The following is a 57,671-nucleotide window of genomic DNA, read 5'->3' as shown; positions in this document are numbered from 1 at the left end:
CAGAACGTGACGACCCTGCCCTCGTGCACCACGGGCTGCTCGGAGATCTCATCGGCCGGGCGCACCGCGGGGAACCCCTGCTCGGCGAGCCAGCGGGCCACCGCGAGGACCAGCGGCAGCCGGGTCAGCGCGTTGGGCGCGGTGGCGATTCTGACCACGATCTCGCTACGCAGCTTGAAGACGGCGTTGCTGCGCACCCGCAGCAACTCCGCGTCCCGGTGATCGATGCCGAGATCCTCGCAGACCTCCCGCAGGACGGTGAAGGCCTCCTCGGCGAGCGACCCCATCAGCTGACCGGAGCCGCGCCGGTGACCAGGTCGTTCAGGCGGCGCACCGCCGCCGCCCTGTGCCTGGTCTGCGGTACCTCCGACAACAGCGCCCTCGCGCGGTTGAGCACGATGGAGGTGCGGTGCTCCTGCGGGACCTGAAGCAGTGCCTTCTCCGCCAGATGGCAGGCGTCGTCGACCTTGCCGTCGCGGACCAGGTGCGCCGCCTGGTCGAGCAGGATCAGCACCGGGTCGATGGCGTACGGTTCCGAAGGGCTGGTGGGCCCCGGCTTCCAGTCGACATCCTCACCCAGCTCGATCAGGGTGCCGATCCGGTAGAACTGCAGCCGCCGCTCGGAGAAGCGGAAGGCCAGGTGGTCGTGGCCCTCGGGAGGCATCCTGGCGAAGATCCGCTCCGCCTCGGCCAGCGCGACCCTGGCCGCCTTGTGCTCGCCCATCCGGGCCAGTGCCCGCGCCTCGGCCGCCGCGCCGAGCGCCGCCGGGGAACTGGGCGCGCTCCCCGCGAGCATCCTGGCCTCGCGCGCCAGCCGCACGGTCTCGGCCAGGTCTCCGTAGTAGTACGGCAGCATCGCCTGCTGTGCCCGGACGAGGGCGCGCAGCCGCACGTCACCCATGTCGTCGGAGGCGTTGCGCGCGGTGCCGTACCAGGCGTGGGCCTGGCGGGTGTCGCCGAGCTTCATCAGCGCGTCGGCCGACAGCAGCGCCAGCATGACCGTGGCGTTGAGCAGGCGGCGCTGGGCCATCGCGGGCTGACGGGTCAGGGAGAGCGTCCTGACGTCCGACAGCTCCAGCATGAGCCGGTAGAGCATCGGCACCGGCGCGCTGCTGATGTACTCGCGCCGGTAACGCAGCACCTGCTCGTCGAGCCGGTCGAGCTGCTCCTCGGAGACGGTGGAGATGGCGAGCGTACGGTCCAGGTCCTGACGGGTCCGCTCCACCTCGGCCAGTAGCCGGCCCGTCATCACGGACCGCGAGCCGAGCAGAGCGTGGTGGAACAGCGCCCGTCGCTCGATGTCGTCTTCGGACCGTTCCCGCTCCTCGGCCTGGTAGGGCGAGCGTCCCTCGCCGCCGGAGACGACCACGACCTTGGCGCCTCCGCCGTCCTCGCAGTAATCTCCGGCCAGGCCCAACCTGACGGCGTTCGCGCGGTACAGTCGGGCCAGCAGATCGATGGTCTGCGGGCGCGGTCTGGCCCGGTTGTTCTCCCAGGCGTTGAGCAGGTCGATGCTGGCCCGCGCCTCGCCCAGGTTCTGGCGCTCACAGAGCTCCTCCAGCTCCTGAACGGACTGCCTGGCCGACCATCCCCTGGCCAGGCGGTGTGCCTTGAGCAGGCTCACCCCGCAGCAGCCGTGGATGGCCTGCGCGGTCTGCCAGTGGTTCCACTGCCTGGACGCCGCCTGCTCGCGCCAGCGTCGCGCACATGCGGGCGAGTGCTCACCTCGGGCCACGGCGTCCCTCTCCCGGTCGCTGTTTACACAACATTAACAAGGGCGCACCACAGCGTAAACGCGTCCGTGCGCCGGATTCCCTTTATTCGCGGTTTCTCCACGGAACATCCATGACTTTCCGGTCTATTCCACTGATCCCGAGGGGGTTTGCGGAAGGACCGATTGCCTCAAGTGCCACGAAACCGCACTCTGCAAAGAGGCAAGTCACGAGTGTCCGCCAGGAGTGATCCGGATGATGGCAGAACGCGGCGAGGCCGTCGACCACCTGCGTCGGTTGGCAGCCCAGTTGGAGGCACACGCCTTCCAGGTACGCCTGAGGTCGGCAGCGGGGCTTTATCCAAGGCTCCATGTGATCAACCCGATGGCCCCCGCCAGGAGCGAGGACGTACTGGCCGCCCATGAGGACGACGGCGAGTGGTGGTTCTGGTTGTCCTGGGCCGGTCGCATCGGCCACGCGGAGGACGTCGCCACGGCCGCGGAGCGTGTGGCCAGTGTTCTTCATGTGATACGGAGATAGGTGATTCTTGGGGCTGACATGGGTAACACCCGGTGATCCAGCCCAGAATGGAGCGGCATCGTGAAAAGGATCCTGGTCGTGCAACGCCCCCGTCCCCCCCGCAAGCCGGTACCGCTCGACCTGCGCAGCCCCTCGGGTCGTACGCTCCCTTTCTGAGCGTCGGCAAAGAGACCTTCCCCGTACCCTCAGGGGGAGGTCGGGGCGACCGGCCTTCCGTCCCGGACGGGCTTGCAAGGGGCTTTCAAGCGTTCTGCAGGCGGTTCGGTAGACCTTATGCGCATGAACAGCGCCCCTTTCGCCTTCAGTGTCAGTGTGGTCGTTCCCGCTATGAACGAGGCCGAGAACCTCCCCCACGTCTTCGCGACCCTGCCGTCCTGGATCGACGAGGTGATCCTGGTCGACGGCAACTCCATCGACGACACGGTGGCCGTGGCCAAGGCCCTCCGGCCCGGACTGCGCGTCGTCAGGCAGACCGGAAAAGGCAAGGGCAACGCTCTCACCGAGGGTTTCGCCGCCGCGACCGGTGACATCATCGTCATGATCGACGCCGACGGATCGACCGACGGCAAGGAGATCCACGCCTTCGTGACCGCGCTGGTCGAGGGCGCCGACTTCGCCAAGGGCTCGCGCTGCGCCCCCGGCGGAGGATCCGACGACATCAGCCCGATCCGCTCACTCGGCAACACGGTGCTGACCAAGATGACCAACCGGCTGTACGGCACCCGCTACACCGACCTGTGCTACGGCTACAACGCCTTCTGGGCCCGCCACCTCGACGCGCTCGACCTCGACTGCGACGGCTTCGAGATCGAGACGCTGATGAACATCCGCGCCGCCCAGGCCGGACTCGTCATCCGCGAGGTCCCCAGCCACGAGCGCAGCCGGATCCACGGCGCCAGCAACCTGCACGCCGTCCGCGACGGCCTTCGGGTGCTCCGCACCATCCTCCGCGAGCGCGAGGGCCGCGTCGGCAGCGCCCGGCTCCACCGGGAACAGGTCGCCGCCTGACCTCCTCGGCCGGCTCAGCACTTCCGAGAACGGCGACCGGACGGCAACGCCGTCGGCCTGCCGGGCCCGTGAATTCGTTCGACCGCCGGGCCGGCGGCTGCCACGATGAACCTGATGTTCCGAGCGTAGTAGCACATCGATTCCGCCAAGGGGATGGTCGCCGACCACCCCCAGTCATCGATGTGCGAAACCAAGGACTCATCATGCAAATTCACGAATACGCGAGCTTTGACGCCATCGGCCTCCGTGACCTGATCAAGGCGGGCGAGGTCACCGCCACAGAGGTCGAAGCCGTCGCCCGAGAGGCCATCGCGATCGCGGACGCCGAGCTGAACGGGCTGGCGCTACCCCCGTTCGATCCCGCGCTCGGCCACGTTGTGGACGGCCCCCTGGCCGGGGTGCCGTTCCTGATCAAAGACCACGGGCCGGTGGCCGAGGGCGTGCCGTTCTTCCTCGGCAGCCGGGCACTGCCGGGCATCCCCGCCCAGCGCGACACCGACCTGATGACCCGCTTCAGGGCCGCCGGGCTGGTCACGCTCGGCCTCACCACCGTGCCGGAGATGGTGCTCAGCTTCTCCACCGAATCCCTCAGGTACGGACCCACCCGCAACCCCTGGGATCGTGATCGCGGCGTCGGCGGATCGAGCGGCGGCGCCGCAGCCCTGGTCGCGGCCGGTGCCGTCCCGCTCGCGCATGCCAGCGACGGCGCCGGGTCCATCCGGGTTCCCGCGTCCTGCTGCGGGCTGGTCGGGCTCAAGCCGAGCCGGGGCCGGGTCCCGTGCGGTCCCGGCATGGGCGAGCCGATGCTCGGCATGGCGTACGAGTTCGGGCTCACCCGCACCGTCCGCGATGCCGCCCACCTGCTTGACGCCGTACACGGACCTGGCGTCGGCGACAAGTACACCGCGCCTCCCCCGAGCGGCCGGTACGCCGGCGAGTTGGGCGTTGACCCCGGCTCACTGCGGGTGGCGCTGACCACCGAGGCCTGGTCGGGGGCGAAAGTGGACGGCGAGGTGGCCGCGGCGGCCGTCCAGGTCGGGCACATGCTGGAACGGCTGGGCCATGCTGTCACTTTCGGCCGTCCCGAGCTCGACTGGGACGATGTGCTGGCGAGCGCGATGGCCGAAGGCGTCGCGATCGCCTCGATGTTGCTGCGAGCGCCCCGGCAACCCGACCTCGACCACTTGGAGGCGGTCTCCCGGCAGTTGATACGAGTGGCCGGCGCGTACACGGCGATGGACATGATGAACGCCTTCGACGCGCAGAACCGAGTGACCCGATCGGTGGCCATGTTCCTCACCGGGCACGACCTGCTGATCACCCCGACGCTGGGACGCCTGCCCGCGCCCCACGGCACCCTGCGCTACAACGACCCCGGTTACACTTTCGCCACGTGGCTGGACTCGCTGTTCGACTACGGGCCATTCACGATGGTCTTCAACGCCTCCGGCCACCCGGCGATCAGCCTGCCACTCTGCCAGAGCGAGCATGGGTTGCCGATCGGCGTCCAGCTCATCGCCCCGTACGGCCGCGAGGACCTGCTGTTCCAGATCGCCTCCCAGCTGGAACAGGTCATGCCCTGGCACCGGCGAGCCCCCGCCTTCTTCGTCGGGAGGAGTTGACCGGCGGCGCGGCCGTCGCTCCTGATCGGAAGTGCCTTCAACCGCCGGCTGTCCGGCACCGGAACCCGTTCCGGCGGACCGGCGAGCGCGAGTTCCGAGTAGATGTCCGGGACGCGGCGACGGCGGGCGGCCCGGCCGGCAAGCGAGCCGGGGCACGGAGCCGCGGCGGCAGGCCGGTCTCGAGCAGGACGCGCGCCCCGGCGGACGGGCGCTCCCGTACGGACCTTCCCCCGGCCCGAAGGCCGGGGGAAGGTCCGTACTCCGCAGGACGCACCCGCCTCGCTCTTCCTCAAGATCCCCGCCCGAGGTCGGCCGGCGAGCGTCAGCCGTCCCGCTCCCCGTTGAGCACGCGTGTCACCCACTCCAGCGACCCCGTGCTGAGTGCTTCGTCCGCGAGGCGTTTGGCGGACGGCGTCTTCAGCGCGGCGAGAGAGCTGTCGATCCACGGCTGCACGTTCTGATGCCCCTGCTCGCGGTACTCGATCGCCTGGATCAGGCACTCCAGCTTGTCCGCGTCGCGGGCGCAGACGGCTTCGAGGCTGGTCTTCTCCTCGTACTCACCGACCGCGCCGCTCACCATCTCCGCCACGGGCTCGGGGAGACCGCGCACCTGGTCGGCGGTGACATCCTCGTTCTGTGCCGCCTTCAGGTAGGGCTTGGCGAGGTAGGGAATGTCGGTGACCCGCGTCTCCTGCGTGTCGTGGAACAGGCTCATGAAGGCCGCGCGCTCGGGGTTGCCGCCTTCCAACGCGGTGATCACGCTTGCGATGATCGCTGTCCGGAAGGAGTGATCGGCAATGCTTTCCGGGTCCCGTACTCCCGCGACCAGCCAGCCCGTGCGCCTGTAGCGCTTGAGCAGCCCGATCTCGTACAGCAGGCCGGCCAGCCTCGACGGTTCCTCGGCCATGGAAGCCCCCTCTCCCCCTCGGTGGATCACACTCGGAGCGTAGATGATCGCCTCCGACTCCTGCCGGGACCGCGGCGACACGGTGGCCTCGTCCAGCGTACGGACAACCGCGTCCCCGAGGGCATCGGCCGCTCAGGGGTCCGGTGCCGAGGGACGCGGCACGATCAGCGTTCACAGCGTGTGCGCCACCACATCGGCGTAGGGATCGGTGGAGTCCAGCTTGCCGATCAGATGCTCGAGAAGCACGGTCCCACGCCAGGTGTCCAGACTCGGTTCGACCATCAACCGCCCGCCCATACGGCGGCGGTGAAACATTCCAGAACGCTTCGACCACTGCGACATTCGAGCTAACAGACCTTTTCATACGACACCTCTGGAAGATATTGCGCCCATTCCTCGGGAGTGAGGGATCGCCCGGCAATGGCGCACAGCGAGGAGAACGGGTCGGCGGGCGTTGCCACGTCCCAGAGCCGGACGGTCTTGTCCACGCCTGTGGTGGCGAGAACGGTGCCGTCGGGACTGAAGACCACCGCGTTCACGATGTCGGTGTGGCCGGTGAGGGGTTGGCCGATCTGTCTGCGAGTGGCCACGTCCCACAGGCGGACGGTCCCATCGTCACCCGCCGTGGCGAGAACGGTCCCGTCGGGACTGAAAGCCACCGCGCGTACGACGTCGGTGTGACCGGTGAGAGGCTGACCGACCTGCTTACGGGTGGCCACGTCCCACAGCCGGACGGCGTTGTCGTCACCCGCGGTGGCGAGGGTCGTACCGCGAGGGCTCAAGGCCAGTGTGAGCGCTGCGAAATTACGGCCGGCAAGCGGTTGGCCGATCTGGCGGTGAGTGACTCTGTCCCAGAGGCGGATGCTGTTGTCGTTACCGATGGTCGCCAGAGTTGTGCCATCGGAGCTGAAAACCGTCACGTTCACGGTTCTGGTGTGACCGGTGAGGGGTTGACCGACCTGCTTGCGGGTGGCCACGTCCCACAGCCGGACGGCGTTGTCGTCACCCGCGGCGGCGAGGGTCGCACCGTTGGGGCTGAAGGCCACCGCGCTCACGAAGCCGGGGCCGATGGAGAATTCGCCGACCTGGCGCTGAGTGTCCCCGTTCCAGACTCGGACACTCTTGTCGTCGCTTGCGGTGACCAGAGTCGCGCCGTCGGGGCTGAACGCCATCGCGCTCACGAATTCGGTGTGGCCGGTGAGGGGTCGGCCGATCTGGCGGTGAGTCTCCCTGTCCCAGAGCCGGACAACACTCTTGTCGTCCCTTGAGATGGCCAGAGTCGTGCCGTCGGGGCTGAAAGCCACCGCACGTGCGAAGTCGGGGCCGGTAAAAGACCGGCCGATCTGGCGGTGGGTGGCCACATCCCAGAGCCAGACGGTCTCGCCGCGACCTGTGGTGGCGAGGGTCGCACCGTTGGGGCTGAAGGCCACCGCGGCGTTCGCGGAATTGGTGTGGCCGCTGAGGGGCTGGCCGAGTTGCTCGCCGGTGGCCACGTCCCACAGGCGGGCGGTGTCATCGTCACTCACCGTGGCGAGGATGCTTCCGCCGGGGCCGAAGGCCACCGCGTGCACAGTCCTGGTGTGGCCGGTGAGAGGCTGACCGACCTGCCTGCCAGTGGCCGCGTCCCAGAGCCGAGCGGTCCTGTCGTCACTCGCGGTGGCGAGAACGGTGCCGTCGGGACTGAAGGCCACCGCATTCACGAAATCGGTGTGACCGGTGAGAGACCGACCGACCTGCCGACGAGTGGCCACATCCCACAGCCGGACGGTCCTATCCAAGCCGCCGGTGGCGAGAACGGTCCCATCAGGACTGAAAGCCACCGCATTGTTGTGACCGGTGAGAGACCGACCGACCTGCCGGCCAGTGGCCACATCCCACAGCCGGACGGTCCTATCCAAGCCGCTGGTAGCGAGAACGGTCCCATCGGGACTGAAAGCCACCGCGTTCACGCCTTCGGTGTGACCGGTGAGAGACCGACCGACCTGCCGGCCGGTGGCCACATCCCACAGCCGGACGGTCCTATCCAAGCCGCCGGTGGCGAGAACGGTCCCATCGGGACTGAAAGCCACCGCACGTACGATGTCGGTGTGGCCGGTGAGAGGCTGACCGACCTGCCGGCGAGTGGCCACGTCCCACAGCCGGACGGTCCCGTCGTCACTCGCGGTGGCGAGAACGGTCCCATCGGGACTGAAAGCCACCGCGTTCACGGAATTGGTGTGGCCGACCAGTTCTTCTCGTGCCGGGTCGGCGAGAATGTCGAGCATGATGTGGCGGGCTTCGGGGGTAGGAGCAAAATGCCGTGATGTGACAGCAAGCAATTGGGCTATCTTGGGATCGGCTGTTCTGAGTTCTGCGCTCTGCAGCGCAAGTTGGCGAGACAGAGTCGCCTTGGCCTGCTTCTCCGCCTTGGTCCGCTCCCCCTCGGCTATCGACCGCTGAACGTCGGCGTTGTTGGCCGCGTTGACAGCGGCACCGGCTCCCGCCAATGCCCCGATCAGCAGAATCACCAGGCTGATCACAGCCAGACGGCGTTGCCTGACGCCACGGGTCACGGCGCGAGTACTGGCCTCAAGGAAAGTGCGTTCCAGCCGGGTCAGCGTCAGCTGGCGACGACCGGTGGCCGCCCATCGCTGGACGGTCTCCAGGCGATTGCCTCGAAGCAGGTCCCCGTCTTTGCGTTCGTGCTCTTCCCAATGTCGGGCCGCGGTGGTCAGCCCGTCCAGGATCGCCAGTCCGTCCCGATCGGCATCCACCCATCGGCGCAGCCGCGGCCAGGCGCGTAACACCGCCGGACGCAACAGGCTGATCTCCTCTTCTCGGGTGGAGATCAGGTAGGAGAACGTCTCCAGGATGCGTTGGACCGCGGCTCGCTCTGGCTCTGGCCGCTCCTCCAGCAGGTCGGCCGTCGATGCCGGGCGGGCGGCCTCCACGTTGTCCTCGGCGATGACCACCAGCCGCAGGAAGACATCTGGCACCAGTTCCCGCTCGGCGCTGCTCAACGCCTTGTACGCCTGTTCGGCCAACATGCCAAGTGCCGGATCCGCCACCTCGGGTGCTCGGATCCCACGCGCCCGCGCACTGCCCGCGCTGAGCAGCCCAGCGGCACCGGCTCCGCTGCCGCTCACCAACGCCAGCAGCAACTCCCGCGCCGACGGCCGTGCGTCAGGATCCTTCGCCAGTGCCGCGGCCACCAAGGCCCTCATCGAAGCCGGCAACGCACTCAGATCCGGCTCCAGCGACAGCACCCGATGCATCGTCGCGCCCAGACTTTCGGCCCGGAAGGCGTCCTGACCGGTGACGGCGAACAGCATGATGGCACCCCAGGCGAAAACATCCGCCGCCGCCTCGGCACGCCTTCCGGTGAACACCTCTGGGGCTATGTACGGCGGCGTGCCCGCGACCACTCCGGCCGAGCTCAGCGACATCTCCTCGGTCCGCGCTATGCCGAAGTCGATGACCCTCGGCCCGTCAGCCGCCAGTAGCACGTTGTCCGGCTTCAGGTCCCGGTGAACGACCCCGGCATCGTGCACAGCGGTGAGTGCTGTGGCGATCGCGGTGGCCAGCCGGTGCAGATCGTCTCCCGTGAACCGGCGTCCGCTCCGCACCACCTGGCGCAGGCTCGCCCCCTCGATGTACTCGCTGACGATGTATGGCTTGTCCCCATTCGCATCGGCATCGAGCACGCGAGCCGTACAGAAAGACGCCACCCGCTGAGCCGCGGTGACTTCGCGCTGGAAGCGGTCCCGCAACCCGGGATCGTTGGAGGCGTGCAGCACCTTGAGCGCGACCCGTGCGCCCTGTTCGTCATAGGCTTCATAGACGACACCCTGACCCCCCTCGCCGAGCCGTCCGGCCAGCCAGTACTGCCCGATTCGCTGTGGGTCTCTCGCTGTTAACGCGCCCATTTCGATCACTCCGTCGCGGTGAGTCGCCGACCGGTTGGACGCGCCAAGAACTCCGAATGTTCTGAAGCGCGAACGCGATAAATGGCTGGCTTCGTTCTGCACTGACTCCGTACGATCAACGAACATTTAATGCTCTTCACCACGGCGCGAGGAAGGTCACGAGACGCGATGCTGGATCTACTGCTCGATCTGGAGACCCAGGATCCCGACGATGTGCTGACCCTGTGCCTGGTCGCGACCCATCCGGCGGTACGGCTGCGCGCCGTCACCGTCACCCCCGGGTCAGCGGCCCAGGTCGGGCTGGTCCGGCACGTGCTCAGACTGGTCGGCCGAGACGACGTCCCGGTGGGCGCCAGTGATCCAGGCACCGGCAAGGACCATGTGTCCGCCTTCCATCACCGCTGGCTCGGCGCTCCTGCCCCTGCCCTGCCGGACGCCCCGCCCGGCGCCCTGATCGCCCGGACCCTGGAGCGCCATCCCCAGGCCACGCTTCTCACCGGCGGCCCACTGCACAACCTCCGGCGGTTCCTCGACGAGCATGCGGGGGCAAGACTGAGCCGGTGGGTGGCCCAGGGCGGGTTCGCCGGTGACAACATCGTGCCGCCCGAGCACCGGCTGCCGAAGTTCGACGGCCGTACCACGTGCCCGACGTTCAACTTCAACGGCGCCCCCGGGGCGGCCCGGCTCGCGCTGTCGTCCGGTGACCGGATCGCCCGGCGCGAACTGGTGTCCAAGAACGTCACCCACGGAGTTCGCTACGACCGGGAGTTCCACGAGCGGCTGCGGCCGTACCGGGACCGCGCGGCCGGGCTTGCCCTGGTGTTCTCGGGCATGGAGCACTACCTGCGCAAGAAGCCGGGGGGAAAGCTGCTGCACGACCCCACCGCGGCCTGCGTGGCCATCGACCACGCCATCGCCGGCTGGGCGGAGGTCGAGATGGTCCGGGAGGAGGGCGGCGCGTGGGGCGCGCGGCCGGCCGTCGGCAGCCAGACGTTCATCACGACCGCGATCGATCGCGAGCGGCTCTTCGAGACCTTTGTCGGCGCGGGCACCGTTTGATCTCGCACGGTGGTCGCGCGTCGTGCGGAACCTCGCCTCAGGCCGCTTCCAGCGCCTCGGCCACGGAAGGGAACATCTCGAACACCTGGGTCAGGCCGGCCAGGTTGAGCCGACGGGCGAGGTTGCCCTGAACTCCGGTGAGGATGACCCGCACTCCCTCGCTCAGGCCGTGGTGGCGAACCTGGAGCAACTCGCCGATCCCCGAGGAGTCACAGAAGGTCAGGGCCGACAGGTCGAGGATGAGAAGCTGCGAGGGCAGGGCACTCCACGCCCTTCCCATCTCCTCCCGCAGCGCCGGCGTGTGGTAGTGATCAAGCTCCCCACTCGCCCGCACGACGAGCGCGGTGCCGTGCAACCCCGAGGTGGCGGTGAAAGCAGGCTCCGCCTCATTTCCCACGAACATGACCAACCTTCTGACCTACCTTGTCCCAAGCAACACAACTGTCTCATACGGTGTGAACCACCCCGGTGGGCCACGGAGCACGCCGACCTCACCGGTCGTTCACGTCGTTCCGGGGAACACCTTCATCGCCTCCTCAACCGTACGGCGGGTGTCGAACAGCTCTGCCACTCCGAGGCGGCTCAGCCGGTTCCTCATCGCGGCGGAGAGGCCGACGAGGACGAGCGAGCCCGTCAGCCGGTGGACGCGGGTAAGGGCGTACATCAGCACGCCGTACCCGGTGGAGTCACAGAAGGTGACCTCGGTGAGGTCGATCACCAGGCGCGGGTGATCGGTCGCCCGCAGGGCGACGTCGGCCTGCTCCCTCAACAGGGGTGAGGATCCGTAGTCCAGCGCCCCCGCCGCGTACAGGGTTGTGAAGTGACGGTGCCTGTCGGTTCGGATCCGGAATCCCGCACCGTCTTCGCCCCTCAACATCGGTATCCCCTCCTGACTATGTGCCAGGTGCCCCCGAACAGGCGGTTCCAATCCTGGCGGGCACGGCCGACCGGTGGTGACATAAGGAGCTCAGACCCGGCGACCTGTGGATCAGCGGCGTCGACGCCGACCACCCGGGGCAGGTGCTCATCCTGCACTTCGACGGCACCGCCTGGTCACCCGAGTACGGTCCGCTGTTCCGCGCCCACACCGCCACTCAGCAGTACGACGAGACCGGCGACGTCGGCGACACCGGTCTGGCCCGGGTGCCGGGCACCGGCACGCTGTGGGCGGTGGGCTCGGTCGGCATCGGCGACGACGAGAGGGCCTTCGTGCTCCGCCGCTGAGCCTCCCCGCACGGCCACAAGGTCTCCGGCTTGGAACAGACGGGGTCCCTGCCGGAAACATGCCCTCCGTACTCTGCGGACATAGCGCCCCCAACCCCTCAAACGCCACTACTGATTCCCTCAACGACACAGCCGGGACCCCGGGGACGACACCTCCACCCCCGAGCGGTCCGCGCTCGGCGAAAAAATCCGCGAAAAAGTCAGTCAGCTGGCGTAGTCTCTCTCAAACTCCAACAAAGAGGGAGTACGACATGAAAAAGGTCTTAATCCTCCAAAAGCCTCGGCCGCCCCGGAAACCCGCCCCCCTCGACCTCCGCACCCCCTCAGGACGAGCTCTGCCCTTCTGACAGGAAGAGCCGGTTGACGAACCAGAGGATCATCCCGATCGCGAGCAGGACCCCCGCTCGGATGTAGACGTCCGCCCCCCTGCCGGTGACCGGCAGCGCCAGGACGAGACAGACCAGCGCCCCCAGGGCGGGCATCCAGCTCGGCGCCCGGAAGTGCTCGTGCTCCACGCGCTCCCTGCGCAGGACCAGCACGGCCACGTTGACGATCATGAAGACGCAGAGCAGTAGAAGCACCGTGGTGTCGGCCAGGTTGCCCACGTCGCCGGTGGCGACCAGCACCGCCGCGACCCCCACGGTGAAGACGATGGCCACCCACGGGGTGGATCTCGTCGAATGGACCGACGCGAAGATTCGCGGCACGATCCCCTCCCGCGCCATGCCGTAGACCAGGCGCGAGGCCATGAGCATGTTGATCAACGCGGTGTTGCCCACCGCGAGCAGCGCGATCAGAGCGAACAACTTGGGCGGGAACGCCAGCCCGGCGACCTTGACCACTTCGAGCAACGGGCCGGACGAGGTGGTCAACGTCCTGGTGTCGACCAGCATGGTCGCCGTGAACGCGACCCCCATGTAGATGATCGCCGCGGCGGCCAGGCCGCCGAAGAGCGCCCGGGGAAAGTCCCGCTGCGGGTTCTTGGCCTCCTCGGCGAGGTTGACCGAGTCCTCGAAACCGAGCAGCGCGTAGAAGGCGAGTGCCGTGCCTCCCAGAACGCCGAGGAAGGCGCCGTTGACCGGGTGGAACTCCAGGGCCCGGGACGGCTCGCCGTCACCGGACAGCAGGGCGTAGATCCCGATCGCGATGATGACCAGCAGGCCGAACGCCTCGATGATCGTCAGCACCACGTTGACCTTGATGGACTCGGAGATGCCGGCGAAGTTCACCAGGGTGACCAGGCCGAGGAAGATGAACGCGCCGACGACGACCGGCAGCGTGACGAACTCCGCGAGGTAGTTGCCACCAAAGGCCCGTGCGGCGGCACTCGCCGAGGTGATCCCGCTCATCATCACCGCGAATGCCACAATAAAAGTGACAAAGGGGATATTGAACGCTTTATTCACATAAAGCGCAGCACCCGCGGCCTGCGGATATTTACCGACGAGTTCGGCGTAGGCGGTCGCCGTCAGCGCCGCCAGCAGGAAGGCGACGAGGAAGGGCAGCCACAGGGCTCCCCCGACATAGCCCGCGACCTTCCCGACCAGCGCGTAGATCCCCGCGCCAAGGATGTCGCCCACCACGAACAGAAGCAGGACCCTGCGCCCGATAACCCGCTTGAGCGAGCGCTGACCGGAACCGGATTCGACGATCACCTCAGCCATACCCCGCTCTTACCCACCGCGAGGACGAAATCACACCAGGTCACTTGAGTCACTTCTGTAAGTGCCGTGAAAGTGACGCGCAAGTCCCTGGCCTTACCGTCCCACCTGTCACGAAATGCAATGAAAGGTAAAAATGTTCCGCGCCTTTTCCTCCCGCCGTATCGCTGTCGCCGCCGCGGGAGCCGCTCTCATATCGATGACCGCCGCCTGCGGCGGCTCGTCCGGCAACGACGCGATCTGCACCGAGGCCGCCTGGACGAAGATCTTCACGGACTACAGCACCTCCGCCACGGCGAGCGCCGGTGACCTCAGCAAGTTCAACGACGCCACCGCCAAGCTCGCCGCCGACCTCAAGGCTCTGGCCGGCACGGCCGACGGCGATGTGGCCACCGCGCTCACCGACCTCTCCACCTCGTTCGGTGCGATCAAGATCGACCCGAACGACCCGGCCGCCTCGGCCTCGACCCTCGGGACGCTCGGGACGAAGATCCAGGAGGCGACCACCAAGCTCGCCGCCGCCTGTTCGTAACCGGACCCGTGCCTCCTGGCGACAGGAGGCACTCCCGGTACGGTCGCCGCTCCGCCTGCGGGGGGCAGTGCGGCGCGGCGACCGTACCGAACATCTCCCGAGGCCCCTGCCACCGCACGGCAGGGGCCTCGCCCGTTTCACCCCGCCCCGGCCCCACCCGCGTCCCGGTCCCCACCCGCGTCCCGGTCCCCACCCGCGCGGGCCCGGAGCGGGGAAGCGCCGGCCCGAGGCGACGGCGGGGTGCTCCCCAGCCCGCACCGGGCCGGACCCGTCAGACCCCGCGGGCGCGGGCCTGCTCGTAGCAGCGTTCGAAGCCTTCGAGCACCGTGGGCCAGGAACTGCGGACGGGCTCGGTCTCCCGGTTGTTCGCCGCGATCGCCTGGCGCAGCTCACGGTCGCGCACCAGCCTGGCCACCGACGCGACCAGGTCGTCGAAGCTCCGCCCGAGCAACCCCTCCTTGCCCTGCCGGACGAAGTCGGCCACCCCGCTCTGCGCGCGTGCCACCACCGGCACCCCCGCCGACCTGGCCTCCAGCGCCGCCAGCCCGAAGGACTCGCGGGGCGCGGGAGCGACGAACACGTCCGTCACGGCGAGCAGCTCGCGGATCTGGTCGCGGCTGTAGCGGCCGGGAAGCGAGACCCAGCCGGTCATCCCGTTGGCCCTCAGATAGCGCTCCATCCGCGATCGGGCCGGGCCGTCCCCGACGATCGTGGCCCGCATCGGCGTCTCCCGAGGCACCAGGGCACGGGCCTCCCGCAGGAGCCGCAGCAGCCGGACCGGCTGCTTGCGGGGCGCCAGCCGCCCCACCGCGACGACATGCACCGGGTCGGACCGTACGGAATCCACAGAAACGGACTCCACGGCAGGGGGTGCGACGCGCCAGCCGGAGACGTCCAGGCCGTTGGAGACCACGTGCACCGGCACGCCGGGACCGGCCACCGCGCGGATCGGCAGGGCGGCCGCCTCGCTCACCGCGGTGCCCACCAGCCCCCAGCGGTGCCATCCGAACAGCAGCCGCAGCCCTCGGTAGAGCGCCCTGGTGACCGGGTCCCACATGCTGTGCACCGTGACGACCAGGGGCAGCCCCGCCCGCGTCGCCGCCCGCACGCCCATCCAGGCGAACGGCGAGACCGCGCCGGTGTGCACGTGCACCACCTCGGGGCGCCGCGCTTTCACCAGACGGAGCAGGTGTCCCACCCCGAACGGGTGGACCGGCAGGTCGAAGGGGAGTCCCGCGACGATCCTGTGCACTCCGGGAAGGGGCTCCCCCGGGGTGGCGGTCGCCACCTCGACATGGTGACCGGCCTCCCGCTGCATCCGGATCAGATCGGCGACCTGCACCTCGATCCCACCCAGGCGCGGCAGGTAACAGTCACTGATGTGGAGGATCCTCACGATGCCAGCGTAGACCCGCGTGAGATCATGCCTGCGTGCCCCCGAGGGCACATCCAGCCCTCGCGAACGGAGTCAGCCTGATCAGCAACGTCAAGACAGCGGTGTTCTTTCATGCCCATCCCGACGACGAGGCCCTGCTGACCGCGGGCACCATGGCGATGCTCGCCGCCGAGGGACACCGGGTGGTGCTCGTCGTGGCGACCTCGGGTGAGCGAGGCCAGGCCGACCTCGAACCCGGTGAGGCACTGGGCGCCGCCCGGATGGCCGAGCTGTACGCGTCGGCGGCCGCGCTCGGCTGCGCCCGGGTGGTGAACCTCGGCTACGGGGACTCCGGGCTGGCTCCCGGCGGCGGAATCGCCGACGACAGGCCGGACAACGCCTTCATCGACGCCGACACGGAGGAGGCCGCCCGGCGGCTGGCCGCCATCCTCACCGAGGAGAAGGCCGACCTGCTGACGACCTACGATCCGGCGGGGGGCTACGGGCACCCCGACCACGTCCAGGTGCACCGGGTCGGCGGCCGGGCCGCCGAGATCGCGAAAACCCCGATCGTGCTGGAGGCCACGGTCAACCGTGACCCCCTGCTGCGAGGACTGCGGCTCGTCCGGAGGTTCTACCCGCAGCTCGACATCCGTGCCTTCGAGCGGGCCTACTCCCCCGGCGAGGTGATCACCCACCGGGTCGGCGTGCGGCGCTTCGCCCGCCAGAAGCGGGCGAGCATGGCCGCCCACGCCTCCCAGGCCACCGGCGCCGACACCCGCACGCTCGGAGTCATGCTCAAGATCCCCCAACCCCTCTACCGGCTGGTCTTCGGCACCGAGTGGTACGTCAGGCGGGACGTCCCCCTGGGCTCCCGCCTGAGGCACCCGTTCGAAATTCCTCCCCGAGGATGAGTCCGGAAGCGGCACACTGGGGCGGGGGTGTTACGTGAAGAGCAGATTGCTCCAGGTTGGGCTGTCGGTCGCGTCGCTGGCGCTGGCCGCCACACTTGTGATCTTCCTGCCCCAGATAGTGGCGGCCATGACGGGCAAGCACGTCTCCTGGTCACAGATCGGCGCCCAGTTCGCCGGGCTGGGTCCCGGAGAGGTCGCGCTGATGGCCGGCGTCTGGCTGCTCAGCCTGCTGGCCTACACGTTCGTGCTGACCGCCTCTCTGCCCGGCCTGACCCACCTGCAGGCCCTGACGTTGAACGCGGGCGGCAGCGCGGTGAGCAACCTGCTCCCCTTCGGCGGCGCGGCCGGAGTGGCGATGACGTTCGCGATGACCAAGGGCTGGGGCTTTTCCGTCCGGGCCGTCATGGTCTCCACGCTGACCAGCGGCATCTGGAACACCCTGTTCCGGTTCCTGCTGCCCGCGGTGGGAATCGTGGCCCTGCTGTTCAGCGGGCAGCCGCTCAGCCCCGCGGTGACCAGTGCCGGCTGGGCGGGTGCGACGTCCATCCTGGTGCTGGTCGCCGTGGTGACCGTCGCGCTCTACTGGGACCGTGCCGCGGGCGTCCTGGGCCGGGTCCTCGATGCCCTCGCCCGCCTGCTCCCCCCTCGGATCCGCCCCGGCCGCCATACCGCCTCCGAGGCGCTGGCCAAGCTGCGGGCCGACACCTCCGAGATCGTGCGGAACCGCTGGGCCGGGCTGACCCTGGCCATGATCTTCTTCCTCGGTTTCCAGTGGCTGATCCTGGTCGTCTGCCTGCACGCGACCGGCGCCTACCCGGGTCTGGCCCAGTCGATCGCCGCCTTCGCCCTGTCCCGGGTGCTGACCACGGCTTTGGTGACCCCCAGCGGTACGGGAATAATGGAGGCGGGAACCATCGGCGCGCTGGTCTTCTTCGGTGCGCCGCTGGACTCCGCCACCGCCGCCGCACTGCTTTTCGGGTTCTGGACCTACACTGTCGAAATCCCCTTCGGTGGACTGGCGCTCGGCGCATGGTCGTTCCTGCGCCGGCGTGAGAACGCCACACCGGCCCCTGAAAAGGAGTCGATCGGCCGCTAGATTGGGAAATACCTTGTGTGCGATTGGAAGGCCCACATAGCGTGGCGGCTGACATGGTGGCGTTCCGAGTTCTCGGCCCGGTCGAGGCGCATTCCGGTGAGGACCAGCTCGACCTGGGCGGGCTCCGGCAACGTGCGGTCCTGGCGCGCCTGCTCGTCGCGCGCGGGCAGGTCGTTCCCGTTGACTCCCTGCTGTACGACCTGTGGGACGACGACGCGGCCAAGGGCGCGCAGTCGGGCCTTCAGGTCTACATCTCCCGGCTGCGCAGGGTGCTGGAGCCCGGCCGGCCACGCGGAGGTCCCAACCGGCTGCTGGTGACCGTGGCCTCGGGCTACGCGCTGCGCGCCGCCCCCGAGCAGGTCGACGCGCTCCGCTTCGAGACGCTGGTCCGCACCGCCGGAGAGCACCTGGAGGGCGACGACCCCGCCTCCGCGCGGCCCCGCCTGGAGAAGGCCCTGGGTCTGTGGCGCGGCACCCCGTACTCCGACTTCGCCGACCAGCCGTGGGCCGAGGCCGAGGTCAACCGGCTCGCCGAGCTGCGTCTGGTGGCCCGTGAGCGGTACGCCGACAGCGGCCTGCGGATGGGCATGCCCGCGGAGGCGGTGCCCGACCTGGAGGCGCTGACCACCGAGCACCCGCTCCGTGAGGAGGGCTGGCGGCTGCTGGCCCTGGGCCTGTACCGCTGCGGGCGGCAGGGCGAAGCGCTGGCGGCGCTGCGCAGGGCGCGCACGATCCTCTCCGAGGAACTCGGGATCGACCCCGGCCCGGCGCTGCGCAAGCTGGAGTCCGACATCCTGTCCCAGGACCCGGGCCTGCAGCTCGCCGCCCCGCCGCCGGCCAGGCAGCGCCAGCAGGTGACCGCCGACACCTGGCCGCCCCGGCCCACGGTGGCCCAGGTGGAGCTTCCCCCGCTGGAGCCCGAGCCGTTCGTCGGCCGCGACGCGGAGCTGAGCAGGCTGACCACCGCCGCGGCCAGGACCGGCCGTTTCACGGTCGCGATCATCAGCGGTGACGCGGGCGCGGGCAAGACCACCCTGGTCCGCCAGCTCAACAGACGGCTGTCCGACGACGGGTGGGGCATCTCCTCCGGGGCCTGCCCCGACAGCAGTGCCACCCCCCCTGGCTGGGCCTGGGTCGAGATCCTGCGCACCCTGGTGAGCGCGGCCGGTCCGGGCGAGTACGCCGCGCTGCTGGCCCCGCTGCTGGACGACGCGGCCCCCGAGCCCGACGACGACCAGGCCTCCGGCGGATTCCGGCTGCACCGGGCGGTGGGCGGCTACCTCGCCGCCGTCGCCAAGGAGACGCCGATCCTGCTGACCCTGGAGGACCTGCACTGGGCCGACGACCAGACGCTGGCGCTGCTCCGCGCGCTGCCGAGCCTGCTGGCCACCAGCCGGGTGCTGCTGGTGGTGACCTGCCGCGACAGCGAGCTGAGTGACCAGCAGGCCGACGTGCTGGCCGCGCTGGCCAGGCTCGGTCCCGTCCGGGTCGGTCTCACCGGACTCGACACCAAGGCGGTGGCCGAGCTGGTCCGGGCGACCTGCGTGCGCGAGGTCGACGAGGACGCGGTCAACAGCATCGTCGAGCGCACCGGCGGCAACCCCTTCTTCGTCCGCGAGACGGTGCGCCTGCTCGACGCCGAAGCGGTGAGCGACCGTGCGACGGCCGCCGAAGTGATCTCCGGAGTGCCGTCGGGCGTCCGTGACGTGCTGCGCAGGCGGATCTCCCGGCTGCCCGCGGCCGCCCAGCAGATCCTGCTGCAGGCCGCGGTGATCGGCCGCGATGTCGATGTGGACGTGCTGGTCGACGTCTCCGGCGACGAGGACGCCGTGGTCGACGCGGTGGAGGCGGCGCTGCTCGCCGGGCTGGTCACCGAGCCGGGCCCCGGCATGCTCCGATTCGACCACGACCTGGTCCGCGACACGCTCTACTCCGACGCCTCCCGCCTGCGCCGCTCCCGGATGCACGCCGCGGTGGCCGCGGTGATCGAGCGCAGGAATCCCGGTGACGTGGCCGCGCTGGCCCACCACTACGACTCGGCGGGCACCAGCGAGACCGCCATCAAGGCGGTGCACTACGCCCAGCTCGCCGCCGAGCAGGCCGAGCGCCGTTTCGCCCACCGCGAGGCCGCCACCCTGTGGGAGCAGGCCATCGCCGCCTTCGACAGGTCGGGCATCACCCACACCCCCGACAGCACCAGGGAGCGCCTGCTGCTGACCCTGCGGCTGATCAAGGCATTGGCGCTCTGCGGCGACATGGCCGCGGCCCGCAGGCGGCGGCGTGAGGCGATGGACGCCGCACTGCCGCTGGGCAACCTGGAGCTCACCGCCCGGGTGGCCGCCTCGCTGGCGGTGCCGCACAAGGGCATGGCCCGCGACTTCACCCGTACCGCCTGGGAGATCGTCGACGTCGCCGAGCAGGCGCTGGTCGAGTTGCCCGCCGGTGAGCAGTCGCTGCGGGCGAGCCTGCTGGCCACGCTCGCCCTGGAGCTGGAGGGGTCGGCCACTCCCCGGGGCGAGCAGGCCTCGCTGGAGGCCGAGGAACTGGCCAGGCGATCCGGCGACCCCGCCCTGCTCGCGACCGCGCTGAGCGGGCGGCTGCGCCAGTCGTACGGCATCACGCCGGTGGGCGAGCGCGAGGTCATCGGCAGGGAACTGCTGGAGGTCGGCAGGGCGACCGGGCAGATCTCGGTGCAGGCACTGGCCCACCTCGTGCTGATGGAGTGCGCGGCCGCCTCGGGCGCGTTCGCCGAGGCCGACGCGCACGTGGCCGCCACCGAGAAGCTGGCCAGGCAGTACGGCCTGCCCGCGCCGGCCGCCGTGGTCGCCTGGTACGCCGGGCAGCGCCTGATGATCGCCGGTGACTTCGCCGGGGCGGAGCGCGCCTACCGCGACGCCGCCCGGCTGACCGCCAGGGCCGGCATGCTGGAGGGCCGCCAGGACCTGCCGCTGATCACCACGTTCTGCCTAAACCTGGTCAACGGGCAGGCCGCCGAGATGGTCGAGCCGCTGGCCGAGGCGCACCAGCGCGGGGCCAAATGGACACTTGACGCCTACGCGGTGGCCCTCGCCTCCGCGGGCCACCATCGCGACGCGAGGGCCGTCATCGCGGTGAAGACGCCGGTGCGCCCGGACTTCCTCTACGAGCTGGCGATGATCTGGCGGGCCCTGGCGGGCATGCTGCTGGACGACCGGGAGCGGATGATCGAGGCGTACGACACGCTGAAGCCGTTCGCCGACCGGATCGCGGGCGCCGGCACCGGCGTGGTGGCACTCTGGCCGGTCGCCCTGACCCTGGGCGACCTGGCGCTGCGGCTGGGCTTCACCGACGCGGTGCGGCCGCACTACGAGAACGCCCTCGCGGTGGCCGAGCGGGTCGGCGTGAGCCGGTGGGTGGAGGCGGCGCGGCGCTCCCTCGGCGGCTGACACGACTCAGCAGGCGACCCTGAACTTCTCGCTGCGCAGCGGGGCGTCGCCGGAGACCGAGAGCACGACGCGGTACCAGCCGGGGTTGTTGACGATCCTGGGCTGCCACTCGACGGTCTGCGTCTCGCCGGTGAAGCCGGAGCTGGTGCCCAGGTAGGCGTACCAGCGGTGGGTCTTCGAGCTCCAGCGCTCCAGGCGCCAGCCGTAGGAGACGGCGGCCCGGGGGTCGTCGTTGCCGACCACGCCCTGGACCCGGTAGGGCCTGTCGCAGGGACCGAACGCGTCGAGCTCGCTGACGGTGACCTCACCGGCCACCGGGGCCTGCTCCGTGGTGGCCGGCACCGACTGCGAGGAGAGCACCACGGTCCGCACCGGTGCCCGCGTCGCCGTACCGGCCGTGCTCTCCGTACCGGCCGGGGTCCGGGCACCGGTGCCGTACGCGGTCTCCACCCCCAGGTAGGCTCCGGTAAAGGCAAGGGTGGCGACGAGCAGCTTGGCGACACTCGCGGTTCCACTCGCCACCACCGGCGCCATACTGCTACGCGAACCCATCACAGACACCTTCCTTTGTTACTCCCAGGTGTATGCCAGGGTGGTTGCTCTGGAGTTGACGTCCGCTTGCAGTCTGTGTGCCTGAGGGGGCTCCGCCATAACGGATGAGGTAAGCCTGCCCTAATATCGAGTCAAGCAGGCGGAACAACCGTGGTGGTGACGTTCAGAGTGCGATCTGTTGTGGCGGGTATCCCTGACCCGACTTCCGCGTCCTTCCTGGGCATGCCCCTGTGGCTCTGGGTGATCGTCGGCGGCGTGGCCCTGTTCGGCGCGTTCCAGGTCTACTACTGGGTCGGCCACGTCCTGGGCTCCAGGCTCTACACCTCCCGGCTGGGCACCAAGATCGGCCAGGAGAACATCCTGCGGGTCGAGAAGGTCGTCAGGAAGTGGGGCGCGCTCGCCGTCTACGCCTGCTTCTGGGTGCCCGGGCTGCGCCACACGCTGCCCTGGGTGGCCGGGGTGCTGCGGATCTCCTATCCCTGGTACGTCGTGGCCAGCGCGCTCGGCTGCCTGACCTGGGTGCCGGTGACGTCCTTCGGCCTGTACTCGGTGATCTGGGGCTGGCTGGAGCTGGTCGTGCGGTCGCCGCTCCTGGCGGGCCTGGTGGCGGTGGCGGCGGTCGCGGTGATCGCCTGGTTCGTCCGCCGACGCCGGCGCCGAGTCGCCCGCAGCGAGGCGGACAGCCAGGTCGCCGCTCCCTGATTCTCCCCCGGGCCGTTTGACGCGCCGGCACCCGAGAGCCGCCTCTCCCGGTCTCGCCCACCCGACGCCGATGTCAACTTTTCCATAGCCAAACAGCCAACTTCCGCATATCGACGGTGGCCTCTGCCAGCATGGCTCGCATGCATCACGGGGGAATCCGCCTCATCACCCGCGCGGCGCTGGTCGCCACGGCCACCCTGGTCACCGCGTCTCCGACGCCGGCCCTGGCCACCGGCCCCTCGATATCCGCCCTGATCACCGGAGGCACCGCGCCCGCCTGGCAAGGGCGTGCCTCCGTGCCCTCGGTGCCGGGACGGGCCGCGTACCTGTACGACACGGGCACCGGAGCGGTCCACCTGAGCAAGCAGGCCGGCAAGCGGATGCCGGTGGCCAGCCTGACCAAGGTCATGACGGCGTACGTCGTGCTCAGGGAGGCGAGGCTGGACGACACCGTCACGATCCAGGCGGCGGATGTGCGGCACGCGGCCTCGAACGGCGCGACCCACGCCTCCCTGCGCGCCGGGGAGCGGTTGACCGTCAGGGACCTGCTTTACGCGGTCATGCTCCCCTCGGCCGCGGACGCCTCCCACGCCCTGGCCCGTGTCTACGGGCCGGGCAACGCGAGGTTCGTGGCGAAGATGAACGCCACCGCCCGCTCCATGGGCCTGGTCGACACCGCCTACGCCAGCGCCGACGGCCTGCCGAGGCCCGCCCCCGGCCATTCCACGGCCCTGGACCAGGCGAAGCTGGCCGACATCGCGCTGCGCGACCCGGTGCTGCGGACCATCGCCTCCAGCAGGCGCCACGTGGTGGCCAAGTCCAAGGTCCATCGGGCGCACTCCTGGACCAACTCCAACAAGCTGCTCGGCAAGACGCCCGGGGTCCTGGGCCTCAAGACCGGCTACACCAGCGCCGCCGGATACTGCCTGTCGTTCGCCGCCGACCGCGACGGCCACCGCCTCATCGGCGTCATCCTCGGCGAGTCCAGCGCCGACCGGCGCTTCCAGACCGCGACGCGGCTCCTGGACTGGGCGAGCGAGCAGACGCCGCCCGAGCTGTGATCAGGCGGTACGAACCGCACCTGCCTGGCCGCCCCTGGAGCATCATCGACCTGACGAAACGCATGCGTATCGGCAATATCCGGCAATGACCTTTCTCGGGGATGACGAGACCGCGGCCATCGGACCATTCAGAATCGTCCGGATGCTGGGAGTAAGGGGGCATGGGCCGGGTCTACCTCGCCACCTCGGCCGGCGGGAGGTCCGTGGCGGTGAAGGTGGTACGACCCGAACTCGCCGGTGATCCGTCCTTCCGCCGCAGGTTCAAGGCGGAGGTCGAGGCCGCCATGGCGGTCAGCGGCGCCTTCACCACGCCGGTCGTGGACGCCGATCCCGACGGGCCGGTGCCCTGGCCGGCCACCGTGTACGTACCCGGCCCCTCGCTGCAGAGCGAAATCGAGGTGGACGCGCGCCGCCCCGCAGCACCGGCCACCGTTGAGGCGGATAACGTCGCGCCGCGGTGCGGCGCCCGCGGCGGAGTCGTGATCGTCGAACGCGCGTGACCTCGACCTGTCCGGCCGAGCGGCACCGTCGCCTGGGCATGGAGATCCCCGCCGACCGCCGGAAGAAGATCGCCGACAAGACCACATCAAATTAGATGTTGCCACAATTACCCCCTAAGTAAGTCACCGAATTAGCGGACGGCCTTCTCGGACACCGCCTCTCCGGGCGCGACCGCGCGGGAAGCGGCCTCCACCGTTCCCAAGATCTTCCGAATGGGCCAATAGCCGCGCGTCCGACATTTCTTCCCGCACACGCGCCTGGGGCAATACCCTGGTAAGAGCTGAAGCGCATGGCATCGGGGTCCTGGAGACGCGCCCGGAGGGAAGACGTGCCGAAGTCAAGGCTGCGCGATCGGGGGTATTCCTCGCGGGGGGGCACAGGGTGGGGAGGCGCATCCAGGCGTTCCCGTGCCGAAACTCGAAGACGACAGCGACCAAACTCAATAGTGGGCTTTGCGACATGGCCCTTTGAATTCGTCTGGATTCGAAAGAGGTGGTCTACCATCGCATCGAGTCGTCCATCGCGACGGAGACAACTGGCGCGATGGATCATATTTTTCTACGTCACCAACGTGCTCTGGAACACGTGGGAGGTCTACCAGGGCAACCCGCAGGGCTTCATGCCGTATCTCCGCGGCGAACAGGACCTCCTGCCACTCCTCTATCTCCCGCCGCCCCTACTCAAGGCGAACCTGTCCTCGTGGGTAGACCTGTCGTTTCTGGCCGTGCTGCTTCTGATCCTGTTCTGGGCGATCGGCCCGCACGGCCCACTGAAGGTGATGATCTATCTTCTCGTCGTGTTCGCCATAGCGCTGGCGGCACCGATCAGCCGCGGATCCACCCGCGCCGCGGTCGTCTCGGCGTGGACCTGGTGGATTCAGACGGCATGGCCGTGGCTCGTCAAGGCCGCCCTGAGCCCCTGGACGACAGCGGTTCTCGGCCTGCTGCTGGCGGCCGGTTGCCTCATGGCCTTCCTTTTCACCGGTCACCAGGTTCTCCGTATGGCCAGAGAACTGATCACCGACGAGATGGACCTGCTGGACGCGACGCGATTCCTCACCGTTGTTCTCGGGGGCGCGATCGCTCTCGGCGTTATCTCGGAGATAGCCGCGTGGTCCGTTCAGCTCATGCGAAACAGCCACGCCTTCCCCGGCTGGTCGCCCTTCCTGTGGACCGTCTTCATCGCGACCCTGGCCGCCACCACCGCCGTCACCCTGGAGATGACGTCGGAGGTCCGGCTTCCCTCCCCTGAGGAAACCGAGGCCGCTGCTCCTCACCGTGGGCCCGGCGAGGATGACCCCTGGCCATGACCGGGGACCGCCGAGCCCGCACGGTGAGGTCGGCGGTGCGGGGCGGCTTCCACTACCTTCACGCCTCTCCCGCGGAGGCACCGCGCATCAACCCGTGGCACGCGATCGCGGCGGCGGCCACCACGTTGAGCGAGTCCACGCCCGCGGCCATCGCGGTGGGGCTCATCGGGATGCACACCCGCTCGTCGGCCTCCCGCAACCAGCGCGAGGACAGCCCGTCCCCCTCCGACCCGAGCAGCAACGCCACCCGGTCACTCATCTCGGCGGTGTCCATGGGTGTGGCGCCCTGATCCGGGGTCAACGCCAGCATCCGGTATCCCGCCGCTCGGATCTCCTCCAGTCCTTCGTACCAGTTGTCCATGCGGGCATACGGGATCGCGAAAACCGCGCCCATCGACACCTTGACCGCTCGCCGGTAGAGAGGGTCGGCGCAACGCGGCGAGAGGACGATCGCGTCGACCCCGAGGGCGGCGGCACACCGGAAGATCGCGCCGACGTTCCCGTGGTCGACCAGGTCCTCCAGGACCAGGATGCGCCGGGGCCGGGCGCCGGGCAGCCGTCCGGGATCACGACCGGCGCCCCGCTCCGGGGCCCCTCTCTCCGGGGAGGAGGCGCGGCCGGACAGGACCTCTCCGGTAGCCGGCAGGGGGAGACGGTCCATCGCGGCGAGGGCGCCTCGGTGAACCTGGAAGCCGGTGACACCCTCCATGACGGCGTCGTCCACGATGTGGACCCGGCCTTCGAGGGGGTCGAGGAGGTCGGCGAGGGGCTCGGCCCAGCGGGGGGTGAGCAGCACGGAGCGCACGGGGTAGCCCGCCGCGACGGCGCGTCGGATGACCTTCTCCCCCTCGGCTATGAAGAGGCCGTGCTCGGCCTCCAGGCTCTTGCGCAGCTCGACGTCACGCAGATCGGCGTAGTCGGCCAACTGGTCGGCCAGGTGGGGGTCGATGGCTTCAGGCACCCTCGAATACTGCCATGACCCGCCTGAGCTGCCATATCAGCGCGTGGACGAGGAGCATGGCGGAGCAGCCGACGACCACTCCCGCGCCCAGCCTCGTCACGAGTTCGGCCATGCCACGTGGCGGGAAGGCGATGGGCCAGGCGATCGCGCCCAGCAGGATGGACAGGGCGGTGGCCAGGAACACGGCCATCCGCCCGCAGGCGGGGATGATCAGCCGCTCGGGGACCGGCCGGGGCTCCATCCTGGACAGGCCGCGCCAGGCCCACCAGAGCACGACCGCCAGGCCGACCACCGTGGAGGTGTACTGCAGCAGGCGGAACAGCGGGAGCACGTCCGCCACCCGGGTGTCCAGCCAGCTCCAGCCCCACATGGCGGAGCTGTAGGAGTGGGTGAAGGAGTCCCAGAGCTTGTGGGTGAGGGCGCCCACCGCACCTCCGGCGATCACGGCGGGCAGCCGCCGCACCCCGTACATGCCGGGGGTCAGGGCAGCGGCGCGTCCGGCGAGGCCTGGGGGCAGGAGCGCGGTCAGCGGGTCGCGAAGCACCAGATGGAAGACCGCCAGCAGCACGACGACGGCGAACGGGTCGATCGTGAGGACGCCCTCGTAGGAGTGCCAGATCATGTAGTCGGGCAGGAACGGGAAGAAGATCGGCAGATCGGGCACCATGGCCCCCAGGGCGAGCGCCCAGGGATCGAGCAGGCGGCGCATCCGCTCCGAGGAGATCAGCGGCAGCACCGCGGCCACATGACTGGGCGTGAACGGCACGGGTTTCCCTCCGACGATCCACTGGGGCAGGTCCATCCTGTGACACGAACACAGCGCGCGGGCGCGCCGCCGTACGGGCGGGGCTTGGCCCAGGGAGGCGAGAGACCGTCTCCCTGGGGAGCGGCGGAGACGGCACTGTGGGGAGCTTTGCCGCTTCCCGGCATTCCAACACTCTGTGACGACTAGATTACCGAACGCCGTTGATCGGGGATTCGGGGGTTGTCGTGACCGACCAGATTGTGCTGGCGCCCAGCGTCGAGTGGCTGCGCGACGCCCGCAGGGCCCGCCTGCTCTCCGCGGCCACCCTCCTCTGGCTGGGCGCGGAGAGCGTGCTCGGCATCGCCGCGGGGCTGGAAGCGCACTCCGTCGCCCTCATCGGCTGGGGCACGTCGGCCCTGGTGGAGGCGGCGGCCAGCCTGATCGTGGTCTGGCGGTTCACCGGTTCGAGGACCGGTTCCGCACACGCCGAGGAGCGGGCACGCAAGGCGGTGGCGGTCAGCTTCTGGCTGCTGGCCCCCTACCTGGTGCTGCATGTGGCGCACGACCTGGACGCGGGCCACCGGCCCCTGCCGAGCCTGCTCGGAATCGCTGTGACGGCGACCAGCGCGATCGGCATGCCGTTTCTGGGGGTGGCCAAGCGGCGGCTGGCCATCCGGTTGCGCTCGGCGGCGACCGCCGGCGAGGGGACGCAGAACCTGATGTGCGCGCTGCTCGCCACGGGGGTGCTGGCCGGACTGGCACTGAACGCCGCCGGGTGGTGGTGGGTGGATCCCGCCATGGCGGTACTGCTGGCGGCGGTGGCGGCGCGGGAGGGACTCAGGGCATGGCACGGGCACTCCTGCCGGCACTGACCACGCGCCTCCCCCACCGGCGGACGAGCACTCCCGGCACCGGCGGCCGCCGGAGCGCAGGGTGCCACTGTAAACACATATGGTGATAACAGCACCAAAAGGGGTGTTTTGCCACAGTAACCGTTCCAAGTACAGTTCCGTGAATATTGCGGACAACCTCCCGATAGGGTGACCCGCTAGCTTCCTGACATCGACATCGAAGAGGGAACCGTGGGACGTCACCGTACGGATGAACTCGAGGACGGCTACAGCTCCTACAGGGAGGCGCAGCCCAGGCGGAGGCGTGGGGGACGCGGCAAGGTGCTGGTCCCGCTGGCCGGTTCCGTCGCCCTCGCGGTGCTGCTCGGTGTGGCCGCGTTCGTGGTCATCAACCGCGACCGCGGGTGCGCGGGTGACGCACTGCCGCTGCGGATCACCGCCTCGCCGGACATCCAGCCCGCCCTGTCCCAGATCGCCGAGCGCTTCAACAAGGCGGCCCACGAGATCGAGGGCAGGTGCACCACCGTCGCGGTGACCAAGGGCGCCTCGGCGACCGTGGCCTCCTCCCTGGGCGGGGTCGGCGGCAAGGCCGCCCCGATGGACCTGTGGATTCCGGACTCGGGGCTGTGGGTGGCGAACCTGCGGGCGAGGAACCAGGATGCGCCGGAGGCGGGCGCGTCCATCGCGCACTCCCCCATCGTCATGGTGGCCTCGGGTTCGGTGATACCGAACCTGAAGAAGAGCTTCGGCGAGGCCAGCTGGGGCGGCATGATCAGCGCCGCCAACGTGGCCAACGTCGACGGTCCCGGCCGCAAGGTGCGCGTGCTGGTGCTGGACCCCTCGCTCAACGCCGCCGGGCTCGGCGCGCTCCTGGCCGCCGCCGGAGTGGCCACGGCCTCGGGCGCGGGCGAGGAGCAGCTGGTCGGCGCGCTCAAGAACCTGTCGGGATCGACCTCGACGGTCCGCGACCAGGACGCGCTGCTGTCCAGCCTCGGTGTCAAGGGCAGCAAGGCCCCGCTGGGCATCGCCTCGGAGCAGGGTGTCTGGGCGTTCAACAAGGTCAAGAAGCCCGAGGTTCCCGCCGTGCCGCTCTATCCGGCCGAGGGGACCATCAACCTCGACTACCCGGTGGTGATCACCGCCAAGGACGCCGCCGTACGCAAGGCCGCCGAGGCGTTCCAGAAGGAACTCGCCAGCGAGCCCTCCAGGAAGACCCTGCAGGATCAGGGCTTCCGCACCCCGGACGGCAAGGGCGGAAAGGCGATCTCCGGCTCCGCCGGCTTCCAGGCCAAGGCGCCGCAGGCGATCGAGCCGCCCGACGGCAAGACCGTCGCGAGGATGTCGCAGACCTGGTCCCGGATCAAGCTGGGCACCAGGCTGGTCACCCTGCTGGACGTCTCGGGAACCATGGCCCTGCCGGTGCCGGGCACCGGCATGACCCGGATGCAGGCGATCAGCAGGATCGCCGTCGAGGGCATGAAGCTCTTTCCCGCCAAGAGCGAGCTGGGACTGTGGGAGTTCTCCACGCACCTCGACGGCCAGGGGGTCGACTACCGCGAGACGGTCCCGGTCGGCCCGCTCACCGAGGACATGAACGGCGTGCTGCGCAGGGACGTGATCAACCAGAAGCTGATCGGCGCCCAGGCCAAGGCGACCGGCGACACCGGGCTCAACGACACCCTCGCCGCCGCCTACCAGCAGATGACCGACGAATACCAGAGCGACAAGATCAACACGGTGCTGATCCTCACCGACGGGGCGGGCAACGACGACCCGGACGGGGGGATCAGCAACCAGCAGATCCTGAAGCGGCTGAGGGAGCAGTTCAACCCGGAGAAGCCGGTCAGCGTCCTGATCATCGCGTTCGGCCCCGACGCCCCCAAGGGCAAGCGCCAGATGGACGCCCTGGCCAAGGCGACCGGCGGTGACGCGTACATCGCCAAGGACGTCCTGGAGGTCAGGAAGTTCTTCCTGGAGGGCATGAAGCGCCGGCTCTGCGCCCCCAACTGCTGACCCTCCATCGCGTACGGCTGGTGTCACATTGGCATCAGCCGTACCAATTTCCCCAGGTCATACCAGGTTGGCATGATATTGACCCGTCTGGTCAACCGGTTGCGGGGAGGTGACGTCCTACGCGTGTGGGGCCTGGAACGGGCGAGTGGTGAAGCCCGTGAACGAGCCCGTCCCGCGGGGAGGAATGTCCGTGCCCGGATGGCCGACCGTCGGCCGAACCGACGATCAACAACTCGTTGAGACGCTGCGGCGCGCCGACACGACGGCGCCCGCGAGCCTCTACGACTCCTATGCCGAGCGTCTCCACGACTATGCCCACTCGCTGCTGGGCGACCGCGAGCACGCCGCAGGCGCCGTACACGACGCCCTGGTTACGGCCCAGGGCCACGTGGACCGCCTGCGCGACCCCGGTCGCCTGCGCGCGTGGCTGTACGCCCTCGTACGGGTCCGATGCGCGGGTGCGGAGCAGCGCGGCGGCCCACGGGGGACGGCACCGCCTCCCGACGTCCACGACGACCCGGGCGAGCGGGAGCTGGCCGCCCTGGTCCACGAGGCGATGGCGGAGCTGGGCGGGCAGGAACGCGAGGTGCTGGAGCTTTCGCTCCGTCACGACCTCGGCGGCGGCGAGGTCGGCGCGGTGCTCGGACTGACCTCCAGGCAGGTGACGGCGAGGCTCTGCCGGGCCCGCGACCACCTGGAGAACGCGGCGGCCGCCGTGGTGCTCGCCAAGGTCGGCCGGGCGCACTGCCCCGACCTGTCGGCGATGGTCGACTCGTGGGAGGGCCCCCTCACCACGATCCTGCGCAGGCGGCTGTCGGCCCACATCGGCCGCTGCGAGGTATGCGTGGAGCGCAGGGACCGGCATGTCTCGGCCGGGCGGCTGCTGGACCTGGTGCCGTTGGCCTACCCGCCGCTCTCGCTGCGCCGCCGGGTGATCGAGACCTGCCTGAACCCGGAACTGAGCGAGGAGCGCGCCTCCATCGTCGCCCGGGGCGACCACTTCGACAGGACCGGTTTCCCAGCGGAGGGGCAGCGGCCACCGGGTCGCCGGCGGGCGGGGAGGAAGGACCCGGCCGGCAGGCGGGCGCGCGACGAGGGGAGCCGTGGGACCGGGCAGACGGCGTCTCCCACGGGGAACGCCGCGGACGCCCGGTCCCGGCGCGCGGCAACGCCGCCGGAGGGTGAGGGGCGGCGTACGGAGGTACTGCCGGCGCAGCGGCGGAGGCAGCGGAGGCGCAGGGGGCCCGTGCTGCTGCTGGCGGCGGTGTGCGTGCTGGCGGCCACCGGGGCGGTGGTCGTGGTGGGCGGGCAGGACCTGGCCGGCGGGGCGTTGGGGAACGCCCAGGCCGCACCGGGTACGGAGCCCGCGCTGATCACGCTGGAGCCCGGCCCGGAGCCGACGCCCGACCTGCCGCCGGAGGAGTCGGAGACAGCGGACCCGGAGACGGAGAGCGCGCCGACCCCCACTCCGCGAAGGACCCAGGAGACCGGGATGCCCGCCCCCACCCCCACCGCGGCGCGTCCGGCGCCGACCCGCAGGCCCTCGGCGGGACCGTCCCGCACCACCCGCGCCACCACCCCGCCTCCCGCGGCCGGGCGGCTGACCGTCTCGTGCCCGTCGGACATCGGAGAGGGCGCCGGGCAGATTCAGCTCGCGGCCCGCAACGCCACGCTCTCCTGGTCGGCGACCACCTCCGGCGGGCTCGACGTGCATCCCGCCCGGGGGCGGCTGAAGGCGGGGGCGAGGGCCGTGATCTGGGTCACAGCCAGGGATCCCTCGGAGAGCGGCGCGGGACGGGTCGCGTTCAGGTCCGCCGGGGGCAACACCGGATGCGCGATTTCCTGGGAGAACCCGGAGGCGGACGCCTCCGCGCCTCCCCCGGACCCGGCCCCCGACCCGACCCCGACCCCCTCCACCGGGGCGAGCTCCGAGGGGGAGATCGGCTGACTCCCGCATCTCGTTTTACCTAACACCGAGACTTCTCCCAGGAATCCGGTAAACCATGGACTGGTGCCGAGCGTCGGCATTGACGTCCATGCTGAGTGATTGATCACATGAAGGCGCGATCAGTCACGTCATTACCAACCGGGAGTTTCGGAGATGTCGATCAACCGCAGAGTGCTCAAATGGGCGCTCACCTTCGCATGTGTCGCGGGGGCCGTGATCGCCTTGGTGGACATCGACACCCCGTTACGCCTGGTTCTCACCCCCCTGTTCCTGTTGGCGGTCCCAGGCATCGCAGTGGTAGGACTGTTGCGTGATCGTGACCCTCTTGCGGCACTATCAGTGGGGGCAGCGGCAAGCCTGGTTGTGAACGTTCTCTTGGCCGCTGCCATGCTCACTTTTGACGCGTGGTCGCCTCGTGCCGGAGTTGCGACGATCGCGGTGCTCGGCGGTTTCATATACGTACTACGTGTGTTGTATCGGGGGAGCGGGAGCTTGCAGACCGAACAGGGGGTCAGGTCAAGGTGAACATCGTCATCGTTCGCCCGGGAGACCTCGGGGAGTCCGAGATCTCACGATGGCGGGAGTTACAGGTAGCGGACCCGTCGCTGGACAACCCCTTCCTCTCCGTGGAGTTCGCGCTCGCCATGGGGCGCCTGCGTGACTACGTCCGCGTCGCGGTCATCCAGGACGACGGCAAGATCGTGGGATTCTTCCCCTACGAACGGCACAGCTTCGGGATCGGCAAGCCGCTCGGCGGCTTCCTGACCACCTGCCACGGACTGATCTCGGTTCCCGGGCTCGACCTGGATGTCCGTACCCTGCTGCGCGCCTGCAAGCTCTCGGTCTTCGACTTCGACCATCTGGTCCCCGGCCAGCCGACGTTCGCGGCGTACGAGTCCGACGTGCGACCGGCGCCGGTGATGGACCTCAGCGTGGGTTTCGAGGCCTACATCGAGCAGGTGAAGGCCAACTCGCCGAAGAACCTCAAGACCGTCCGCTACAAGGAGCGCAAGCTCGGCCGCGAGCAGGGCGAGATCCGCTTCGAGTGGGACTCGTCCGACCTCGGCACGCTCCGCACGCTCACCAACTGGAAGTCCGACCAGTACCGCAGGACGGGCCGCGTCGACCGCTTCGCCCAGCCGTGGATCGTCCAGTTGCTCGACGAGATGCACGCCGAGAAGTCCGAGAGTTTCGCGGGTGTCCTGACCATGGTCTACGCCGGAGACAGGCCCGTCGCCGGGCACTTCGGCCTCCGTACCGCGACGACCCTGGTGGGCTGGTTTCCCGCCTACGACACCGAGTTCGCGCGCTACTCCCCCGGCATCATGCACCACCTGCACATGGCCGAGCACGCCGCCGGCTCAGGGCTGCGGCAGGTCGACATGGGCAAGGGCGGGCGCGAGTACAAGAGCTGGCTGAAGAGCGGTGACCTCTTCGTCGCGGAAGGCCGCGTCTCGCGTCCCTCCCCCGCGGCCGCCGTCCACTGGATCGGCCGTACCCCGGTCAACAAAGCACGAACGATCGTTACGGATCGCCCGCATTTGTACAGGCTTGCTGACCGTGTGCTGAAGGGGTTCGGCCGTATGCGCTCCCCCGCGCAGAACCAATCAGGCACTCCGGTCGTCAAGGAACCATGGGGAGTGGGTTAGACCGCTCCCGTCATCGCACCCCATTCGCCAGGACCCTCGCATGCATCCCTCATCGCATTCGCCATTTCCCCCGATCGTTTCGATCGTCTATGGCCCCGGGTCCGTCCGCCAGTCGCCCCTGACGACAGACCGCCCGGAAGGACATCCGTCATCATGAGTCCCGAAGTCGCCAAGCACTACAACAACAAGCCGCCCTTGAGGGCGGTGCCGCCCATCGAGCGGTTCACCCCCATCACCCCCAACATGGCGATCTCCCCGACTGTCAGCGTCGTCGTACCGGCCATGAACGAGGCGGAGAACCTTCCGCACGTCTTCGCGACGCTGCCGCAGTGGATCGACGAGATCGTCCTGGTGGACGGCAACTCGGTGGACGACACCGTCGCCGTGGCCAGGAAGCTGCGCCCCAACATCCGCGTGGTCCACCAGACCGGCAAGGGCAAGGGGAACGCGCTCTCGGCCGGATTCGCCGCCTGCACCGGCGACATCATCGTGATGATCGACGCCGACGGGTCCACGGACGGCCGCGAGATCATCCAGTTCGTGGGCGCGCTGGTCACCGGGGCCGACTTCGTCAAGGGCTCGCGCTACGCGTCCGGCGGCGGCAGCGACGACCTGACGTTCATCCGCAAGTTCGGCAACAAGACGCTGACCGCGCTGGTCAACAGGATGTACGGCACCAGCTACAGCGACCTGTGCTACGGCTACAACGCCTTCTGGGCCCGCCACCTGGACGTGCTCAACCTCGACTGCGACGGCTTCGAGATCGAGACCCTGATGAACGTCCGCGCCGCCAAGGCCGGGCTCAAGGTTCACGAGGTGCCCAGCCACGAGCGCTGCCGCATCCACGGCGAGAGCAACCTGCATGCCGTCCGCGACGGCATCCGGGTGTTGAAGACCATCATCCGCGAGTGGCGGAGCAACCCGGCTCCCGTGGTGCACGAGCCGGCCACCACCTCCCGCGCGGCGGACCAGGGCGCCGCGTAGCCATGAGAAGCAGTGTCGTCATCTGCGTCTACACCGAGGAACGCTGGGAGGACATCCGAGCAGCCGTCGAGTCGGTCGAGAACCAGAGCCGCCGGCCGCACGAGATCATCCTGGTCGTCGACTACAACCCGGACCTCCATCTGAGGCTGAAGAAGGAGTACCCCGGCGTCGTCGTGGTGGAGAACGCTCAGGAGAAGGGGCTGTCCGGTGGCAAGAACACCGGCGCGGCGACCGCCTCCGGCGACATCGTGGCATACCTGGACGACGACGCCGTCGCGGAGCCTGGTTGGCTGGAAGCGCTGGAGGAGGGCTTCCAGGACCCGACCATCGTGGGGGTGGGCGGGCTGACCAGGCCGCTGTGGGGCACCGGGCACCGGCCCGGCTGGTATCCCTACGAGTTCGACTGGACCGTGGGCTGCAGCTATCGCGGCATGCCCACGCAGCGGGCGCGGATCCGCAACGTCATGGGCGGCAACGCGGCCTTCCGCAGGGGGGCCGTGCAGGAGGTCGGTGGGTTCCACACCGGCATCGGCCGCAGCGTGCAGGGGCGCAAGCCACGCCCGCTGGGCTGTGAGGAGACCGAGTTCTGCATCCGGCTCTCGCAACGGATGCCCGGTTCGGGGATGCTGTTCGAACCCGCCGCGGTGATCGGCCACAAGGTGCCGGCCGCCCGCGCCACCTTCGCCTACTTCCGCTCGCGGTGTTACGCGGAGGGCCTGTCCAAGGCGCTGGTCACCCAGAGTGTGGGGGCGGGCGACGGGCTGTCGAGCGAGCGGGCGCACGCGATGAAGGCGCTGCCGCTGGGCGCGTTGCGCGGGATCGGCGAGGCGCTGCGGGGTGATCTGTCCGGTCTCGGCAGGGCCGGCGCGATCGTCGTCGGCCTCGCCTGGACCACCTGGGGTTACGTCATCGGTTCCCTTCGACTGAAGCGGGTGCGTTCATGATCCGCGTACCGATCCTGATGTACCACTCGGTTTCCGACCGGCCCAACGCCGAGACGAAGCCGCTGGCGGTACGGCCCTCTGCCTTCGCCGAGCAACTGGCCTACCTGAAGGAGAACCGGTTCACGCCGCTGACGGTGGCCGACCTGGTCGCCTCGCTGCACAAGAACAACGGCCGCTCCATCCCGGAGCGGCCGGTGGTGGTGACCTTCGACGACGGGTACGCCGACTTCCACAGCGAGGCGCTGCCCCTGCTCGAGCGCTACGACTTCCCCGCGACCGTCTTCCTGACCAGCGGGTGGGTCAGCGACGCGGGCAAGGACGCGGCGGGCAGGCCGCTGGACACGATGCTGTCGTGGAGCCAGGCGCGCGAGGCCGCCTCGTGCGGCATCGAGATCGGCGGGCACAGCCACAGCCATCCTCAGCTCGACCAGCTTCCGGACGACGAGCTCCGTCAGGAGCTGCGGCGCAACAAGTCCCTGCTCGAAGACAAGATCGGCTCCCTGGTCTCGACGATGGCCTACCCGTACGGCTACTCCAGCGTGCGGGTGCGGCGCGAGGTCAGGCGGGCCGGTTACTGGGCGGCCTGCGCGGTGAACAACGCCATCGCCGCCGACCGGCACGACGTGCTCGCGCTACCGCGCCTGACCGTCGCCGAGGGCACGTCGATGAGAATGTTCAGCCGGGCCGTCGAGGGAAACCAGGTCCCGCTGATCTACATGAGAGAACGGATGCTGACGAAGGGTTACGCCGTCGTCAGACGTACGAGATACGGCCTGCGCCGGGTGCGCGGCCAGGTGTGAGCGGCCGGTCCGCACCCGGGAGAGGCATGGCCCGCGGGCCGGTGCCCTCCCGGGTGCGCCCACCCCTCTCCGCCCTCGTCTTCGCTTCCCCGAGGGAGCGAAGGCGGCGGGACAGGTGCCACCGGGCGGGAATTCGGTCGCGGTATTGCTCTTCAACGGTCTACGCAAAGCAGTCGAACATGGCGTAACTTCGTGTTCGCTCGTCGCACCTCGGTCCGCGTAGCCGCCATGATGTTAGACGTGAGGCAACGGGCAGGTAATGACGTGACGACGACACCGGCGGCGGAGACTGCCGAGGTCGGGGAGACCGATCCCACCCAGCCCGCGCCCTCGGACGGAGCGCGGGCCGGGTCCGGCGGCGAGCCCGTCGGCACGGCGCCCTCCGAGGCTCCGGAGGAGGCGCCCGACCGTGAGGTTCCCGATCACGCCGCACCGGGTGACAGCCGTGACGGCGAGGTTCCGAAGGGCGGGGTTTCCGGCGGCGAGGCCACCAAAGGTCCTCGTGACAGCGGCGACGGTGCATCGGACGACGCCGATGACGCCGACGACACGCCGGGTACGCCACCGGAGGTGATCTCCGACCGGGCTCCCGGCGAGGCTCCGGATACCTCCGACGGCGACGACTCGGAGGTCACCGCCGTCATCCGGCTGCCCGCACGCCCGATCTCACCGCCCACGGCGGACGCTCCCGAGGCCGAGGACGCCTCCGGCAGCGAGATCGACACCACGACGGAGATGCGTCTGCCCTCGGCGCCGCTCCGCCCGACGCCGAAACCCGCGGAGCCGAAACCTGCGGAGCCGGAGCCCACGGAGGCGGAGCCCGCAGAACCGGAGCCCGCGGAACCGGAACTCGCGGGACCGGTGACCGCGGAAGGCGGAACACCGGAGCGGAGACCGCGGGAAAGGGCCGTCACGACGTCCAGCCCGCTTCCAGGGACCCCTGAGCCCGCTTCGGAGGCCACGGCTCCAGCGGACCGTCGGGAGCCGCAGAGCGCGCCGCGGAGCCCGGGGAAGGCGGCTCCTGCCGCCGCCAGGCCGTCGCGAATGACGAGCGTGATGCAGTCGGCCGCGGTGTGGCTGCCACCGTTGCTCACGGTCGAAGGCCTGATCATGTACGTGCTGGCCCTGCGCGTGACGCCGGGCCCGCTGCGGGGCGTCGACGTGACCAAGATCGACGCCTTGGGCCTGATCTCGGCCATGCCACTGACCGCGTTCGCCGCGATCCTGCTGATGCTCGTCGCGTTCTTCGTCACGATCGCGCAGAACACCGACCGCAAGTTCCTGCTGCTCTTCCAGATCGCGGCGATCACCTTCGCCCTGCACGGGGCGTCGGCCCTGATCTCGGACGAGGCCAGGTTCCCCACGGCCTACGTGCACGCCGGCTTCGTGGAGTACATCAACCGCACCGGCGAGTCGTCCGCGATCCTCGACGCCCGCCTCGCCTGGCCCGGGTTCTTCGCGCTGGTGGCGTTCGTCACGAAGGCCGCCGGGGTCACCGACCTGGCGACGATCATGCGGTGGACGCCGCTGCTGTCGAACCTGCTGTACCTGCTGCCGTTCGTGCTGATCCTGCGCCAGGTGGTCGCCACCACCCGGGCCCGCTGGTTCGCCGCCCTGCTGTTCGTCATCGTCCAGTGGATCGGCCAGGACTACTTCTCCTCCCAGGGCTTCACATACGCGATCTACCTGGCCTTCGTGGCGATCGTGCTGCGCTGGTTCGGCAAGGTCGAGCCCCGCGACAAACCGATGCCGGCCAAGGGGCGCGTCCGGCGGCTGCTGGCCCGCCTGGACGGGCTGACCCCCGGCGAGCTGCCCCACTCGACCGGCGCCTACGACCGGGTGATCATGCTGATCGTGCTGATCGGCCTGTTCGGCACCGCGACCGCCTCGCACCAGATCACGCCGTTCATGATGCTCGGCGCGCTGACCGGCCTGCTGCTGCTCCGGCGCACCTCGCTCAGCTGGGCGCTGCCGTTCTTCCTCGGCCTGATCGTGCTGTCGTGGATCAGCTACCAGACCGTCACCTTCTGGAGCGGGCACATCGACCAGCTCTTCGGCGGGCTGGGCCGGATCCTGCAGAACCTGCAGAGCAACACCGGCGACCGGATCGACGGCAGCGACCCCAGGCACGCCCTCGTCCTGATGGCCCGCCTCGGCATCTGCGGCGTCATCCTGACGCTGGCCGCCGTCGGCCTGCTGCGCCGCGTGCGGCGCGGTGTCGGCGACCGCGCGGCGCTGCTTCTGCTCTGCATCCCGGTGCTGGCGCTCGGGCTGCAGAACTACGGCGGTGAGATCGGCCTGCGGATCTACCTGTTCGCACTGCCCGGCGCCTGCATCCTGGCCGCCTATGCCTTCTTCCCGAACCTTCCCGCCGGCACGGAGGACGCGCCGGAGGAGACGGTGCCGATCCGCAGGCGCAACATCCGGTTCAACCCGGAGCTGACGCGCCGGATCTCGCTGCTGCTGGCCGCCGGATGTGCCATGGCCCTGGCGATGGTCTTCCTGGTCGCCCGGTACGGCAACGAGCAGTTCGAGCGGGTCTCGGAGAGCGAGGTCGCGGCGATGCACTACATCTACGACCATGACGAACCCAGTGCCCGCGTCCTCTTCCTCACCCCGCTGCTCGGCCCGGAGGTCACGCCCATCATGCCGTGGGGCGAACGGGACTTCGACAAGATCTCCTACGAGCAGGTGCTGGTGCACAAGGATCCGGCCCAGCTCTCCTCGGTGCTCGACAAACTCCGCGCGTCCCCGCCCAACACCTACCTGGTGGCGACCCGCGCGCAGGCCGGATACCTGCAGCTCAACCACGGCTTCCCGAACGACTGGACCCCCAGGTTCCGCGCCGCGCTGGATGCCCACAAGGATCTCAAGCGGGTGTTCAACGGCGAGGACGCCGCCGTCTACACGCTCAAGTCCTTCCCCGAGGGCACCGAGATCCCCGAGCGCGGGGTACCGCTCGGTGGCAGCGACCCGACCTCGCCGTGGACACCGGTCGGCCTGGCCGCGCTGGGTGTGACCTGGATCGCGTTGTTCGTCTACGAGGTGTTCCGCCTGGGCGGCCGCGAGAGTGGGAGGCGGGCCAGGAGACGCATCCTGTTCGTCGCGGTGCCCGCGTTCGTGCTGGCCCTCGCGGTGATCGCGGAGCGCTTCATCGTCATCGGCTACCAACTTCAATAAAGGACAAAGTCGCTTGGCCGACGGCCTCCCCGCGCCATACTGAGCACCGTTTGCCGGGAGACGCCTGTCTCAGAGCCTGGTCGAAGGACGGTTGGATGTTCACAGGGGAACCCCGTGGTCGGACGGGGACCTCCACCCAGGGCACGGGACGGCGGATCGCGGCGGTCGACGCGCTGCGCGGTTTCGCGCTGCTGGGCATCGTGGTGGTCAACATCACCTACCTCGCCTCCGGATACCGGATGGCGGGGCTGGCGGCGCCGTCGTTCTCCGCGCCGCTCGACTGGGAGGTGCGCTGGGTCGTCTCGTTGTTCTTCGAGAACAAGTTCTATCTGCTCTTCGCCTTCCTGTTCGGCTACAGCTTCACCCTCCAGCTCGACTCGGCCCACGCCTCCGCGGCGGCGTTCGTCCCCAGGTTCCTGCGCCGCCTGGGCGGGCTGTTCCTGCTCGGCCTCGCCCACGGCATCCTGCTGTTCCCCGGTGACATCCTGGCCACCTACGCGGTGGTGGGGCTGGTCCTGCTGGCGGTGCGGCGGATCACCCCGCGCACCGCGATGATCTCCGCGATCGCGCTGACCGTGGCGCTGGCGGTGGGGATGCTGCTGCTGGCCTTACTGGCGACGCTGGGCGCCGACGCATCGAGGGCGGTCTCCGAGAACGCCGCCCAGGCCGCCATGTCCGACCGCGCCCTGCACGGCTCCGCATCCATGATCATCAACGAGCACCTGCACAAACTGGCCAGGATCTTCGTGCTGCGGGTCTTCTTCCAGGGGCCCACCGTGCTCGCCGCCTGCCTGGTCGGGCTGGCACTGGGCAAGATGCGCCTGCTGGGTGACCTGTCCGGGCACACCGTGACGCTGCGGCGGCTGCAGTGGGCGGGGTTCACCGTCGGCCTCGCCGGGGCCGTGGTCTACACGCACGCGACCTGGTCGGACGGCGGGCACGCGTACCACATGGTCGGCCAGTCGGTGAACCTGGTCACCGCGCCGCTGCTGGCCGCGGCCTACGCCGCCACCCTGCTGCGTCTGCTCCCCTCGGCACCTCGCCTGGCCGGGACGCTCGCGCCTCCCGGCAGGCTGGCACTGACGAACTATCTGGGGCAGTCGCTGATCAGCTCACTGATCTTCACCGGCTACGGGATGAGCCTGGTCGACCAGCTCAGCCCGTTCTCCGTGGTGTCGATCGGCATCGCCATCTTCACGGTCCAGGCCGTGTGGAGCCGGTGGTGGCTGAGCCGCCATCAGTACGGGCCCGTGGAATGGCTACTGCGCTGGTTCACCAACTGGCGCAGACCCTCCCGTCCTGAGCGAGCCTAGCCTGCCGAGGCTCACGCACCGGTGCGCTCGCTCCACCTGACCTCGTACGGCTTCAGCTCGAACTGCTTGCCGTCCACGGTGGTGCTCGCGGCCGCGTCGGTGGTGTTGACCATCACGAGCTGCCGTTCCTGGGCGAGGACCCGCACCTTCTCGTTGGAGGAGGTGACCGTCTCCAGCTTGGTCCCGAGCGGGAACCACTTGGTGAAGCCGCTCAGGATGCCCGCCATGGGCATCTCCGCACCGGTGCTCGGGTGCCACAGGCAGCCCAGGCAGACCTGGTCGTCGCCGGTGGACTTGCGCTGGGGGCTCCAGTAGAGCGAGGTGGTGACGCCGCTGGTGGCGAACTCCATCATCGCCGCGGTCTGCACCGCGATGCGACGCTCCTCGCTCCAGTCCCTGCTGTCCGGCTCGACGTACCACTCGGCCCACCAGACCGGCAGGTCGCCGCTCTTCTGCCGCAGCCAGGTGGTGAGGGCGCCGAACTTGCCCAGGGCGGTGAACTCGTCGGGGTAGGCACCGGCCTCCCTGGTGACCGAGGCTCCGTCGACGACGATGAAGTCGGCGCCCTTCTTCTTCTCGATCCAGTACTCGACCGCCTCCAGGTCACGCTGGATGACGCTCCCCCACGGCCCCTTGATCTCCGCCCCCTGTTCGGGAGCGGTGGTGCTGCCGACCGACACGTACGGCCCGCCGACCTTGATGTCCTTGTCGACGGCCTTCAGCGCGTCGTAGACCTTGTTGTAGAGCTCGGTGTAGCCCTCGATGTCCCAGCGGTTCTGGGCGTTGTTCCAGAAACCCTTCAGCTCGTTCCAGACCATGAAGTGCTTGACCGTGGGGTAGCGCCTGGCGACCGTCGCGGCGAGCTTCGCGTAGTCGTCGAAGTGCTCGCGCCGGGGCGCCGTCTCCAGTTGCGTCCAGTCGGTCCGGCCGGAGGTGCCGCCCTTCATCCAGTCGGGCGAGCAGCAGAGCGTGATGATCGGAATGGCCTGGGACCTGGACATGAACTTGATGCGACGGTCGAGGTCGCGGAAGTCGTTCTTGCCGGGCGCGGGCTCGGGGTTGCCCGCGCCCCAGCCCATGATGTGCTGGTTCTGCAGCATCGGGACCCGGCTGAGCATGTGGGAGGCGGCCTCGGTGACCGCGCCGCTCTCGTTGTCGGCGCTGAACTCGGTGTGGGTGATGCCCCAGCGTGGCCAGTCCTGGACCGCGGGTGGTTCCTCCAGTGTTGGCGCCGCCTGCGTGGGAGGAATTGTCATACGCTGTCCGCGGGGAATGTCCGGTTTGGCGGCGAAGGCGATGATGCCCACCACCAGCACCACCGTTACCGCCATCGCTCCCAGTGCGACCGGCCAGGCCGGGCGCCGTCGCTGGTGCCGTCCGTTAGTCGGTATCACCGATTCCTCAATCCTCGCAGGTCAACGAATGTAGCGTTCCACAGCGACAACGGACGTGACGGTGAGCTGAGCTGCTTCACAGACAAGCGTTACCGGTCGCGTCGCCAGCGTATCCATGGCGACTTGCATGACGGTTGAAAGCCGGAAGTAGTTCCCGTCATACCCCGCTCACCGGGCCGTGCGGCACCCACACCACGGCTCCGAAGGTGGACGGCGACCGCGACCGCGGGTTCAGCCCTCCAGGACCCGCAGCGCCCGGTCGACGAGTGTGGGAACGGCGGCGCCGATGTGCTCGAAGCCCTCACCGACGGTCTTGCCCTGCTTGAACCTGGCGTGGATGCCCTCCACGATGACGGCGAGCTTGTAGTTGCCGAAGGCCAGGTAGAAGTCCAGGTCGGACAGGTCGGCGCCGGAGACCTTGGCATAGTGTGCGGCGAACTCGCGGGCGGTGAGGAAGCCGGGGGCCACGGTGACGCCCGCCGCGACCGGGATCGAGGCGCGCTCGGTGTCGCCGGGGTCCTGCCAGTAGGTGAGGGTGAGGCCGAGGTCCGCCAGGGGGTCGCCGAGCGTGGACATCTCCCAGTCGACGACGGCGAGGATGTCGGGGTCCGGCGAGATTCGCACGAGCGTGTTGTCGAGCCGGTAGTCACCGTGGACCAGTGTCGAGGCCGAGCGGGCGGGCAGGCGCTCGCGCAGCAGGGCCACCAGGCGGTCGTAGGCGGGCAACTCGCCGGTCTTCGACCGTTCCCACTGCTGTCCCCAGCGCTCCAGCTGGCGGGCCATGTATCCCTCGGGGCGTCCGAAGTCCCCCAGGCCCGCCTTCTCGTAGTCGATCGCGTGGATCGCGGCGAGCACCTCGGCCAGCCGCTCCGACAGTCTCCGGGCCTGCTCGGGGGTGAGATCCCGGGTGTCCTCCTGGCTCCGCACGGCCGCGCCGTCCACATGCGCCATGAGGTAGAACGGCGCCCCGATCACGTCCTGGTCGTCGCAGAAGGCGACCGGCTCCGGCACCGGGACCGAGGTCGGCGCGAGCGCCGAGATCACCCGCCACTCGCGCCTCATGTCGTGGGCGGTCGGCAGCACGTGGCCCAGCGGCGGCCGGCGCAGCACCAGGCGGCGCCCGGGGGTCTCGACGATGTACGTCAGGTTGGACCTGCCACCGGCGATCAGGGAGACCCCGGTGGGCTCGCCGACGCCGGGGACGTTGGCCGCGATCCATTCGACGAGGCGGGACCAGTCGATGCCAGGGGTGCTCATGGCCCCCATTAGAACGCCACTCGGGTGAGTGGCGCCAGCAGGGACCTCACAATGAGATCCCGAAACGTTGCCTCCCCAACTACGGGGAAATTACTTCCGTACTTTATCGTTACATTACGTCCCTACCAGCATGCTTGGGCTTTACGGCATCCTGCACAGGATGACGTAAGGGGACCCCGCACATCCCAGTAGGAGCTCATGCGCGTCTCAATCGTTCAGCCCCGTGATCTCGGACCGGTCGACATCGATCGCTGGAGGACTCTCCAGGGTGCCGACGCCGCTTTCGACAGCCCGTTCCTGTCGCCGGAGTTCACAGTCACCGTCGGCGCCCTGCAGGAACGCGTCCGGGTCGCGGTGCTGTACGAAGGACAGGACGTGGTGGGGTTCTTCCCCTTCGAACGCCATCCGATGGGCATCGGCATGCCCGTGGCCGCGGGCCTGACCGACGCGCAGGGGCTGGTCCACGCCAAGGACGTGGAGATCGACGCGCAGCGCCTGATCAGGGCGTGCGGCCTGGCCGTCTACGAGTTCGACCATCTGATCGCCGGGCAGCCGCTGCTCCAGCCGGGGCACAGCAGGCACCCTTCACCGATCATCGATCTCCGCGACGGCTTCGAGTCGTACATCGAGACGATCAAGGTGACCTCCGGCAAGACCTACCGCTCGACGGCGTACAAGAGCCGCAAGCTCCAGCGCGACGCCGGGCCGCTCCGGCACGACTACGCCACCACCGACCTGGCGCCGCTGCGCACGCTGCTCGGCTGGAAGACCGAGCAGTACCGGCGCACCGGCCGCAACGACAGGTTCGCCCGGCCGTGGATCGTGGAGCTGGTCGAACGGTTCCTCGCCACCGACACCGAGCACTTCGGCGGGGTCCTCGACATGGTGTACGTGGACGACCGGCCGGTCGCCGGGCACTTCGGCCTGCGCACCGGCACCACGCTCGCGGGCTGGTTTCCCGCCTACGACACCGCCTTCGCGAAGTACTCCCCCGGCCTGATCCACCACCTGGCCATGGCCGAGAAGGCCGCCGAGGCCGGGATCGGAGTCATCGACATGGGCCGCGGGGAGAAGGAGTACAAGGAGAAGCTGAAGAACGGCGAGTACGAGGTCTCGGAGGGCCGGGTCGCCCGGCTGAGCCCCGGCGCCGGGGTCCACTGGATGCTGCGGGTGCCGGTGCGCAAGGCACGTGGCACGGTCCTGGCCAACCCGCTCCTGCGCACCACCGCCGACCGCGCGCTCAAGACGTACGGCCGCCTGCGAACGTCCCTGCAATCCCCCTGAGCAGGGTTCGCGGCGGTGTGGGAACGGTCCTTTCTCACCCGATCAGCTCGGCGACCACCGAGACGCCCCGCCTGACGTCCGCCTGCGACGCGGAGCCGTAGCCGACCACCAGGCCGTGCCGCAGCTGCGGCCCGTGGTAGTGGCGGGTCATCGAGTCGAGCAGCACGCCACGGGCACGGGCGGCCTCGACCAGCGGCGTGACCGCGTGCTCCGCGAGCTCCACCATGACGTGCAGGCCCGCGGTGTCGCCGATGACCCTGGGGCCGAGGATGTCGACGACCACGGCCCGGCGGCGCGCGTACTCCAGCCGCATCCGGCGCAGGTGCCGGTCCAGGTCCCCTCTCTCGCAGAGCACCGCCACCGCCTGCTGGGCCGGGCCGCCGGTGCGGTCGGCCAGGTCGTCCCTGGTCAGGGCGATGGCTTCGATGAGGCTCGGCCGGGCGACCAGCCAGCCGACGCCGATGTCCGGCGTCAGGGCCTTGCTCAGGCTGCCCAGCAGCACCACCCGCTCGGGACCGAGGCCGTGCAGGGCGGGCAGCGGCGCGACGTCGTAGCGGAACTCGGCGTCGTAGTCGTCCTCCACGAGGATCGCACCGGTGCGGCGGGCCCAGGCGAGAAGGCGCTCCCTGCGCGGGATGGGCAGGCGGCCGCCGAGGGGGTACTGGTGGGCCGGAGTGGTGTAGAGGACACGCAGGTCATCCGGGAGGCGGTCGACGACGACCCCGTCCTCGTCGACCGGGCAGGGCACGATCTCCGCTCCCCTCCCGGCGAAGACGTTCCTGGCGACGCGGTAGCCGGGCTCCTCGACGCCGGCCCGGTCACCGGGCCGCAGGAGCGTGGCGGCGACCAGGTCGAGCCCGTTGCCGGTGCCCCGGGTGACCATGATGTTCTCCGGCCCGACGGGGATCGCCCTGGTCCTGCGCAGGTGCTCGGCCAGGGCCGTGCGGAGCCTGGGCAGGCCGCGGGGATCGGGGTCGCTCGCCGGCGGCAGGTCGGCCGCTCCGCGCCAGGCCCTGCGCCAGGCCGCCCGGTCGTAGTCGTGGACCCACGGCCGCCCGGGACGCAGGTCGATCACCCGCCCGCCGTCCCCCGGCGGGGCATCCTGGCCGGGAAGGGCGACGGGAGGTGGCGCGAGGGGGCCGCGAGCGCGCTCGTGCACGGGAGGGACCACCATGTCGGCCACGTAGGTGCCGGAGCCGTGGCGTCCTTCGAGCCAGCCTTCCGCGTACAGCTGCTGGTAGGCCTCGGTGACGACGGTACGGCTGACCGCGAGCTGGCCGGCGAGGGCACGGGTGGAGGGCAGTCGCTCGCCGGAGGCGAGGGCGCCGTCGCGCATGGCGGCCCTGAGGCGGTCACCGAGCTGGACGGCGAGTGCCGTACCGGACTCGCGGTCCACCGAAACGGGCAGGTCGACGGCGAGGCGCGGCAAAGTGGTCTCCTATAAGCGCATGGAAGTGGACATGTTCTCGGTATCCACTTCTCTCTAGGCTAGTGCCATGCTCTCTACGACTCCCCGCACCACCCTCGGCCGCTCGAAGAACAGGGGCCTGACCTCTCGCGAGGATCTGTACGCGGTGCTGGACGCCGGGCTGGTCTGTCATCTGGGCGTCGTGGTCGACGGCTTCCCCATGGTCGTCCCCACCGGTTACGGCCGGATCGGTGACACCCTCTACGTGCACGGTTCCACCGGCGCCACCTCCCTGCGGAACGCGGACGAGGTCTGCGTCACGGTGACCCACCTGGACGGCATCGTGCTGGCCCGCTCGGCCTTCAACCACTCGCTCAACTACCGCTGCGCCATGGTCTACGGCCGTGTCCGCCGGGTGGAGGGCGGCGAGGAGCACCTGGCCGGGCTACGGGCGATCACCGAGCAGCTGGCCCCCGGCCAGTGGGACGCCAGCCGCGCGCCCACCAGGAAGGAACTCTCCGCGACCACAGTGCTCGCCCTCTCCCTCGCCGAGGCATCGGTGAAGGTGCGACAGGGCCCGCCGATCGACGAGGAGGAGGACTACGAGCTGCCGATCTGGGCGGGGGTCCTGCCGCTCCACCAGGTCTGGGGAGCTCCCGAGCCCGATCCCGCGATGACCGGGGACCTGGCCGTCCCCGCGCACATCGCGTCACGAACCACGCCCGTTCGTTAAGTCTCCGCGGCGGGCCGACGCACCACGGGGCGCGCCTGTCCGTGCGAGACCCCGCCGCTCGTACCGATCGACCCTATGGAGTGAGACTGATTCGCGATTGATACGCGAAATGTGTTTCTCTATGGCTAGGCTACGGTTCGTCTGTTATGGGTGGGGGCCCAGACAACTGAGGAGACCGTTATGTACGGCACGCCATCGGCCTGGCGAGTCCCCGGATACACCGAGATCCGCGAACTGGGCACCGGCGCGGCGGGGCGTGTGGTGATGGCGCGGCACGATGCCGACGGCGTCCTGGTAGCGATCAAGTACCTGTCCGACGAGCTCAGGGGCGACGTCGGCTTCGTGGCGCGCTTCCGGCACGAGGCCAGGGTGCTCAACACCCTGAACAGCCCGCACTCCGTCCGGCTCTACGACTACGTCGAGACCGGCGACGGCGCGGCCATCGTCATGGAGCTGATCAACGGCGTCGCCCTGCGCGCGCTGCTGCGCTCGGAGGGGCCGACCGGCCCGGAGGCGGCGCTGCTCGTGCTCAAGGGTTCGCTCATGGGGCTGGCCGCCGCGCACTCGGCGGGCGTGGTGCACCGCGACTTCAAGCCCGAGAACGTGATGGTGGAGGCGGACGGGAAGAGCAAGCTCGTCGACTTCGGCATCGCGCTCCGCTCCGGCGACGGCGACGCCCCCGCGGGCACCCCGCCCTACATGGCCCCCGAGCAGTGGGTGGGCGGACCGGCCGGGCCCTCCACGGACGTCTACGCCGCCACCGTCGTGTTCTTCGAATGCCTGACCGGCACCCGCCCCTTCCGGGCCACGAACATCGCCGCGCTGGCCCGCCAGCACCAGGTCATGCCGCCGCCGGTCGAGGAGGTGCCCCCGGCCCTGCAGGGGCTGGTGGAGCGCGGCCTGGCCAAGCACGCCGCCGACCGGCCGCCGACCGCCTCCGCGTTCCTCACCGAGTTGGAGGCCGTGGCGGCCGACGCCTACGGTCCCGACTGGCAGGAGCGCGGCCGCCGCCGCCTGGCGGGGATCGTCGGGTTGCTGGCCGGGCTGTTCCCGCTGGACGCGCCCGCCCCGGCGGCCGACACCTCGCTGGCCACGACCGAGCTCGGCGGCAAGGGGGGAAGGACCTCCTCGCTCAGCAAGCTGAGCGTCAAGATCCTCATTGGCGTCGGCTGCATCGCGGTGATCGGCGGGCTGACCGCGGTACTGGTCGGATCGGGCGGCACCACGAAGATCCAGCCGCAGAGTTCCACCGTCACGAAGGACCCGACCCCCTCGGACCCGCTGGAGACGGTGCTCCCCGGGGACGACGGCGACGAGCTCGACGAGTCTGACGAGCCCGCGGAGGCGTCGCCGACCGCGGACGCGCCCTCCGCGACACCCACGCCGAGCAGCACCGCCTCGGGCCTCCCGCCCGTGCCGACCACCGCGACGCCCTCCAAGACGCCCAAGGCGTCGGCGACGCCCACCAGGAAGCCGACCGCGCGGCCGACCAGTAAGCCGACCGGGAAGCCGACCGAGTCTCCCTCCCCCGAGGAGGGCTCCACGCTCAACAATCCCGGCAAACCGGATACTCCCGCGACCAGACCGCCGTCCCCGACGGCGACCCCGACCCAGCCGTCGGCCTCCCCCACCCGGACGCGGCCGACGACGCGGCCGACCACGCCCTCACCCACCGAGACGACCCCCGAGGGAACCCCGACCCCCGAGGAAACCCCTCGGCTCACCAGCTCGCCCCTGCCTCCCGTCGAGACGGCCCCCTCGGCGCTCCTCGCGCTGGGCCTGGTGACAAGCGGTGCCGTGCCGGTCACACTGGCCGTCAAGCGCGGCGTGGCGGGACGGCACAGGAAACGCCGGTAACCAGGGAACGGGCAGAATCATGAACACTGACCGGGGCGGTGGCGCCGGATTCCGGTTGACCGGTCCTACCTGGGCCGGCGACCTGGGAATCTGGTCGTCGGCCGTCGCGGCCGACGGACGGCGGGGAGGCGCGCTCAGGTTCGACCCGCGACTGGTCGCCGATCCCTCGGCCCGCGAGAGGCTGATCGCGGCCGTGGTCGCCGACCGCAGGCTCACGCAGAGCGGCCTGACCGGGCTGGTCCCGATCGCCGACCTCATCACGGCCCAGGACGAGGTCTGGCTGATCACCTCGGAACCGGCGGCACCGACGGTGCGCGACCTGCTGTCCGGAGCCGCTGGATCACCCGGGCCCGACGCGGGCAGCGCGGCCACGGTCCTGATGGAGACGGCGCGGGTGCTGCTGGCCGTCCACTCCTCCGGGCTCATCCACGGTGAGCTTCACCCGGGCACCGTGGTGATCGCCCCGGACGGGTCGGCGCTGCTCGCCGAGCGGGGGCTGCTCGACGCGCTGCTCGGCCGCCCGCCCGCGCCGGAGCGGGACGTGGCCGCCTGGGCGTCACTCGCCCGGGGGCTGGCCGCCACCTGGGCCTCGGCCGACCGGGAAGCCGCGGGGCTGCTGGAACGGGTGGCGGCGACGGCCTCCATCCGGGGGCTCGCCGCCGCGCGCGACGCCCTGCTCGCCGGGCGTGACGTGCTGCCCTCCGGGTTCACCACCCGTGACAGGCTCGCGGAGACCCTGCACCGATGGCCGACGTATGAGGCGCCCGGCCGGGGAGGGCCCCCGCCGCCCGCGCCGGCCGCCCCCGACGAGGGGGAGATCGTCACGCTGCTCCACGTTCCGGGTACCGGCGAGCAGCGAACCCTGGGGGCCGACGAGCACCGGCCCGAGGACGTGGTCCTGCGGTTCGGCCCCGGGGTGCCCGCCGAGACCACGGCCGCCCAGATCTGGCGGGCCGGCCGGGACCAGCAGCAGACCGAGCCGCCCTCCGACAGGCTCAGGGCCGCCGCGGTCCCCCATGCTCGGCGGCGTCGCGGTCGTACGATCCTCTCCTCGACGATCCTCGCGCTGATGGTCGTGGGCGCGCTGGCGCTCTGGCTGTTCCGCGGTTCGTCGACACCGCTTGAGGTGACGAAGGTGGACGTCAGCGCCCCCAGGAAGACCCAGGGCTGCGACACGACGGTGAAGATCGCCGGTGTCCTGCACACCAACGGCGCGGGCGGGGAGGTCAGCTACCAGTGGAAGCGGAGCGACCGCAAGGAGCCGATCGTGCAGACCGACCAGATCTCGTCCGGGGCGACCTCGCACAAGGTGAGCCTGGACTGGACGGTCAAGGGCGAGGGAAGTTTCAAGGGAACCATCACCCTGTCGCTGCTCTCGCCGGCCCCCGAGGGCAAGAAGATCCAGGACAGAGCCACCTTCACCTACAAATGTTCATGAGTGATCCGCAAGGTCCACAATGCAGTACAAAGCCGTTCTTACTACTCTGACGGCCATGACCACGCAGACCCCCTCCGGCTGGTACCCCGATCCCTACGGCTCGCCGCTGTTGCGGTGGTGGGACGGCCACCAGTGGACCGATGCCACCCATCAGACGGATGTCCCCACCGGGCAGGGCATGCCTCAGGGATCGCAGACCGGCCCCTTTTCCTCCCAGCCTCCCCCCACGGGACAGGCGGCGGCGCCCTCGCCGGGAGAGCCCACGGGAACGGGCCCGACCGGCCAGTGGGACCAGCAGACCATGCGGCAGGGACCGGCGGGCACTGGGCAGCCGAACGGCAACACGGCGCAGATGCCCCTCCCGCCGTACGGCGTTCACCCGTCCGGGCCGCCGCCGCGCAAGAGCGGTCCGCTCCCGTGGATCCTCGGCGGTGGCGGCGCGCTGGTCCTGATCGTCGTGATCGTGGTCGCCGCGATGTATCTGATCAACCCCGACAGCAGGAACGAGGCCGGCGGGCCCGTCACGTCCCGTACGCCGCCTCCCTCGGCGAGCCGGGAACCCAGCCGGGAGCCGACCCCCGAGCCGACGCCCTCGCAGAGCCCGCCGCCCCAGCCGGTGGACGGGCGCATCACCGACCCCGTGACCGGCCTGTCCTACCAGATCCCCGAAGGGCCGTGGCAGGTGCCTCCCAGCCCCGGCGGCGGGCTCGGGTTCACCTGGACCAGCGCGGCCATAGCCACCGCCCACGAGAACTTCGACGGCAAGGGCGGCAACTGGGTCGGCAACGTGCTGACCGGTGAGCTTCCCGACCAGTACGGCTACCAGGGTGTCGAGAGCATGCGCTCGGTCGCCGCGACGTTGCTGCAGGTCATCGAGCCCAACTTCTACAGCCCCCCGCACCGCCGGAAGATCGTCGAGGACAAGGCCGTCAAGGTGAGCGGCAAGGAGGCCTGGCTGTTCGTCTTCGACCTGGACTTCTCCGAGCAGTCCGAGGCCAACGGCTGGAAGTGGAAGCGGGAGCGGGCCGCGTTCCTGATCGTCGACCGGGGTGAGGGCAGCCGAGCGGCGCTGGCCTACATCACCGTGCCCGACAATCTCGGCATCTCAACGGTGGACAAGGTGATCAAGTCATTCAAGCTCTCGTAACGGAGTACTACCCTGAAGGCTATGAGTGACCTGCTGGTCTGGATCGACTGTGAGATGACCGGGCTTGACCTTGGCCGTGACGCGCTCGTCGAGGTGGCCTGCGTGGTCACCGACGGTGAGCTGAACCAGCTTGACGAAGGTGTGGACGTGGTCATCAAACCCCCGCCCGAGTCCATCGAGCAGATGTCGGAGGTGGTGCGCGAGATGCACACCGCCTCCGGCCTGCTGGACGCGCTGAGCGAGGGCGTCACGCTGGCCGAGGCCGAGTCCATGGTGCTCGAATACATCAAGGGACACATCAAGGAGCCGAAGAAGGCTCCGCTGTGCGGCAACTCCATCTCCACCGACCGGTCGTTCCTCTCCCGGGACATGGCCGCCGTGGACGCCTTCCTGCACTATCGGATGATCGACGTCTCCTCGGTGAAGGAGCTGGCCCGGCGCTGGTACCCACGGGTCTACTTCGCCTCGCCCGAGAAGCAGGGCGGCCACCGCGCGCTGGCCGACATCGTCGAGAGCATCCGGGAGCTGCGCTACTACCGCGCGGCGGTCTTCGTGCCCCAGCCGGGACCCGACTCCGCCACCGCCAGGGAACTGGCCGAGACCGTGTCCGCGCGAAAACCCTGACCGGCTCGCGGGAAACCCGGTACGAAACGACTCCCAAAGACCGCTACACTTTTCATGTGCTGCCACGGCGGCGATGGTGGGCGTAGCTCAGTTGGCAGAGCGCTAGGTTGTGGTCCTAGATGCCGGGGGTTCAAGTCCCCTCGCTCACCCCATGAGAACGGCCGGTCCCTCGGGACCGGTCGTTCTGCATTTCCACTCCCGTTACCCACCAAAAGTGGATATTGCGGGTTATGCTCGCAGCTATCGCTACGCCGTAGGATCGGGGGTTTCGGCGACCTGACCGTGTTGCAACCACGGAGGCCGGATGAGAGTCGACGATGCCACGTTCGACGCGGAACCCACAGTCGTGACGGGCTTGAGCAGGCGCGAGACCGAGGTCATGGAACTGATCGCGACGGGTCGTTCCAACGGGCAGATCGCCCAGCACCTGTTTCTGAGCGAGAAGACCGTGAAGAACCATGTCAACCGGATATACGCCAAGCTGGGGGTCGACTCGCGGGTCACCGCGATCGATCTGTGGCTGGAACGGGCCGCGCGCGAGGACCCTCAGCACTGCTGAACGGCGACACGACGTCTCCGGACCGCTTCGGAGCCGTCGGGCCTGACCGGGCGGGGCGCCTCGGGCGGTGGGAGACCTCCAGGGCGCGGGCGATGGCGGACGTGCCCTCCCCCAGTTCCTCGGAGGCGATCGAGAGCGCCGGGCGCAACCGTACCGAGCGCTCGCCGCAGGGCAGGACCAGCACGCCCTCGTCCTCCCTGAGCGTGGCCACCAACAGGTCGCGCCGCGCGGCGTCCGGCAGGTCGAACGCGCACATCAGGCCGCGCCCCCGGGCGTTCTCCACCAGGCCGGGGAAGCCCGCCTGGATCTCCAGCAGCGCCTTGAGGAGCTCGGCGCCGAGCCTGCCCGCGCGCGGGATCAGGCCGTCGCGCTCCACGATCTCCAGCATCCGGCGGGAGCGGACCATGTCGACCAGCCCTCCGCCCCAGGTCGAGTTGATCCTGCCGCTGATCTGGAACACGTTGTCCGGCACCTCGTCGACCCTGCGGCCCGCCATGATCCCGCCCACCTGGACCTTCTTCCCGAAGGCCACCACATCGGGACTCAGGCCAAGTTGCTGGTACGCCCAGGGGGTGCCCGTGGTCCCGGCGCCGGTCTGCACCTCGTCCAGGACGAGGAGGGCGTCATGCTCGTGGCAGAGCCGTTCCATCGCGAGCAGGAACTCCGCCCGCATGTGGTTGTCGCCGCCCTCCCCCTGGATGGGCTCGGCGATGAAGCAGGCGATGTCGTGGGGATGGCGCTCGAAGGCCGCCCGCGCCGCGGCCAGGGATCTCTCCTCGGCCGCCTCGACGTCGCCGAGGTGGATCGCGGGCACCTCGATCCTGGGCCAGTCGAACTTCGGGAACCGGTCGGTCTTGATCGGGTCGGTGTTGGTCAGCGAGAGCGTGTAGCCGCTGCGCCCGTGGAAGGCGCGGGTGAGGTGGAGCACCTTGCCGCCGAGCTCGGGTGAGCGCCCCCGTGAGGCGTTGAGACGGCTCTTCCAGTCGAAGGCGCACTTCAGCGCGTTCTCCACGGCGAGGGCTCCGCCCTCCACGAAGAACAGGTGCGGCAGCTCGGGGTCACCGAGCACCCTGGCGAACGTGTCGGCGAAGTCGGCGAGGTGGGAGGTGTAGAGGTCGGAGTTGGCGGGCTTGTTCGCGGCGACGTGGCCGAGTAGCGCCAGGAACTCGGGGTCGTCGTCGAACGGGTTCACCCCGAGCGGGGCCGAGGCGAAGAAGCTGTAGAAGTCCAGGTAGCTCCGGCCGGTGTGGGCGTCGACGAGCCGGGAACCTCGGCTCCGTTCGAGGTCCAGCACCAGCCGGTAGCCGTCGACGAGCAGATGACGAGCGAGACGGGCGTGCACGTCCATGTCCCCTCCACGGTGATCCGAAGAGATGATCCCCCGTAATTGACACATCTACACGGAGACATTACGCGCTGGAGGCGGTTCTTATGAAGATTTTTCGGTTTATCGGCCCCCTGGGCATGTATGCCCGGGTGCCGGGACCGTGCGGCCCGAGCCCCTCTCGATGACCGTCTCCCTTCCCGGGGACCACTCCTTCCGAGACCACAAATCAGTCAAATCAACCTGCCGCAGGTTGGGCCGGGTCAGTTCGACGGAGAGATGCGGATTCCAACGGTGCCGTCGGCGCCCCGGCGGAACCTACTGCCGATCATGATCACCCGGGCGAGGAGCCCGTACTTCGCGACGATCAGCCCCCGGACCCGCTCGCTCTCCCCGGCCGGCAACTCCCGCGCGACGCCCTTGACCTCCGTTCCCCGCGTGTTGCCCCGCGCGTCGCACGCCGCCACGACGACCTCCGGATTGTTGCGGATCCTCTTGGCCTTGCCGGAGGATCCGGCGGTCCAGATCAGCAGGGAGTCACCGTCGGGGGCGGCCCACACCGGCGTCGGCACCGCGGCGCCGCTCTTCTTGAAAGTGGTCACGGACACGTACTTCTCGGTGCCCAGATCCTGGATTCGCGTCATGCACGGCACGTTACGCCGCCGCGTAGACCACCAGGGAGACCGCCACGTACTGCACCAGGTAGGCGGCGACGGTGAAGGCGTGGAAGACCTCGTGGAAGCCGAACCACCGGGGGGAGGGGTCTGGCCGCCTCATGGCGTACACGACGCCGCCCGCCGTGTAGAGCACCCCGCCGAGGAAGACCAGGGCCACCGCGACCACGCCCGCGCCCCGCACGAGCTGCGGCAGCACGAAGACAGCGGTCCAGCCGAGGCCGATGTAGAGGGCGGTCGAGAGCCATCGGGGGGCGTTGACCCACAGCACCCGGAAGAGCACCCCGGCGATCGCACCCGCCCAGATCACGCCGAGCACCACCGCGTCGGCCGGAGCGTCCAGGGCGAGCAGCGCGAACGGGGTGTAGGTGCCCGCGATGATCAGGTAGATGTTGGCGTGGTCGAGCCGGTGGAGCACCTCCTCCGTGCGCGGGGAGAGCACCCCCCGGTGGTAGGTGGCCGAGATCCCGAAGAGCAGGCCGGAGGTGATCGCGTAGACCGCGGCGGCGATCCTCGCCTGCGGAGTGGGCCCCAGCGCGACCAGGACGAATCCCGCGACGAGTGCCACGGGGAGCGCCCCGGCGTGCAACCAGCCGCGGAGGCGGGGCTTGACGGACTCGGCGAGCGTTTCTGCGACGGTCGTGGCCATAAACCTACGGTAGCGTAAGTTACGTCATCGTAGGTTGTGATTCTCCCTACACGCCGCGGCCGTGGACCGGCGTCTCCTCCAGCCGGGACCCGCCGTAGTGGAAACGGGGCATATGGTTTCTCTCCGGGTTCACGTCGCGGAAAAGAGGATCCAGCTGATGGGCAGGCGGGAAGCGCGGGAGCCGATGCCGGGACGGTATCCGGTGACCTTCGGCGAGGTGGACCTGCTGCAGGACCTCGACAGGCCCTCCGGCTGGGTGGTCTCCAAGGACGGCGTGCCGCAGTCGTACGTCGACCTCGACGACGCCACCTACCTCGACTTCGAGTACGTCCAGCTGATGGCCGACGTCGTCGACCTGCTCGCCGAGGGTCCGCTGGACACGGTGCACGTGGGCGGTTGCGCCTGCACCCTGCCCCGCTACGTCGCGGCGACCCGTCCCGGGTCCCGGCAGATCGTCGCCGAGCCCGACGAGGGGCTCGTCCAGCTCGTCAGAGACCAGCTCCGGCTGAAGTCGGTGCCCCGGCTCAAGGTCAGGCTCCTCGACGGCCGCACCGCCACCGCCGGGCTCGGGGACGATTCGGCCGACCTGCTCGTGCTGGACGCCTTCAGCGGCGCCACGATGCCGATCGAGCTGGCCACCTCCGAGTACATGGGAGACGTCGCCCGCGTCCTGCGCACCACCGGCACCGTGCTGATCAACGTCGCCGACGGCAAGGGGCTGGCCTTCACCCGCCGGGTGCTCGCCACCGTCCGCGAAACCTTCCCCCAGGTGGCGCTGCTCGCCGAGCCGGGCATCATGCGGGGCCGCCGCTTCGGCAACCTCATCGTCGCCGCCTCCCGGATGCCGCTCCCCGTCTCCGACCTGACCCGCAGGGCCGCGGGCGGCCTCACCCAGGCCCGCTGCGTGTACGGCGAGGACATCGTCAGGTTCATCGCCGGAGCCCGCCCGCTGCACGACGGCGACGCCGTGGTCACCCCGGTCCCCCCGCCCGCGGTCTTCGGCTGACCCGCGACCGGCCCGTTTCCCCAACCTCGTCCGCCATGGAATAGTTGAAACATCAACTGAGTTGTCGCCTGCGAACATCGCAGGAAGGAATCCACAATGCCGGCCGTGACCGTAGAGAACCTACTGACCCTGCCCCGCCTGCCGCAGCCGCTGAACGCGGTCCGCGAGCGCCAGGTGCTGGCGATCACCACAGCCCCGAGCGGATTCGAGGGAGAGGGCTTCCCGGTCCGCAAGGCACTCGCGACGATCAAGCCCCAGTATCTCGACCCGTTCATCATGATGGACCAGATGGGCGAGGTCGACTACGCGCCGGGCGAGCCCAAGGGCACCCCCTGGCACCCGCACCGGGGCTTCGAGACCGTCACCTACATGATCGACGGCGTGATGGAGCACGCCGACTCGCATGGCGGTGGCGGCACGATCTCCGACGGCGACACCCAGTGGATGACGGCCGGCGGCGGAATCCTGCACAAGGAGGCCCCCCCGGAGTGGCTGGTCGCCAAGGGCGGCCTGTTCCACGGGATCCAGCTCTGGGTCAACCTCCCCGGCAAGGAGAAGATGGTCGCGCCGAAGTACCAGGACATCGGCAGGACCAACGTCGTCCTGCTCAGCAGCCACGACGGCGGGGCGCTGGTCCGCCTGATCGCGGGCGAGGTCGGCGAGTTCACCGGCCCCGGCTCCACCAGGACACCGATCACCCTGCTGCACGCCTCGCTGAGCCCCGGCTCCCAGCTGACGCTCCCCTGGCGCAAGGATTTCAACGCGCTCGCGTACGTCCTGTCGGGCCACGGCACCGCGGGCGGCGACCGGCAGCCGATCGAGTCTGGCCAGCTGGCCGTCTTCGACGGCTTCGGCAGCCTTCCGGGGCTGGGCACCGACGGCGAGACCATCACGCTGTCGGCGGCCGGCACCCAGGAGAGCCGGAGCCCCAACATGGAGGTCATCGTGCTCGGCGGGCGCCCGATCGGCGAGCCGGTCGCGCACTACGGGCCGTTCGTGATGAACACCCAGGCGGAGCTCGTCAAGGCGTTCGAGGACTACCAGGCGGGCCGCCTCGGCACCATCCCCGCGGGCCACGCCTGATCGCGGAGCGCCGGACGTCCTAGGACTGGATGAGGGTGACGCAGGCGACGCGGGGGCCTGCGACGCCGGCCTCGGCGCCGGCGGTGCGGGTCGGCTCGGCGTGGATCACCAACGATCTGGGCAGCCGGCCCGCGACGAACGCCCAGTCCCGGGTGGCGGTGGCGGCGGCCTCCCCCCGGGCGTCGGTGGTGAAGTCGAGCCAGACCTCGTTCTGGGCACTGGCGTGGGCGTGGGCGTGCTGGTAGTGCGGCCCGGCGTCCTCGGGCTTGAGACCGCACGGGTTGACGTGCAGGTGCACCCCGTAGGTGCGTCCCGGGAGCATGCCGGTGACGGTGACCGTGGAGGTGGCGAGCACCGCCCCCGACTCCGCGGTGACCCGGGCCGTGGCTCCCGGCGGCACCAGCGTGGTGTCGTAGGCGATGACGGAGGCACGAGGTTCGGGGGCGGAGAACACCCCGCCCCCGGTAAGGCGGATCTCCGCGCTTGAGGCGACGGCCGGGCCGTGCCCCGCAGGATGGGTGTCGGCGGCCCGCTCACCACAGCCGGCGCAGAGCAGGGCGACGGCGAGAACTCCCAGAATGCGCATCCATGATCTCCTTGGCGGGCCGGGACAGTGCAGCGCCCACCATAACCAGTAATCATGTGATCACACTGGGTATTGACCACTTCCGGTCTTCGTCTTCGCTCCCGGCCGGGAGCGAAGACGAAAAACCGCGGGGTCGTCGCAAACCCCCGCCCCAC

Annotated in this window: 49 protein-coding genes and 1 tRNA gene (1 of these 50 running past the window's edge); 32 read left to right on the top strand and 18 right to left on the bottom strand. The window is 69.7% G+C overall.

The window, feature by feature from the left end:
• Both ACWD3H_RS34055 and ACWD3H_RS34050 read right to left on the bottom strand, forming a co-directional pair.
• Nucleotides 1-287, bottom strand: the beginning of a protein-coding gene (locus tag ACWD3H_RS34055; protein ID WP_350921239.1) for a phosphotransferase enzyme family protein. Its footprint begins 619 nt before the window's first position; 287 of the gene's 906 nt are visible here — the first part of the coding sequence; it begins with the start codon at nt 285-287; the stop codon falls past the left edge of the window.
• The gene (locus ACWD3H_RS34050; RefSeq protein ID WP_355564361.1) at nt 287-1,735 is read right to left on the bottom strand and encodes a helix-turn-helix domain-containing protein; all 1,449 of its coding nucleotides are present in this window, start codon (nt 1,733-1,735) and stop codon (nt 287-289) included. The genes ACWD3H_RS34055 and ACWD3H_RS34050 overlap by 1 nt, the downstream gene beginning before the upstream one ends.
• Before the next feature lie 232 nt (nt 1,736-1,967).
• On the opposite strand from ACWD3H_RS34050, the gene ACWD3H_RS34045 reads away from it, so the two are divergent.
• From ACWD3H_RS34045 to ACWD3H_RS34035, 3 genes are all read left to right on the top strand, one after another.
• Complete coding sequence (locus ACWD3H_RS34045) at nt 1,968-2,252, top strand: hypothetical protein (RefSeq protein WP_350921234.1); 285 nt, start codon at nt 1,968-1,970, stop codon at nt 2,250-2,252.
• A 279-nt stretch (nt 2,253-2,531) separates the two neighbouring features.
• Nucleotides 2,532-3,260, top strand: coding sequence for a glycosyltransferase family 2 protein (locus tag ACWD3H_RS34040; protein ID WP_355564357.1), 729 nt, complete (start codon nt 2,532-2,534; stop codon nt 3,258-3,260).
• A 203-nt stretch (nt 3,261-3,463) separates the two neighbouring features.
• Entirely contained in the window at nt 3,464-4,882 is a 1,419-nt protein-coding gene (locus ACWD3H_RS34035) for an amidase (protein WP_451957906.1), read from the top strand.
• Between the two features lie 322 nt (nt 4,883-5,204).
• On the opposite strand, the gene ACWD3H_RS34030 is transcribed toward ACWD3H_RS34035, so the two are convergent.
• On the bottom strand, nt 5,205-5,789 hold the full coding sequence (locus tag ACWD3H_RS34030) for an HD domain-containing protein (RefSeq protein ID WP_355564352.1): 585 nt from the start codon (nt 5,787-5,789) through the stop codon (nt 5,205-5,207).
• 347 nt (nt 5,790-6,136) lie between these two features.
• A complete protein-coding gene (locus ACWD3H_RS34025; RefSeq protein WP_451957905.1) occupies nt 6,137-9,694 on the bottom strand; it encodes a protein kinase domain-containing protein in 3,558 nt (1,185 codons plus the stop codon).
• A gap of 168 nt (nt 9,695-9,862) precedes the next feature.
• Between ACWD3H_RS34025 and ACWD3H_RS34020 the strand changes: the two genes are divergently transcribed.
• Nucleotides 9,863-10,753: a nucleoside hydrolase gene (locus ACWD3H_RS34020; RefSeq protein WP_355564348.1), complete on the top strand. Its 891-nt coding sequence runs from the start codon at nt 9,863-9,865 to the stop codon at nt 10,751-10,753.
• A 37-nt stretch (nt 10,754-10,790) separates the two neighbouring features.
• Here the strand turns inward: ACWD3H_RS34020 and ACWD3H_RS34015 are convergent, their stop codons facing one another.
• Entirely contained in the window at nt 10,791-11,156 is a 366-nt protein-coding gene (locus ACWD3H_RS34015) for an STAS domain-containing protein (RefSeq protein ID WP_451957904.1), read from the bottom strand.
• A gap of 99 nt (nt 11,157-11,255) precedes the next feature.
• On the bottom strand, nt 11,256-11,630 hold the full coding sequence (locus tag ACWD3H_RS34010; RefSeq protein ID WP_355564342.1) for an STAS domain-containing protein: 375 nt from the start codon (nt 11,628-11,630) through the stop codon (nt 11,256-11,258).
• A 143-nt stretch (nt 11,631-11,773) separates the two neighbouring features.
• On the opposite strand from ACWD3H_RS34010, the gene ACWD3H_RS34005 reads away from it, so the two are divergent.
• Nucleotides 11,774-11,977, top strand: a complete 204-nt coding sequence (locus tag ACWD3H_RS34005) for a hypothetical protein (RefSeq protein WP_451957903.1) — start codon at nt 11,774-11,776, stop codon at nt 11,975-11,977.
• Nucleotides 11,978-12,300: 323 nt separating this feature from the next.
• On the opposite strand, the gene ACWD3H_RS34000 is transcribed toward ACWD3H_RS34005, so the two are convergent.
• Nucleotides 12,301-13,641: an APC family permease gene (locus ACWD3H_RS34000; RefSeq protein WP_451957902.1), complete on the bottom strand. Its 1,341-nt coding sequence runs from the start codon at nt 13,639-13,641 to the stop codon at nt 12,301-12,303.
• 133 nt (nt 13,642-13,774) lie between these two features.
• Between ACWD3H_RS34000 and ACWD3H_RS33995 the strand changes: the two genes are divergently transcribed.
• The gene (locus ACWD3H_RS33995) at nt 13,775-14,170 is read left to right on the top strand and encodes a hypothetical protein (RefSeq protein ID WP_355564337.1); all 396 of its coding nucleotides are present in this window, start codon (nt 13,775-13,777) and stop codon (nt 14,168-14,170) included.
• A gap of 271 nt (nt 14,171-14,441) precedes the next feature.
• On the opposite strand, the gene ACWD3H_RS33990 is transcribed toward ACWD3H_RS33995, so the two are convergent.
• The gene (locus tag ACWD3H_RS33990) at nt 14,442-15,566 is read right to left on the bottom strand and encodes a glycosyltransferase family 4 protein (protein ID WP_451957901.1); all 1,125 of its coding nucleotides are present in this window, start codon (nt 15,564-15,566) and stop codon (nt 14,442-14,444) included.
• A 35-nt stretch (nt 15,567-15,601) separates the two neighbouring features.
• Here ACWD3H_RS33990 and ACWD3H_RS33985 point away from each other — a divergent pair, with 35 nt between their 5' ends.
• Genes ACWD3H_RS33985 through ACWD3H_RS33975 form a run of 3 tightly spaced genes read left to right on the top strand, consistent with a single transcriptional unit; the run spans nt 15,602 to nt 20,980 of the window.
• On the top strand, nt 15,602-16,459 hold the full coding sequence (locus ACWD3H_RS33985) for a PIG-L deacetylase family protein (RefSeq protein WP_355559657.1): 858 nt from the start codon (nt 15,602-15,604) through the stop codon (nt 16,457-16,459).
• A 34-nt stretch (nt 16,460-16,493) separates the two neighbouring features.
• Complete coding sequence (locus ACWD3H_RS33980; protein WP_355559654.1) at nt 16,494-17,555, top strand: lysylphosphatidylglycerol synthase transmembrane domain-containing protein; 1,062 nt, start codon at nt 16,494-16,496, stop codon at nt 17,553-17,555.
• Between the two features lie 53 nt (nt 17,556-17,608).
• Entirely contained in the window at nt 17,609-20,980 is a 3,372-nt protein-coding gene (locus tag ACWD3H_RS33975; RefSeq protein WP_451957900.1) for a BTAD domain-containing putative transcriptional regulator, read from the top strand.
• A gap of 6 nt (nt 20,981-20,986) precedes the next feature.
• On the opposite strand, the gene ACWD3H_RS33970 is transcribed toward ACWD3H_RS33975, so the two are convergent.
• Entirely contained in the window at nt 20,987-21,532 is a 546-nt protein-coding gene (locus ACWD3H_RS33970) for a hypothetical protein (RefSeq protein WP_451957899.1), read from the bottom strand.
• A 168-nt stretch (nt 21,533-21,700) separates the two neighbouring features.
• Between ACWD3H_RS33970 and ACWD3H_RS33965 the strand changes: the two genes are divergently transcribed.
• The 4 genes from ACWD3H_RS33965 to ACWD3H_RS33950 all read left to right on the top strand — a co-directional run bounded on the left by ACWD3H_RS33965 (nt 21,701) and on the right by ACWD3H_RS33950 (nt 25,105).
• Entirely contained in the window at nt 21,701-22,234 is a 534-nt protein-coding gene (locus tag ACWD3H_RS33965) for a DedA family protein (RefSeq protein WP_451957898.1), read from the top strand.
• A 140-nt stretch (nt 22,235-22,374) separates the two neighbouring features.
• A complete protein-coding gene (locus ACWD3H_RS33960; protein ID WP_451957897.1) occupies nt 22,375-23,295 on the top strand; it encodes a D-alanyl-D-alanine carboxypeptidase family protein in 921 nt (306 codons plus the stop codon).
• A gap of 161 nt (nt 23,296-23,456) precedes the next feature.
• Complete coding sequence (locus ACWD3H_RS33955) at nt 23,457-23,795, top strand: hypothetical protein (RefSeq protein WP_451957896.1); 339 nt, start codon at nt 23,457-23,459, stop codon at nt 23,793-23,795.
• Between the two features lie 572 nt (nt 23,796-24,367).
• Nucleotides 24,368-25,105: a hypothetical protein gene (locus ACWD3H_RS33950; protein ID WP_451957895.1), complete on the top strand. Its 738-nt coding sequence runs from the start codon at nt 24,368-24,370 to the stop codon at nt 25,103-25,105.
• A 58-nt stretch (nt 25,106-25,163) separates the two neighbouring features.
• Here the strand turns inward: ACWD3H_RS33950 and ACWD3H_RS33945 are convergent, their stop codons facing one another.
• Both ACWD3H_RS33945 and ACWD3H_RS33940 read right to left on the bottom strand, forming a co-directional pair.
• Nucleotides 25,164-26,066, bottom strand: coding sequence for a TrmH family RNA methyltransferase (locus ACWD3H_RS33945; protein ID WP_451957894.1), 903 nt, complete (start codon nt 26,064-26,066; stop codon nt 25,164-25,166).
• Nucleotides 26,059-26,868: a DUF4184 family protein gene (locus ACWD3H_RS33940; RefSeq protein WP_451957893.1), complete on the bottom strand. Its 810-nt coding sequence runs from the start codon at nt 26,866-26,868 to the stop codon at nt 26,059-26,061. Before ACWD3H_RS33940 ends, ACWD3H_RS33945 begins: the two co-directional genes overlap by 8 nt.
• Nucleotides 26,869-27,056: 188 nt before the next feature.
• Between ACWD3H_RS33940 and ACWD3H_RS33935 the strand changes: the two genes are divergently transcribed.
• The 9 genes from ACWD3H_RS33935 (at nt 27,057) to ACWD3H_RS33895 (ending at nt 40,493) form a co-directional block, all read left to right on the top strand.
• Nucleotides 27,057-27,683 carry a hypothetical protein gene (locus ACWD3H_RS33935; protein ID WP_451957892.1) on the top strand — a complete coding sequence of 209 codons (627 nt, stop codon included), beginning with the start codon at nt 27,057-27,059 and terminating at the stop codon, nt 27,681-27,683.
• A gap of 210 nt (nt 27,684-27,893) precedes the next feature.
• Nucleotides 27,894-29,675, top strand: a complete 1,782-nt coding sequence (locus tag ACWD3H_RS33930) for a substrate-binding and VWA domain-containing protein (RefSeq protein WP_451957891.1) — start codon at nt 27,894-27,896, stop codon at nt 29,673-29,675.
• A 190-nt stretch (nt 29,676-29,865) separates the two neighbouring features.
• Nucleotides 29,866-31,623 carry a sigma factor gene (locus ACWD3H_RS33925; RefSeq protein ID WP_451957890.1) on the top strand — a complete coding sequence of 586 codons (1,758 nt, stop codon included), beginning with the start codon at nt 29,866-29,868 and terminating at the stop codon, nt 31,621-31,623.
• 521 nt (nt 31,624-32,144) lie between these two features.
• Nucleotides 32,145-33,272, top strand: a complete 1,128-nt coding sequence (locus tag ACWD3H_RS33920; RefSeq protein WP_355559621.1) for a GNAT family N-acetyltransferase — start codon at nt 32,145-32,147, stop codon at nt 33,270-33,272.
• Nucleotides 33,273-33,425: 153 nt separating this feature from the next.
• On the top strand, nt 33,426-34,256 hold the full coding sequence (locus tag ACWD3H_RS33915; protein ID WP_355559619.1) for a glycosyltransferase family 2 protein: 831 nt from the start codon (nt 33,426-33,428) through the stop codon (nt 34,254-34,256).
• A gap of 2 nt (nt 34,257-34,258) precedes the next feature.
• Entirely contained in the window at nt 34,259-35,200 is a 942-nt protein-coding gene (locus tag ACWD3H_RS33910) for a glycosyltransferase family 2 protein (RefSeq protein ID WP_355559616.1), read from the top strand.
• Nucleotides 35,197-36,000 carry a polysaccharide deacetylase family protein gene (locus ACWD3H_RS33905; protein ID WP_355559613.1) on the top strand — a complete coding sequence of 268 codons (804 nt, stop codon included), beginning with the start codon at nt 35,197-35,199 and terminating at the stop codon, nt 35,998-36,000. The genes ACWD3H_RS33910 and ACWD3H_RS33905 overlap by 4 nt, the downstream gene beginning before the upstream one ends.
• A gap of 264 nt (nt 36,001-36,264) precedes the next feature.
• Entirely contained in the window at nt 36,265-39,180 is a 2,916-nt protein-coding gene (locus tag ACWD3H_RS33900) for a hypothetical protein (RefSeq protein ID WP_451957889.1), read from the top strand.
• Between the two features lie 95 nt (nt 39,181-39,275).
• A complete protein-coding gene (locus ACWD3H_RS33895; protein WP_355559608.1) occupies nt 39,276-40,493 on the top strand; it encodes a DUF418 domain-containing protein in 1,218 nt (405 codons plus the stop codon).
• A gap of 11 nt (nt 40,494-40,504) precedes the next feature.
• On the opposite strand, the gene ACWD3H_RS33890 is transcribed toward ACWD3H_RS33895, so the two are convergent.
• Entirely contained in the window at nt 40,505-41,824 is a 1,320-nt protein-coding gene (locus tag ACWD3H_RS33890; protein WP_451957888.1) for a GH39 family glycosyl hydrolase, read from the bottom strand.
• Between the two features lie 294 nt (nt 41,825-42,118).
• On the bottom strand, nt 42,119-43,144 hold the full coding sequence (locus ACWD3H_RS33885; protein ID WP_355559602.1) for a phosphotransferase family protein: 1,026 nt from the start codon (nt 43,142-43,144) through the stop codon (nt 42,119-42,121).
• A 198-nt stretch (nt 43,145-43,342) separates the two neighbouring features.
• Here ACWD3H_RS33885 and ACWD3H_RS33880 point away from each other — a divergent pair, with 198 nt between their 5' ends.
• Nucleotides 43,343-44,428: a GNAT family N-acetyltransferase gene (locus tag ACWD3H_RS33880; RefSeq protein WP_355559600.1), complete on the top strand. Its 1,086-nt coding sequence runs from the start codon at nt 43,343-43,345 to the stop codon at nt 44,426-44,428.
• 34 nt (nt 44,429-44,462) lie between these two features.
• Here the strand turns inward: ACWD3H_RS33880 and pdxR are convergent, their stop codons facing one another.
• Complete coding sequence (pdxR, locus tag ACWD3H_RS33875; protein ID WP_355559597.1) at nt 44,463-45,857, bottom strand: MocR-like pyridoxine biosynthesis transcription factor PdxR; 1,395 nt, start codon at nt 45,855-45,857, stop codon at nt 44,463-44,465.
• 67 nt (nt 45,858-45,924) lie between these two features.
• Here pdxR and ACWD3H_RS33870 point away from each other — a divergent pair, with 67 nt between their 5' ends.
• The 7 genes from ACWD3H_RS33870 (at nt 45,925) to ACWD3H_RS33840 (ending at nt 52,194) form a co-directional block, all read left to right on the top strand.
• Nucleotides 45,925-46,569 (top strand): pyridoxamine 5'-phosphate oxidase family protein, encoded by a 645-nt coding sequence (locus ACWD3H_RS33870; RefSeq protein ID WP_451957887.1) that lies wholly within the window; start codon nt 45,925-45,927, stop codon nt 46,567-46,569.
• A 180-nt stretch (nt 46,570-46,749) separates the two neighbouring features.
• Nucleotides 46,750-48,426, top strand: a complete 1,677-nt coding sequence (locus ACWD3H_RS33865) for a protein kinase domain-containing protein (protein WP_451957886.1) — start codon at nt 46,750-46,752, stop codon at nt 48,424-48,426.
• A gap of 19 nt (nt 48,427-48,445) precedes the next feature.
• Nucleotides 48,446-49,864, top strand: coding sequence for a hypothetical protein (locus ACWD3H_RS33860; protein WP_451957885.1), 1,419 nt, complete (start codon nt 48,446-48,448; stop codon nt 49,862-49,864).
• A gap of 55 nt (nt 49,865-49,919) precedes the next feature.
• A complete protein-coding gene (locus tag ACWD3H_RS33855; RefSeq protein WP_451957884.1) occupies nt 49,920-51,011 on the top strand; it encodes a DUF2510 domain-containing protein in 1,092 nt (363 codons plus the stop codon).
• 21 nt (nt 51,012-51,032) lie between these two features.
• Nucleotides 51,033-51,635, top strand: a complete 603-nt coding sequence (gene orn / locus ACWD3H_RS33850; RefSeq protein WP_350921144.1) for an oligoribonuclease — start codon at nt 51,033-51,035, stop codon at nt 51,633-51,635.
• A gap of 76 nt (nt 51,636-51,711) precedes the next feature.
• Nucleotides 51,712-51,787: transfer RNA gene (locus ACWD3H_RS33845), tRNA-His, on the top strand.
• 152 nt (nt 51,788-51,939) lie between these two features.
• Entirely contained in the window at nt 51,940-52,194 is a 255-nt protein-coding gene (locus tag ACWD3H_RS33840) for a helix-turn-helix domain-containing protein (protein WP_350921141.1), read from the top strand.
• Here ACWD3H_RS33840 and lat read toward each other — a convergent pair.
• From lat to trhA, 3 genes are all read right to left on the bottom strand, one after another.
• Nucleotides 52,136-53,542 (bottom strand): L-lysine 6-transaminase, encoded by a 1,407-nt coding sequence (gene lat / locus ACWD3H_RS33835; protein ID WP_451957883.1) that lies wholly within the window; start codon nt 53,540-53,542, stop codon nt 52,136-52,138. The two genes, ACWD3H_RS33840 and lat, sit on opposite strands and share 59 nt — an antisense overlap.
• 239 nt (nt 53,543-53,781) lie before the next feature.
• Nucleotides 53,782-54,162 carry a PPOX class F420-dependent oxidoreductase gene (locus ACWD3H_RS33830; protein WP_355569585.1) on the bottom strand — a complete coding sequence of 127 codons (381 nt, stop codon included), beginning with the start codon at nt 54,160-54,162 and terminating at the stop codon, nt 53,782-53,784.
• 10 nt (nt 54,163-54,172) lie between these two features.
• On the bottom strand, nt 54,173-54,841 hold the full coding sequence (trhA, locus tag ACWD3H_RS33825) for a PAQR family membrane homeostasis protein TrhA (RefSeq protein WP_350921137.1): 669 nt from the start codon (nt 54,839-54,841) through the stop codon (nt 54,173-54,175).
• A gap of 157 nt (nt 54,842-54,998) precedes the next feature.
• Between trhA and ACWD3H_RS33820 the strand changes: the two genes are divergently transcribed.
• Nucleotides 54,999-55,847, top strand: a complete 849-nt coding sequence (locus tag ACWD3H_RS33820; protein ID WP_451957882.1) for a spermidine synthase — start codon at nt 54,999-55,001, stop codon at nt 55,845-55,847.
• A 96-nt stretch (nt 55,848-55,943) separates the two neighbouring features.
• A complete protein-coding gene (locus tag ACWD3H_RS33815; RefSeq protein ID WP_451957881.1) occupies nt 55,944-56,930 on the top strand; it encodes a pirin family protein in 987 nt (328 codons plus the stop codon).
• Nucleotides 56,931-56,949: 19 nt separating this feature from the next.
• Here ACWD3H_RS33815 and ACWD3H_RS33810 read toward each other — a convergent pair whose 3' ends face one another.
• Nucleotides 56,950-57,516 carry a superoxide dismutase family protein gene (locus tag ACWD3H_RS33810; RefSeq protein ID WP_451957880.1) on the bottom strand — a complete coding sequence of 189 codons (567 nt, stop codon included), beginning with the start codon at nt 57,514-57,516 and terminating at the stop codon, nt 56,950-56,952.
• Nucleotides 57,517-57,671 lie beyond the last annotated feature (155 nt).

The sequence above is a fragment of the Streptosporangium sp. NPDC002607 genome (genome assembly GCF_053592655.1).
This window is presented reverse-complemented; position numbering and strand designations above follow the sequence as displayed.

Coding starts and splice junctions, on each gene's coding strand:
- ACWD3H_RS34045 (WP_350921234.1), top strand. CDS start 1,968: ATGATGGCAGAACGCGGCGAGGCCGTCGACCACCTGCGTCGGTTGGCA.
- ACWD3H_RS34040 (WP_355564357.1), top strand. CDS start 2,532: ATGAACAGCGCCCCTTTCGCCTTCAGTGTCAGTGTGGTCGTTCCCGCT.
- ACWD3H_RS34035 (WP_451957906.1), top strand. CDS start 3,464: ATGCAAATTCACGAATACGCGAGCTTTGACGCCATCGGCCTCCGTGAC.
- ACWD3H_RS34030 (WP_355564352.1), bottom strand. CDS start 5,789: ATGGCCGAGGAACCGTCGAGGCTGGCCGGCCTGCTGTACGAGATCGGG.
- ACWD3H_RS34025 (WP_451957905.1), bottom strand. CDS start 9,694: ATGGGCGCGTTAACAGCGAGAGACCCACAGCGAATCGGGCAGTACTGG.
- ACWD3H_RS34020 (WP_355564348.1), top strand. CDS start 9,863: ATGCTGGATCTACTGCTCGATCTGGAGACCCAGGATCCCGACGATGTG.
- ACWD3H_RS34015 (WP_451957904.1), bottom strand. CDS start 11,156: ATGTTCGTGGGAAATGAGGCGGAGCCTGCTTTCACCGCCACCTCGGGG.
- ACWD3H_RS34010 (WP_355564342.1), bottom strand. CDS start 11,630: ATGTTGAGGGGCGAAGACGGTGCGGGATTCCGGATCCGAACCGACAGG.
- ACWD3H_RS34000 (WP_451957902.1), bottom strand. CDS start 13,641: ATGGCTGAGGTGATCGTCGAATCCGGTTCCGGTCAGCGCTCGCTCAAG.
- ACWD3H_RS33995 (WP_355564337.1), top strand. CDS start 13,775: ATGTTCCGCGCCTTTTCCTCCCGCCGTATCGCTGTCGCCGCCGCGGGA.
- ACWD3H_RS33975 (WP_451957900.1), top strand. CDS start 17,609: ATGGTGGCGTTCCGAGTTCTCGGCCCGGTCGAGGCGCATTCCGGTGAG.
- ACWD3H_RS33970 (WP_451957899.1), bottom strand. CDS start 21,532: ATGGGTTCGCGTAGCAGTATGGCGCCGGTGGTGGCGAGTGGAACCGCG.
- ACWD3H_RS33960 (WP_451957897.1), top strand. CDS start 22,375: ATGCATCACGGGGGAATCCGCCTCATCACCCGCGCGGCGCTGGTCGCC.
- ACWD3H_RS33955 (WP_451957896.1), top strand. CDS start 23,457: ATGGGCCGGGTCTACCTCGCCACCTCGGCCGGCGGGAGGTCCGTGGCG.
- ACWD3H_RS33940 (WP_451957893.1), bottom strand. CDS start 26,868: ATGGACCTGCCCCAGTGGATCGTCGGAGGGAAACCCGTGCCGTTCACG.
- ACWD3H_RS33915 (WP_355559619.1), top strand. CDS start 33,426: ATGAGTCCCGAAGTCGCCAAGCACTACAACAACAAGCCGCCCTTGAGG.
- ACWD3H_RS33910 (WP_355559616.1), top strand. CDS start 34,259: ATGAGAAGCAGTGTCGTCATCTGCGTCTACACCGAGGAACGCTGGGAG.
- ACWD3H_RS33905 (WP_355559613.1), top strand. CDS start 35,197: ATGATCCGCGTACCGATCCTGATGTACCACTCGGTTTCCGACCGGCCC.
- ACWD3H_RS33895 (WP_355559608.1), top strand. CDS start 39,276: ATGTTCACAGGGGAACCCCGTGGTCGGACGGGGACCTCCACCCAGGGC.
- ACWD3H_RS33890 (WP_451957888.1), bottom strand. CDS start 41,824: ATGGCGGTAACGGTGGTGCTGGTGGTGGGCATCATCGCCTTCGCCGCC.
- ACWD3H_RS33885 (WP_355559602.1), bottom strand. CDS start 43,144: ATGAGCACCCCTGGCATCGACTGGTCCCGCCTCGTCGAATGGATCGCG.
- ACWD3H_RS33880 (WP_355559600.1), top strand. CDS start 43,343: ATGCGCGTCTCAATCGTTCAGCCCCGTGATCTCGGACCGGTCGACATC.
- ACWD3H_RS33870 (WP_451957887.1), top strand. CDS start 45,925: ATGCTCTCTACGACTCCCCGCACCACCCTCGGCCGCTCGAAGAACAGG.
- ACWD3H_RS33865 (WP_451957886.1), top strand. CDS start 46,750: ATGTACGGCACGCCATCGGCCTGGCGAGTCCCCGGATACACCGAGATC.
- ACWD3H_RS33860 (WP_451957885.1), top strand. CDS start 48,446: ATGAACACTGACCGGGGCGGTGGCGCCGGATTCCGGTTGACCGGTCCT.
- ACWD3H_RS33855 (WP_451957884.1), top strand. CDS start 49,920: ATGACCACGCAGACCCCCTCCGGCTGGTACCCCGATCCCTACGGCTCG.
- orn (WP_350921144.1), top strand. CDS start 51,033: ATGAGTGACCTGCTGGTCTGGATCGACTGTGAGATGACCGGGCTTGAC.
- ACWD3H_RS33840 (WP_350921141.1), top strand. CDS start 51,940: ATGAGAGTCGACGATGCCACGTTCGACGCGGAACCCACAGTCGTGACG.
- lat (WP_451957883.1), bottom strand. CDS start 53,542: ATGGACGTGCACGCCCGTCTCGCTCGTCATCTGCTCGTCGACGGCTAC.
- ACWD3H_RS33830 (WP_355569585.1), bottom strand. CDS start 54,162: ATGACGCGAATCCAGGATCTGGGCACCGAGAAGTACGTGTCCGTGACC.
- trhA (WP_350921137.1), bottom strand. CDS start 54,841: ATGGCCACGACCGTCGCAGAAACGCTCGCCGAGTCCGTCAAGCCCCGC.
- ACWD3H_RS33820 (WP_451957882.1), top strand. CDS start 54,999: ATGGGCAGGCGGGAAGCGCGGGAGCCGATGCCGGGACGGTATCCGGTG.
- ACWD3H_RS33815 (WP_451957881.1), top strand. CDS start 55,944: ATGCCGGCCGTGACCGTAGAGAACCTACTGACCCTGCCCCGCCTGCCG.
- ACWD3H_RS33810 (WP_451957880.1), bottom strand. CDS start 57,516: ATGCGCATTCTGGGAGTTCTCGCCGTCGCCCTGCTCTGCGCCGGCTGT.